Source organism: Apilactobacillus zhangqiuensis (assembly GCF_019656215.1).
Lineage (GTDB): Bacteria > Bacillota > Bacilli > Lactobacillales > Lactobacillaceae > Apilactobacillus > Apilactobacillus zhangqiuensis.
This window is the reverse complement of record NZ_BPLK01000002.1, coordinates 173014-230028: the sequence shown is the minus strand read 5'-3', so window position 1 is coordinate 230028 and position 57015 is coordinate 173014. Positions and strand designations below refer to the sequence as shown.

Sequence of the window (57015 nt, the reverse complement as noted above, 5' to 3'; positions counted from 1 at the left end):
GTGGCACCTAATTCACGGTACTTGTCAGCAGCGGTTAAAATAGCATCTTGAACATCCTTATCAACACCTTCACCTAAGTATTCCTTAGGTAAAGCAATCTTCATACCTTTAACACCCTTATCGATGTTTGCTGTAAAGTCAGGAACTTCCTTATTTGAACTTGTCATATCATGTTCATCTTTACCGGCAATGGCATTTAGAACAACGGCGTTATCCTTAACAGTTCTAGTCAATGGACCAATTTGGTCTAAACTTGATGAGAATGCGATTAATCCCCATCTAGATACACGACCGTATGTTGGTTTCATACCAACAACACCGTTAAATGATGCTGGTTGTCTGATTGAACCACCGGTATCTGAACCAAGTGATACTAAGACATCCCCTGCAGCAACTGCGGCAGCGGCACCACCTGATGATCCACCAGGAACCTTATCTAAGTCCCATGGGTTCTTAGTCTTACCGTGGAATGAAGTTTCTGTTGAACTACCCATGGCAAATTCATCCATGTTGGTCTTACCAATGTTGATAGTGCCTGCTTCTTTCATCTTAGTAACGGCGGTACCATCAATAATTGGTTTAAAGTTTGATAACATCTTTGAACCTGCAGATGTTAATACACCCTTAGTTAACATGTTATCCTTCATAGCAACTGGAATACCTGATAATACGTTATCTGGGTCAATTCCAGCCTTATCAATTTCTTGGGCTTGCTTAATTGCATTTTCTTCATCAAAAACGACGAAAGCGTTAATATCTTCATCGTTCTTCTTAGCATTTTCAATAGTTTGTCTTGTTAATTCTTCGGCGGTAATATCACCATTAACTAGGCTTTCGTGAATGCTAAAAATATCTTTTCCTAAATAGTCCATCTTTCACTAGTCCCCGCTTTCATCAATGATTGTAGGTGTTCTAATTAATCCGTCGGAAACATCCGGTGCATTATCTAATAAAGCATCCCTTTGTCCCCAATTATCAGCAACATCTTCTCTCATAACGTTAATTTGATCTGTAACACTAAATGTTGGTTCGACATTGCTAGTATCTACATCATTTAAGGAATCAAAAATTCCCATGATACTACCTAATTGGTCAGTAAAGTATGGTAGTTGTTCATCGGTTAGTTCTAGCTTTGCCAATGAAGCAACGTGACTTACTGTCTCTTTACTAATTTTTTCAGACATCGTTGTTCCCTCTTTCTTATATATATTTGATAATAATGCTATCAATATTTTAACACATTCACATTAGTAACTGGTAAAAACGTGAGTATAGAAATTCTTTGATCCAGTTTTTCTTGATAAGAAACTTTGAATCCCCTCTGAAGAACTAACTTGGATATCAATTGGAATACTGTTTGGTAAGTATTTCTTAGCTGTTGCAGCTACATATTGAGTGAAACTAATAATTTCACTTTGTCCATAGAATTGAGTGGTGATGTTAACGTGTAAACCACGTAGGCTACCATCAACATAATGTGCTTGAGCTGTAACACCACTTAGGTTAGGGAAGAACTTTTGTACTTGGTTCTTGAAGTTTTCAAAAGCATCTTCATCGTTACTATTGACTTCACTGGTTGAACTATCTGGTAGAACATAGTTCTTAATGTCTAGTGATTTCCAGTTATCAACACTGGTTGAACCAGAGTCATTTACTGAGTAAGCGAAGAAGTTACCACCAACTAAACTATCGTTAGATGCTTGTTTATACAAAGCAATCACGATTGGAATATTCTTTAGGTCCTTCTTTTGTCTTAAACGTTGTAATACCTTGTTAGCAATTTCTTTACCTTGTTTTTCAATGTCACTATCGTTTAATTTCTTTTGGTAAACGGCACCATAAGCTTCCTTACGGTAGTAGTAAACGGAGTTGATTCCTAGACCAACAGTCATTCCCTTAATTTTTAGAGAACCATGACTTTGTTCCATAAAATCTTGTTCATCCATTTGTTGTAAGTATAGTGGCTCCTTGGTGTCACTACCTTCTGGGTTTAATCCTTCCGGATTCTTTTTGCTCTTACGATCTAACCAATTTTCAGCAGTACTAGTGTCAATATATTGGCCTTCTTGTAGGATATATGTATCTGTTGGGAATTGATCCTTTGAGATACTTAGTAATCCATTTTCAAAACCCTTTAGGTTTAATTGGTTGTCATTTTGTTGAACAGAAACCCCTCTGGATTTACTTGTTAGGTAGTGACCGTTCTTAATTACACCTTGATAATAATTGCTATTAGTTTGAGAAATAACTTGAGTACCAGATGAACTGCTATTATCGCTACTTCCACAAGCTGCTAACACTAATGCACTTAGTAGTGCTACAAATAAAACATTTAATTTTTTCAATTTGCTTTCCTCCACAAATTACTTAGTTTCATTAACTACAGCAATAAAATCTTGTTCGGTCCATACATCTACGCCGAGGCTTTGGGCCTTTGTTAACTTACTTCCGGCATCTTCACCGGCGATTAAAACGTCGGTCTTCTTAGAAACACTTCCAGTAACTTTAGCACCGTGGTTTTCCAACCATTCACTAGCCTTGGGACGAGTCCATTCTGAAAGTTTTCCTGTTAATACCATTGTCTTGCCAGCAACTGGTGAGTCAGAAGTATCAATATCAGCTTGGGTAGCGCCTAGATATTGCATGTTAACACCGACTGACTTGAATTCATCAATTAGCTTTTGTGCTTCGGGATTTTCGAAGTAAGTCACAATGCTGTCAGCGATTGTTTGGCCCATTCCGTTAATCTCAGCAATGTCTTCAGCACTCGCTTGCATTAAACTATCCATGTCGCCAAAGTGTTCAGAGATGATTCTGGCAGCTTTAGCACCGACATGTCTAATTCCTAAACCAAATAGTAAACGTTCTACAGAATTGCTACGGCTATTATCAATTGCCGATAACAAGTTGGTTGCAGATTTACTACCAAACTTGTCTAAAGTTTCAAGCTCTTCTTGAGTTAATTTATACAAGCTGGCGGAATCGTCTAACATGTGACGATCGAATAGTTGTTGAACAATTCTTGGTCCCAATCCATCAATGTTCATCGCATTTCTAGAAGCAAAGTGATTAATTTGTTCACTTAACTGAGCAGGACATTTGGGATTAATACATCTCAAAGCAACTTCTTCATCTAAATGAACGAGTTTGTCACCACATGATGGACAAGTGGTTGGAATGACGTATTCCACACTGTCAGTTGGACGCTTACTTGGGATATATTCAGAAATTTCTGGAATGATATCTCCGGCCTTGTGCAACTTCACAGTGTCGCCAATGCGGACACCCTTTTCTTCTAGATAATCGGGGTTGTGCAATGATGCCTTAGATACCTTAGTACCTGCCAATTTAACCTCATTCATAATGGCTGTTGGTGTAACAACACCGGTTCTACCAACAGTCCATTCAATATCTAGTAGTTTAGTTTCAACTTCTTCTGGTGGGAACTTGTAGGCAATTGCCCACTTTGGAACCTTCACAGTCGTTCCGATTTGTTCTTGTAAGGATAAATCATTTTCCTTAATAACAATTCCATCAATACCATAGCTTAGTTCGTCACGACGTTGTGTGTAATATTGTATATATTCATGCACATCATCCATGTTCTTAATCACACGGTATGTGGGATTAATGGTAAAACCTAATTCCTTAAGTTCTTCCAGCAATCCCGCTTGGGTATTAGTTTGTAAATCATCATAGTTAGCAACGTTGTACATAAAGGTGCTTAGCTTACGATTAGCGGTAACCTTAGAGTCTAGTTGTCTTAGACTTCCAGCAGCGGCATTACGTGGATTGGCAAACACAGATTCACCATCTTTTTCACGTTGTTCGTTTAACTTCACAAAAGATGATTTAGGCATGTAGCATTCACCACGAACCTCAATATCAATTGGACGAGTTAACTTTTGTGGGATTGATTCAATCGTCTTTAGGTTATTGGTGATGTCTTCACCAATTGTTCCGTTTCCACGAGTTGATCCTTGAACTAAAATTCCGTTTTCGTAGCGAAGTGAAATTGCTAAACCATCGATTTTTAACTCACAGTTATACTCAGTGACTTCTGGATAGTTCTTATCCAATCGGTCGATGAAGTCCTTTAATTCTTCTTCAGAGAAGACATCCCCCAAAGAAAGCATTGGTATTTCATGATTGACCTTATTGAAACCAGGCAAAGTTTGCCCCCCAACGTTTTGGGTTGGTGAATCACTAGCAATTAAATCAGGATAGCTAGCTTCGATTTCTTGAAGTCGACGGTAGTTCATGTCGTAAACATAATCTTCTACGCTTGGACTATCTTCTTGATAGTATTGACGACTCCATTGTTTTAATTGGTCTTTTAATTGGTTGTATTCAGTTTGAATATCGTTATTTTGATCAGTCAATTAGCTCACCTCTATTGAACTTTTTGAATTGGTGCGAATGCAGCTAATAGTCTCTTTAATCCCTTGTCTGGGAATGCGATATCTAATTCCATATCTTCACCAGTACCATTAACTTTCACAACTGTACCTGTACCCCAGGCTTTGTGTTCAACCTTGTCACCAACAGTCCATGCCTTCTTGTCAGCACCAGTACCTTCAGGCTTTTGTACCCTCTTAGCTGGTTGCTTGTAAGCACGTTGTTGAGCAAAGCGAGCATTACGTTGGCTTCTATTGGAATCAAATGGAGTCTTTACAGTACTGCTTTGTGCAAAGTTATTTTCAGATTCAATTAATTCTGGTGAAATTTCGTTTACAAAACGAGATTCAGGATTGGTTTGACGACGACCATATAACATTCTTGAAAATGCGTTGGTTAAGAATAGTTTTTCTTGCGCACGAGTGATTCCTACGTAAGCTAATCGACGTTCTTCTTCTAGTTCCTTTTCATTTTCCATTGAACGCCCTAGTGGGAAGATTCCTTCTTCCATTCCCATTAAGAATACGACTGGGAATTCTAGACCCTTGGCAGCATGAAGTGTCATTAGGGTAACTTGTGGAGAGTTTTCTTCAACGTCGTCTTGTGCGGAAACTAGGGCTAAATCAGCTAAGAAGTCAGTTAATGGTTCGTTACCATCTTCGTTGTCTTCTTCGCTTCTGTTAGTGTCGAATTGTTGAGTTACTGAAATAAATTCTTCAATATTTTCAATTCGTGCCTTGTTTTCAAGAGAATTGGTCTTTTTCAATTCAGCTAAGTAACCAGTGTCATCCAATACGTGTTGTGCAACATCAGTTACGCTTCCTTCTTTGGCAACCTTTTGAATCTTAGTCATCACATTGGCAAAGTCGGCAATTGAGTTTCTAGCACGACTTGAAAGTGTGTTGTTTAATTCAACATTCTTGGCAGCTTCTAGCATTGACCAACCATTTTCGCCAGCGAAAACTCTTAGTTTATCAACACTTGAAGCACCGATTCCACGCTTTGGTTCATTGATGATACGTTCTAAACTCATTGAATCACTTGGGTTAGCGACTAATGTTAGATAAGCCAAGATGTCTTGGATTTCTTTTCTGTCGTAGAACTTGTGTCCACCAACAATGTTGTATGGAATGTTTGACTTTAGAAGTGTTTCTTCAATGATACGTGATTGAGCGTTGGTACGGTATAGGATGGCAAAATCATTGTATGAGTAATGCTTTTCATCCATAATCTTTTGAATTTGGGTAACTGCGAAACGCGCTTCATCAATTTCGCTTTGGCCACGGTAGTATGAAACCTTGTCCCCTTCTTTGTTTTCAGTCCAAAGATTCTTAGCTTTTCTAGCTACGTTGTTTTGAATAACGTCGTTAGCAGCACTTAGGATATTCTTAGTTGAACGGTAGTTTTGTTCAAGTAATGTTGTGTGAGCCTCGTTGTAGTCATCTTGGAAGTTCAAGATGTTGTTCATGTTAGCACCACGCCAACCGTAAATACTTTGATCTGAATCACCAACCACACAAATGTTTCTATACTTCTTGGCAAGCATAGTAACTAGCTTGTATTGGGCTTCGTTGGTATCTTGGTATTCGTCAACGTGGATGTATTGGAATTTGTTTTGGTAGTATTCCAATGTTTCTTTATCGGATTCAAACAATTGGATAGTTAACATGATTAAGTCATCAAAATCCAATGCTTGGTTTCCGTGAAGACGCTTTTGGTATTCGTCATAAACTTTTGATACAGTTTCTTCAAATGGACTGTTGTGGTCGATTGATTCGCTGTATTGAATTGGGTCTAATAAATCGTTTTTAGCGTTTGAAATAGCTGAAAGAATTGCTCTTGGGTCGTTCTTCTTAGGATCAATATCAAAGTCCTTTAAAATTCTCTTTACCAAAGTTCTTTGTTCACTACTACCGGCAATGGTAAATGCACGGTTAAATCCAATCTTATCAATATGTCTTCTTAAAATTCTGACACATAGAGCATGGAAAGTAGAAATCCATACGTCGTTTCCACCGTAATCTAGTAGGTTAGAAACACGTTCCTTCATTTCACGAGCTGCTTTGTTAGTAAAAGTGATTGCTAGGATGTTCCATGGCAATACGTTCTTTTCTTCAATTAAGTAAGCAATGCGATGGGTTAAGACACGGGTCTTACCACTACCTGCACCGGCCATTATCAATAGAGGACCTTCGGTACATAATACTGCTTCTTTTTGTTTATCATTCATTCCTGAAATTAAATCGTTTACTGGCACAAAAAACACAATCCTCTCAAATTTATATATAGTTTAATTATATCATAGCTGTGCATATTTTCATTTAGCACCAAATAAAAAAGTCGGCAAATTATGCCGACTCTTTTTAATCTTCTACAAAAGTGACTTTGTCGTTATCTAATGATTTAATTCTCGCAAGTGATTCTAGATGAATCCCTGTCTTTTCAATCAAATCATGCCCCTTTTGGTATGATTTTTCAATTACGATACCAATTCCATCAACTGATACGTTAGCTTGCTTAGCAACGTCCAATAATCCTTGAACGGCTTGGCCATTAGCTAAGAAATCATCAATGATTAATAAATGGTCATTTGGTTGAATAAATCTTTTATCGATACTAATTTGGTTACTTGTTTGTTTAGTGTATGAATATACCTCACTAGTATATACGTCATCTGTTAGTGTTAGACTTTTATGTTTTCTAGCAAATACAACTGGTACATCCATGTATAATCCAGCCATTACTGCAGGAGCAATTCCGGAAGATTCAACAGTTACGATTCTGGTAATATTATCATCCTTAAATAGTCTGGCGAACTCCTTACCCATTTCAGCCATCAATTTAGGATCAACCTGATGGTTTAGAAATGCATCTACTTTTAATACATCCCCTGGTAGTACACGTCCGACTTCTTTAATTTTATCTTCCAGTAGTTTCATTTGATGTTCCTCCTGTAGTGGTTGTTTGTTTATCATATTGATATAACTTGTATTTACGGATGATTTCAATAATCTTATTGCGATAAGTTGGATCAGTCGCATATCCGTCAACTTGTAGTCCCTTGGCAGCAGCAACGTAATTATCTGAGTCAATTACATCCTTATACTGATTTGGGTTCCAATCAGTCCCATTTACGAGCAATAACGCGTGGCTTTCAACAGATTCAGCCCAATTACTATATACTCTAAAACGACCAGTAATGGTGATAAATTGGCCATTTACAAACTCTTGGGTAGAAAGATTCACAGATGGTTGGTTTCCAGACGCTTTAACACCGTACAAGTTATTATATTGAGTAGATAATTGACTAGTTCCCCAGTTAGATTCAAGAATCGCTTGGGCCAAACTGATACTAACCAGGATGTTGTAACGTCTTTGTACGTCATTTGCCGCAGGTAATAATGAGTTGATGAACTTACGATGCTTCTTTAACACGTTCTGTTGTGTATAGGAGTCATACGTGTAAATTCGATCAAATATCTTCATTCCCCCTGCGAATAACAGCACTCCAACGATCAAAATAAAAATAAGACATCCAAAGTTAGATGTTTTCTTCTTTCTTCTTTTTCGATATCTTCTTTTACTCACAGAATCTCTCCTTATATTATTTAATATTCTAAACTATTTGCTAAAAAAAAGAAAATCAAATTTTAACGTAAATATTGTTTAATTGACAAATGACTCATTTTTCTGTAATTTTAAGGTATAAGTTAGGAGATGTATGCTTTTGGTAAAAGATAAATTAACAAGCAATGACAAGTCACCATTTGATGTAGGTGACCAAGTTTCATTCATGCTAGAAAAGAAGAAATTCCAAGGAATCATTGAAAAAGGATACAACAACTCATACATGATTGGTTTTCAAACTACCGATCCTGCATTAGAGGATAAATACCACGGAAAGATTGTTATTAACAACAAGAACATTACCATGGTAAAAGAAGGACCTCACAACTCAAAGGGTAAAAACCAAGACAGTGAAGCCACTGAAGATGAAGAAAAATAATAAAAAAGCACTGATGATATTATTCATCAGTGCTTTTTCTTATCTTTAATAATGGTGAACCTATTACTGGTACTAATGTGGCTGATAGAAATGCTTCAACTAAACCGTTAGTTGCGGCTACAAATAATAAGTATGGTAGTAGTTGATCAACGTTAATGTGGTAAATGTTAAATGCATCCCCACGATAAAATGCATAAACCAAACCTAATAACACAACGGTATTCACCAGCGAACTAACAAAGCCAGTTATTGACATATACATACGATATGGCTTATTGGGTTTGTATAGACGTTTAAAAATAAGTCCAGCAACTAAACCAACTAGAATTCTAGGTAGGATTGATACTAGTGGGTTTGTAAATACATAAATTGCCAATGGACTGGTTGGCCACCAAAAAGCGCGAACAAATGTGATTAATCCCCAAATACCACCGATGATTGACCCATCCTTAGTTCCTAAGATAATCGCTGCTAATGCAACAGTGATTGGAATAATTGTAACGCTAAGTGGTCCGATTGGAATATTTCCTAATCCAGGAATACTGGTTTGTACGATAATTATTGCGATAAACACGGATAAGATGTTCATCCTATAAGCCTTATTTCTAATGATCATCATCTCCTCTTTGAAATTTTACTTTCATATAAAACAACATTGAATATTAAACACTATTTTAATTAATAAGTCCACTTATGTATAAAAAAAGAACTTCCACACGGGAAGTTCTTTTGAAAACAGAAAGATAAGTGTATCTTAACGTTTTGAGAATTGACCAGCTTTACGAGCTTTCTTAAGACCTGGTTTCTTACGTTCTTTCATACGAGCGTCACGAGTTAATAAACCGGCACTCTTTAATGAAGCACGGAAGTCAGGATCTACTTCTAGCAATGCACGAGCGATTCCGTGACGAGCTGCACCAGCTTGTCCTGAGAAACCACCACCGTTAACATTGATTAAAGCATCGTAGTTACCTGATGTTTCAGTAACATTGAATGGTTGCATTACCACTGCTCTTAAGTTAGGGAATGGAATGTAATCTTCAATATCCTTTTTGTTCATAACAACTTTACCAGTACCGGGTACTAAAATTACTCGGGCTACTGAGTCTTTACGACGGCCTGTGCCGCGATATTGTACTTGAGCCAATTAAGTTTCCTCCTTAAATTAGGTTATTAATGTCTAATACTTCAGGGTTTTGTGCTTGGTGAGCATGGTTAGCATCAGCGTATACGTGTAAGTGTAGTAATTGCTTGTGAGCTAATGTACCACTTGGTAGCATACCTTTAACTGATGTTTCTACTAACTTGTCTGGAGTATCATTTAACATTTGACCAGCAGTTTTTTGTTTTAGACCACCTAAATAACCTGTGTGGTGGGAGTATAGCTTATCGCTAGCTTTACGACCTGTTAATGCAACTTTTGAAGCATTAATAACAATAACGTTATCGCCAGTATCTACATGAGGTGTAAATGTTGGCTTGTTTTTTCCTCGTAAAATAGAAGCAACGACAGTTGATAGACGACCTAAACTGATATCAGTTGCGTCAATGATGTACCACTTGCGTTCTACTTCACCTGGTTTTGCCATATATGTTGTACGCACTTTAATCTTCCTCCATGTTTCTGTGTTTGTTCGACACCAATATAAGTTTCCGGGGCTTATTGTGGGGCAAACAATACCATGCTTTATACTACAATTTTTTAATTATAAAGTCAACCTAAAATCATCTTTGATGATGAGGTAGTTTTGTAGGATGAGCAGGATCATCTCCTTCATAGTATACATGTTTTAAGTATAGTCCGCTAGCGGGAACCGTTCTTCTTGCTTGAGTTCGATCCTTAACTTTGTATAGTCTTAAAATATCATGTACATCCCTTGAGCCTGAACCAATTTCAACTAAAACCCCTACCATGATTCTTACCATGTTATATAGGAATCCATTACCGTAAAATTCGAAAATCAATTCATTTTCTTTTTCATCGATTCGACATTTTGCTTCGTAGATAGTTCTAACGTTGGTTCTAGCTGAAGAACCTGATGCTACAAAACTTGTGAAGTCATGTTCACCAATTAGGTCCTTTAGTGCAATGTTAATCTTTTCAATATCAACAGGAAAACGCCATTGAGCTGTATATCTACGTTTGAACGGATTACGGAATTCACCCATATCCATTCGGTACATATATCTCTTCCCTGATACATCGTATCTAGCGTGAAAGTCATTTGGAACTTTTTCTACCTTTTTGATTTGAACATCCAAAGGTAGCATGCTATTTAACGCCTTTAGCATGTTTTCTTCAGGTAGGTCGTATGGAAAGTCAAAATGAGCGACCTGCCCTAATGCGTGAACCCCTGCATCTGTTCTCCCTGAACCATAAACAGTAATTGCTGGATCCGGATTTTTGGCCATCTTATTAACAATCTTGGTCAAGATTCCTTCGATGGTTCTTTTCTTTGGCTGACGTTGAAAACCATAAAAGTCGGTCCCGTCATAAGCCATCGTGATTTTATAACGATATGACATTTCTATTATCTAACTCCTATATATAAATATAACTATCGCCATGACTAAAATTAATAGCATGCATACAAAATCATTTGTTTTCCATTTAAATGTATGGAAGTGAGATCGTTGTTTGTTAGTCTGATATCCCCTTGCTTCCATCGCGATACTTAAATCATCAGCATGTTTAAATGCACTCACAAACAAAGGTATCAATAATGGGACAAACGCTTTAACCCGTTTGATTACCCCCCCATCACCGAAGTCGACACCACGAGAACGTTGGGCATCCATGATTAGTTTGGTTTCATCCGTTAATGTTGGAACAAATCTCAATGAAATTGAAATCATCAAAGAGAAAGTTTCAACTGGAAACTTAAACTTCTTTAGTGGCTTCAATAACGCACTAATACCATGTGATATTTCCAATGGTGATGTTGTTAGTGTCAACACTGTCGACATTGCGATAATTAACATGAAACGAATTGTTAATACGATTGCGTTTAAAATTCCGTAACTAGTTAATCTTACAATCCCCCATGAAAAGTACACATGACCACCTGATCCAAAGAATACCTGAATCATGACAGTAAAGATAATTACCCATAGCATAGGCATTAATCCCTTGATAAAGTATCCAAAAGAACATCTTGAAAGCAAGACGAATAACAATACTGTCGCTGCCATCACGGCGTATGTAATTAAGTTGTTGGCAAAGAAAACCACGATGATATAGGCAAATGCAATTAACATCTTGGCAGCTGGATTTAATTTATGAATCAGTGAGTTACCAGGAAGGTATCTTCCAAATATAAAGTTATTCATCCTTATCTTCATTCCTTAATTTATTAATGATGCCGTTAATTAATTCGTCCGCGTCTAAAGATAATTTATCTAGTTTTACACCTTTATCAGCCAAATCCTTGGTAATCTTAACAGTCTCAGGCACTTGTAAATCATACTTATTCAAGAACTCAACATCCGTGAATAGTTCGTCGGGGTAACACTTTTTGACAACTTTGCCCCCACTCATCACAACCACTCGATCAGAATATTTAGCAACGTCATCCATTTGATGACTGACTAAAACGATTGTCATGTTTTCTTCTCGGTTAAGTCTTCTGATTAAATCCAAAATGTATTGTTGACCTTCTAAGTCTAAGCCAGCAGTTGGTTCATCCAATACTAAAATTTCCGGCTTCATTGCTAGCACGCCAGCAATCGCTACCCTTCTCTTTTGACCACCTGATAAATCAAATGGTGACTTTTTCAATAAGTCGTAATCTAACTGAACCAAGTCGGCTGCGTGCATCACAGTATCGTTTAGTTTATCTCCGGTAACACCAAAGTTACTTGGACCGAATGCAATGTCTTCTTCAACCGTTTCAGCAAACAATTGTTGTTCTGGAAACTGGAAAACCATTCCAATCTTTTGACGTAATGGCTTTAAGTGTTTGTTATTTGTTCGATTTGTAATTTCCTTATCACCAACTGTGACACTACCACTAGTTGGTTTAAGTAAAGCGTTAATATGTTTAATCAGAGTGGATTTTCCACTACCGGTCTTACCGATAATTGAAACAAAAGAGCCACTCTTAATTTTTAATGAGACATCCTCTAGAGCATGAAATTCTAATGGCGTGTTTTCTTGATATACGTGGCTTACATTTTTGAATAGTATTGCGTTATCCATTCTACAATCTCCTCGTCATTCAAATAGTCATCAGAAATATCAAAGCCCTCTTCTTTTAATCTCAAACGGAGTTGTTCTGAGAAAGGTAGCTTCAAACCATATTCCTCGACATTGTCTAACTTCGTAAATAGTTTTTGTGGTGTTGTGTCTAATACCATCTTTCCATCACGAATTAGAACAGTACGATCTGATTTTTCAATTTCATTAATATCGTGTGAAATCGATAATACAGTTAAATTATACTTTGTTCTAACCTTATTAATCAAATTTGTAATTAAGTATTTTGCTTTTGGATCTAACATACTGGTAGCTTCATCCAAAATAATAATCTTTGGATTAATTGCTAAGATACCTGCAATAGCAACACGTTGCTTTTGCCCACCAGATAATCTGGTTGGGTCCTTCTTAGCATAATCCAACATATCAACATCGGTTAGTGCTTTTTCAACAGCAGTTTTCATTTCCACTTGTGGCATGTTTCTATTTTCCAAACCAAACGCGATATCGTCTTCAACAGTCGATGCCACAAACTGGTTGTTAGGATCTTGGAAAACGATTCCAATTCTATCTCTTATGTCATTAACAGTATCTTCGTTCAATTCCATTCCATCAACTTTGATACTGCCACTTTGGGCTTTTAATAAACCATCTAGTAAGCTAATTAGTGTTGATTTACCACTACCATTTTTTCCAATAATGGATACCCATTCACCTTCATTAATATCAAAGGATAAATCATTTACAGCAAAGTTGGTTGAATCAGTATATTTAAATTTTAGGTTTGATACATTGATAATCTTACTAGACACTTCATTCACCCCGTTTAAAAATATGTATAAAAAAATCACTAATAGGCTATTGATGCGAAGCAAAGCTCCATTCAAGCTAGACTTGGGGCTTGCCCATCATCATAACGCTTTATATCAATAGCCCTAGTGATTTGTTGTTACTATTTAATTAAGTTTACGATTAATTAATCAACTAATTGTAAAATAACCATTGATGCACCGTCACCACGACGAGGCATAGTCTTTAGAATACGAGTGTAACCACCGTTACGTTCTGCATACTTAGGAGCAATTTCATCAAATAGCTTTTGTAATGCAGTAGTAACAGTTACGTCATCACCATCTTCTTTAGCATCAGCAACTACGTTTTGTAGGAATGCTGCAGCTTGACGACGAGCATGAAGATCTCCACGCTTACCAAGAGTAATCATCTTTTCAGCAGTTGAGCGTACTTCTTTAGCACGAGCTTCAGTGGTCTTAATTTCACCGTTTACTAACAAGTCAGTAGTTAGGTTACGTAGTAATGAACGACGGTGTGCACTAGTACGTTGTAATTTACGGTAACTCATAAATGGATATCCTCCTTTATACTAATCTTCTTTACGCAATGACAATCCAAGGGCTTCTAACTTATTCTTTACTTCAACAAGTGACTTACGTCCTAAGTTACGAACCTTCATCATGTCTGCTTCGCTTTTGTTGGTTAATTCTTGAACAGTGTTGATTCCTGCACGCTTCAAACAGTTGTATGAACGAACTGATAAGTCCAATTCTTCAATTGTCATTTCAAGCATCTTTTCTTTGTGTGTTTCTTCCTTTTCAACCATAACTTCAGTGTTTTTGGCTTCATCGGTAAGATCAACAAACATAGCAAGATGGTCATTTAGAATCTTAGCTGCTAAACTAATTGCTTCACTAGGAGTGATGGAACCATCAGTCCAAACGTCAAGAGTTAGCTTATCAAAGTCAGATCTTTGACCAACACGTGCGTTTTCAACTTGATAATTAACACGTTCGATTGGGGTATAAATGGAATCAACTGGTAAGACACCGATTGGCATTCCATCATTACGAGCCTTATTCTCATCAGCAGAAACATATCCGCGACCCTTGTTTGCAGTCATTCTCATATGGAATGTAGAACCTTCAGCAACTGTAGCGATGTGTAGGTCTGGATTTAAGACAGTTACATCACCATCAGCCTGAATGTCTCCAGCAGTTACTTGAGCTGGACCTGTAACATTGATTTCCATTTCTTTGTCTTCGCCATCTTCGGCATCCAACTTCAATGAAATCTTCTTAACATTTAAAATAATTTGAGTTACGTCTTCTACAACACCAGGTACTGTAGAAAATTCATGTAAAACATCATCAATTTGAATGCTAGTTACGGCTGCACCAGGTAAAGATGAAAGTAAAATTCTACGCAACGAGTTTCCAAGAGTTGTTCCGTATCCACGTTCTAGTGGTTCAACAACAACTTCTCCATAATTATCAGTTTCATCAATCTTATGAATATTAGGTTTTTCAAATTCAATCATTCTTATCTTCTACCCCTTTCAAAACGCTCTGAGTTAAATATTAATTAGTCCATCATACAGAGATGAGAATAAATTAAACTCTACGACGCTTTGGAGGACGAGATCCATTATGTGGAACTGGAGTAACATCACGAATAGCAGCAACTTCTAAACCAGTTGATTGAAGTGCACGGATAGCTGATTCACGACCTGAACCAGGACCTTTAACAGCAACTTCAACAGTCTTCATACCATGTTCCATAGCTGTCTTAGCAGCGGCTTCTGAAGCCATTTGTGCAGCAAATGGAGTTGATTTACGACTTCCACGGAATCCTAAAGCACCAGCAGATGACCAAGCAATTGCATTACCTTGCATGTCGGTAATCATAACTAATGTGTTATTAAAAGTAGAGTGAATGTGAGCAACACCAGATTCGATGTTCTTCTTTACTCTACGCTTACGAGAACCTTTCTTTTGAACCATGATTTACTAACCTCCTTTATTTATTATTTTTTCTTACCAGCAATAGTTACTTTTTTACCCTTACGAGTACGGGCGTTGTTCTTTGTGTGTTGACCTCTAACAGGTAAACCACGACGGTGACGCATTCCACGGTAAGAACCAATTTCTTGAAGCTTCTTGATATTCATTCTTACTTCACGACGTAAGTCACCTTCAATTTTGTAATTGTCAACAACTTCACGGATTTTATCTTCTTGGTCTGGAGTTAGATCACGAACACGAACATCTTCTGAAACGCCAGCCTTTGAAAGGATTTCAGCAGCTCTGCTTTGACCAATTCCAAAGATGCTAGTTAGACCAATAACGATACGCTTATCACGTGGTAAATCAATTCCGGCGATACGAGCCATTCAAACACACCTCCTGTTTATATAAAATTACTTACCTTGTCTTTGTTTATGTTTTGGATTTGAGCAAATGACCATAACACGGCCTTTTCTCTTAATTACTTTACAATTTTCACACATTGGTTTTACTGATGGACGAACCTTCATTATATAACCCTCCTATACTTCAAGACAGTATCCTTACTTATAACGGTAAGTAATACGTCCCTTGCTTAAATCATATGGTGACATTTCAACTGTGACACGATCACCAGGTAAGATACGAATGTAGTGCATTCTAATCTTACCGGAAACGTGAGCTAAAATTTCGTGACCATTTTCTAGTTCAACACGAAACATAGCATTTGGTAAGGTTTCACTAACCTTACCTTCAATTTCAATAACATTATCTTTAGACAAAGAATTTTCCTCCTCGAAAAATACGATTACTACATAAAGTTAGCCAAATGCCAAGATATTATCGACAAAGACCGCCATGTAGCTAATCGCAAATACACATGGGTTAGTTTATCACACAAACATACTTCCAGCAACAATGCTAGCCGCAGAAGCAATTACTAGAATTGCTTAAGTATTTTGTCAATGTCTTTAGTAACATCATCAATATCTTGACCACCATCAACAGTGAATAATAAGTTACGTTCTTTGTAAAAATCAATTAATGGTGTATTCATCTTGATGTTTACGTCTAAACGGTTCTTAACTGTTTCAGGCTTGTCATCACTACGTTGATAAAATTCATGGCCACCACAAATATCACAAGTATTTTCAACTTTTGGCATTTTGTATAGCTTGTGGTAAGTGGCACCACAGTTCTTACAAATAAATCTACCAGAAAGTCGATCAACAAGAACTTTAGGGTCAACGTCAATATTTATAACAGCATCCAATGGACGATCAAGTTCTTTACAAATTTCTTGCAAAGCATTTGCTTGATCGATAGTTCTAGGAAAGCCGTCTAACATATATCCTTTTTTAGTATCATCTTGTGCAAGACGATCTTTAACAATTCCACATGTTACATCATCAGGAACCAAGTTCCCTTTGTCAATATATTGTTTTGCCTTTAATCCCATTTCAGTTTGGTCTTTTATAGCGGCACGAAAGATATCTCCAGTAGAGATATGTGGAATACCATAATTTTCAATAATGGATTCAGCTTGTGTACCTTTACCAGCTCCAGGAAGCCCCATTAAGATTAAGTTCATTGACATATTTAATTACCTCCATTCACACTTTTATAAATCATTTGGACGAGGTGATTGAATGAATCCTACATATTCTTGTTTCATCATTAAACCACGAATTTGTCTAATTGTTTCGATGGCAACACCAACAACAATTAGTAAACTAGTACCACCTAAACCGATGGATTCGTCTAGGCTCCAAACGTTTTGTGCAATTAAAGGAATTAAAGCAACAATTCCTAGGAATAGGGCTCCAACTACGCTAAGTCTCATTAAGACTTTTGATACGTAAGTTTGAGTTCCATTTCCTGGCCAAACACCTGGAATATAGCTTCCTTGTTTTTGTAAGTTTTCTGAAAGTTTTTCAGGGTTAACTTGAACAAAAGCATAAAAGAATGTAAAGACAACAATTAATACAGTGTATAAGGTAGCACCTGAAAGAGTTTGCATATTAAATACGTTACTCAATACTTGGTACCAACCATCTCCAGAATGTTTACCTGCAAAGAAAAGCAAGATTGCTTGTGGTGTTGAGATAAACGAACTGGCGAAGATAACAGGGATAACACCGGCAACGTTAACCTTTAAAGGTAGGTAACTATTGTCACCCGCGCCTGTTTCTCTTCTAGTATATTGAATTGGAATCCTACGTTCAGCTTGTTGGAACCAGGTAACAAAAGTAACAATTATTAGAACTACAACGAATAGCGCAACTAAGAATAAGATAGAAGGCCATAATTGTGAAGAAGTATCTCCAACGATGTATTCCTTATATAATTGTTGAACTCCTGTTGGAATTCTTGCGATGATACCGGCGAAGATGATCATTGAAACACCTTGACCAATACCACGATCAGTAATCATGTCACCCATCCAAGTTGTTAACATTGAACCACCGGTTAAAATCAAACCGATACTCAAATAAGTAGCAGGACCAGGATTTTGAACAAGGTTCAAACTGCTTAAAGTGTTAAATCCGGCTGTAATTCCAATAGACTGCACGAAAGCAAGAAATACTGTAAGTATTCTAGTAACTTGGTTCAACTTACGTCTACCCACGTCACCTTGTTTGCTCCATTCAACAAAACGAGGAACGATGTCCATTTGTAATAGTTGAACTATGATTTGCGCAGTAATATATGGTGAAACACCCATAGCAAATAGTGAATAGTTAGTTAATCCACCACCACTAAAGGTGTTTAAAATGCTAACCAAGCCAGATGAAGCAACGCTTTGGAGTGCTTTAGCATTTATACCAGGAACTGTAATATAAGCACCTAATCTAAAAACAATCAATACTCCCAAAGTAAACATGATTTTATTTCTAATATCTTTTACCTTAAAAGCGTTTTTCAAGGCTGATAGCATTTAGATCACCTCGATCTTACCGCCAGCATTTTCGATAGCTGATTTAGCAGCATCAGAAAATTTGTTAGCCTTAACAGTTAGCTTCTTGTTAAGTTCACCGTTACCTAGAATCTTAATTCCGTCCTTGGCACTCTTAACGATACCAGCTTCCATTAAAGTTTCTGGTGTAACTTCAACACCGTCGTCAAATTGATCTAAAGTAGATAAGTTAACGATAGCGTATTCCTTACGGTTAATGTTAGTGAAACCACGCTTAGGAATTCTACGGTAGAAAGGCATTTGGCCCCCTTCGAATCCAACACGTGTCTTACTACGAGCCTTTTGACCCTTTTGTCCACGACCAGAAGTCTTACCTTTACTTCCTAATCCACGACCTAGACGTTGTCTTGATGAACGTGAACCTTCGGAAGCTTTTAATTCATGTAATTTCATTTGAAGTGCACCTCCTTGTTATTTATTACTTAACTTGTTCAACTTTAACTAAGTGTGCGATATGGAACAATGCTCCACGAGTTGCTTCGTTGTCAGGTTTAACAACAGTACTGTTAATACGACCTAAACCTAGCGCCTTAACAATTTTACGTTGTTTGGGGAGACGGTGTTCTGCACTGTGAGTTAAAGTAATCTTTAATTGAGCCATCTTCTAACCCCTCCTTATTCTGCTAAATGTTGAGCAGAAACGCCACGTAAAGTAGCAACTTTTTCTGCACTCTTCAATGCTTTTAGTCCTTCAAAAGTAGCACGAATAGCATTGATTGGAGTATCTGAACCTAAACGCTTACTTGTAACATCGTCAATACCAGCTAATTCCATAACTGAACGAACGGCACCACCAGCGGCAACACCAGAACCTTCTTCAGCAGGTTTTAACATGATCTTACCACCACCATAAGTACCGATAATTTCATGAGGAATAGTAGTACCAACCTTAGGAACACTAATTAAGTTCTTACGACCATCTTCAACAGCCTTACGGATAGCATCTGGAACTTCTTGAGCTTTACCAGTACCGAATCCGACGTGACCATTTCTATCACCAACAACAACTAAAGCAGCAAAACGTAGACGACGTCCACCTTTAACAACCTTAGTAATACGGTTGATTGATACGACAGTATCTTCAAGTTCTAATTTATTTGGATCAATAAATTCAGCCATTGCGGTTATTCCTCCTTTTATTAAAATTCTAGTCCGTTTTCACGCGCAGCTTCAGCAAGAGCTTGTACACGTCCATGGTATAAGTAACCACCACGGTCGAAAACAACATTTTTAACATTTTTTTCAACGGCACGTTTGGCAACTAAAGCACCAACAGATGATGCTTGTTCAGTCTTGTTTGAACCGTTAACTTCTTTGTCTAGAGTTGAGGCACTAGCAAGCGTAACACCCGCTACGTCATCAATAACTTGAGCGTAGATGTTTTTGTTAGAACGGTAAACGTTCAAACGTGGGCACACAGCAGTACCAGAGATTTTGTTACGGACACGCAAGTGACGACGTTGACGTGTCTTGTTTTTATCTGGTTTATTAATCAAAATAGTCACCTCTTAAATATTAATTAAAATAGTTAAGCAATGAGATCTACCTCATTACTTACCTGTCTTACCTTCCTTACGACGTACAACTTCGTTTTCGTAACGAATACCTTTACCCTTGTAAGGTTCAGGTGAACGAACAGCACGAACACGAGCTGCAAAGTCACCAACGTGTTCTTTGTTGATACCGCTGACAGTAATAGTTAAACTATCTGGAGTTTCAACCTTAAGATCATCATTGATTTCAATTTCAACAGGGTTGGAGTAACCAACGTTTAATTCTAAGACAGAACCCTTAGCTTGAGCACGGTAACCAACACCGACTAGCTTAAGTGTCTTAGTAAAACCATTTGATACACCTTCAACCATGTTATTTAAGTTAGCACGCATAGTACCGTGCATTGCACGGGTCTTGTTATCGTATCTAACTGCTGGTTCAAAAGTTACAACGTTATCATTAACGTTCATCTTGATAATTGGTGAGAATTCACGAGTTAGTGAACCCATAGCACCTTTAACAGTTACGTTGTTACCTTCAGTTGATAATTCAACATCTTCAGGTAAAACAATCTTTCTGTAACCAATACGACTCATTTCATTACACCTCCAATTCAAGCAAAAAGTATTACCAAATGTATGCTAATACTTCTCCACCAATTTTTTTAGCACGAGCTTCTTTATCAGTGATAACACCTTCAGAAGTTGAGATAATTGCAATACCTAAACCATTTAATACCTTAGGAATTGAATCAGATTTTACGTATGAACGTAGACCTGGTTTTGAAATACGTTTCAAACCAGTGATAACACGTTCATTGTTCTTACCATATTTTAGGAATACGCGGATAACGCCTTGTTTGTCGTCTTCAACGTATTCAACATCACGTACGAAACCTTCACGTTTTAAGATTTCAGCAATGTTGTTTTTGATTTTTGAAGCTGGAACTTCAACTGAATCGTGACGAGCCATGTTGGCGTTACGAATTCTAGTTAATAAGTCAGCGATTGGATCTGTCATGGACATTAACGTAGACCTCCTATCTAATTATAGTTAATTTTACCAACTTGCCTTCTTCATACCAGGGATTTGGCCTTTGTGCGCAAGATCTCTGATGCATAGACGGCATAAATGAAACTTCTTGTAAACTGAATGAGGTCTACCACAGCGTTCGCAACGAGTGTAATTTCTTGTTGAGAATTTAGCAGGACGTTCACTTTTTACAACTAATGCTTTTCTAGCCATATTATTTATACCCTCCTATTATTTTGCAAATGGCATACCGAATTGAGTTAACAATTCTTTGGATTCTTCGTCAGTGTTAGCAGTTGTAACAATAACGATGTCTAATCCACGTACACGGTTAACGTTATCGTAGTTAATTTCTGGGAAAATTAATTGTTCACGAATACCTAGAGTGTAGTTACCACGACCGTCGAATGAACGGTTGTTAACACCATGGAAATCACGAACACGTGGTAATGAAACGTTAACTAACTTGTCTAAGAAGTCATACATACGTTCACCACGTAGAGTAACTTTGGCACCAATTGACATACCTTCACGTAAACGGAAGCCGGCGATTGATTTCTTAGCCTTAGTTACTAGAGGTTTTTGACCAGAAATTAGAGTTAATTCTGAAACAGCTTCGTCTAAGTTCTTAGCGTTAGTAACAGCGTCACCAACACCCATGTTTAGAACGATCTTTTCAATTTTTGGAGCTTGCATAACTGAAGAGTAGTTAAACTTTTCAACTAATGCTTTTGTAATTTCATTTTTGTACTTATCTTGTAAACGGTTTGACATGGAAAGGTATCCTCCTTTCAATTAAATTTTAATCGATTGATTTGTTTGATTTTTTAGAAATACGAACTTTCTTACCATTTTCAATTTTGAATCCAACCTTAGTTGGTTCGTTAGTTGATGGGTCAATTAACATAACGTTTGAAACATGAATTGGAGCTTCAACTTCATTAATGCCACCTTGTGGGTTAGCTTGTGAAGCTTTTTGATGTTTCTTAACAATGTTAATGCCTTCAACGATTACGCGATCTTTTGAAGCGATAGTCTTGGTAACAGTACCTTCTTTACCTTTATCCTTACCACTAATAACGCGAACTTTGTCACCGGTTTTAATAAACATTTCTTGGCACCTCCTTGGTTGACATTGATTAATTAAAGTACTTCAGGGGCTAGAGAAACGATTTTCATGAATTCGTTGTCACGTAGTTCACGTGCAACTGGTCCGAAAATACGAGTTCCCTTTGGACTTTTATCATCTTGAACAAGTACGGCAGCATTTTCATCGAAACGGATGTATGAACCATCTGCACGACGTGATACTGACTTAGTTCTTACGATTACAGCCTTAACAACGTCACCCTTTTTGACAACGCCACCTGGTGTTGCTTGTTTAACAGTAGCAACAACGATATCACCGATACCTGCATATCTTCTGCTTGATCCACCTAAAACTTTAATAGTTAAAAGTTCACGAGCACCTGAGTTATCAGCAACTTTCAAACGACTTTCTTGTTGAATCATTAGCTAATACCCTCCTTCCGGTATTTACTCAGAATACGATAAAATTCTTATGTTAGATAATAACAGCTTTTTTAACGATATTAACTAGACGGAAATTCTTAGTAGCTGATAGCTTACGTGTTTCCATAATTTCTACAACATCGCCTAACTTAGCTTCATTGTTTTCATCATGAGCTTTGTACTTCTTTGAGTACTTAACACGTTTTCCGTAAGTAGGATGTGTTTTGTAAGTTTCAACAACAACAGTAATGGTTTTGTCCATCTTGTCTGAAACAACACGGCCTCTGTAGACCTTACGCATATTACGTTCCATATTACATTGACCTCCTATCGTATTCTATTTGTTTAGTTCTTGTTGACGCAAAGCAGTTTTGATACGTGCAATGTTCTTACGAACTTGCTTCAATCTTGCAGTGTTTTCCAATTGACCAGTAGCTAATTGAAAACGAAGGTTGAATAGTTCTTCTTTATAGCTTTGTTCTTTTTCATGCATTTGAGCAGTGGTTAGTTCATTAATTTCTTTAGCCTTCATTTGATTCGCCACCTACTTCCTCACGTTTAATAATCTTTGTTCGAACAGGAAGTTTAGCTGAAGCTAAACGTAAAGCTTCTAGAGCAACTTCTTCAGAAACTCCACCAACTTCGAATAGGACTTTTCCACGTTTAACTGGAGCAACCCATCCTGCTGGAGAACCTTTACCATTACCCATACGAACCCCTACACCTTTTTCAGTGTAAGACTTGTGAGGGAAAATCTTAATCCAAACTTTCCCACCACGCTTCATATATCTTGTCATAGCAATACGACAAGCTTCGATTTGACGGTTAGTGATCCAATGTGAATCGATTGATTGTAAACCAAATTCACCGAATGAAACAGTGTTTCCACCCTTTGAATGACCACGTAACTTACCACGGTGTTCACGACGGAACTTAACACGTTTTGGTACTAGCATGTTTATTTCCCTCCTTTATCGTTTTCTTGAACATCTTTAGCTGCTTGTGGTAAAACTTCACCACGGTAGATCCAAGTTTTTACACCAATTGATCCGTAAGTAGTGTGAGCTTCTTCCCAAGCATAATCGATGTCTGCTCTTAGTGTATGCAATGGAACAGTTCCTTCAGCGTATGCTTCCACACGTGACATATCTGCACCATTTAGACGACCAGAAACTTGAGTTTTGATACCCTTAGCACCGGCACGACGACAACGTTGCATTGATTGACGCATTGCACGACGGAATGCTACACGGCCTTCCAATTGACGAGCAATGTTTTCACTAACAAGTTTTGCATCTAAATCAGGTTTCTTGATTTCGATGATGTTAATGTGAACTCTCTTACCTGTTAAATTGTTTAATTCTTTACGAAGATTTTCGACTTCTGATCCGCCTTTACCGATAACCATACCTGGTTTAGCAGTGTGAATTGATACGTTAACACGCTTTGCAGCACGTTCGATAACAACTCTTGATACGGAAGCGTCAGCGAGTCTCTTACTAATGTATTCACGGATTTTTAGGTCTTCGTTAAGATCGTTAGCAAAGTCAGCTTTTTCAGCGTACCATTTTGCGTCCCAATCGCGAATAACTCCGACACGTAATCCAGTAGGATTTACTTTTTGACCCACGGCTAATCCCTCCTATTTTTCTGATACTACAACTGTGATATGACTAGTACGTTTGTTGATTGGAGAAGCAGAACCTTTTGCTCTTGGACGGAAACGTTTTAAAGTTGGTCCTTCGTTAACAAAAACTTCGCTTACTACCAAGTCTTCACGATCTAAATCAAAATTATTTTCTGCATTTGCTACAGCTGACATTAAAACTTTTGAAACAACTGGTGAAGCTCCTCTTGGAGTGAACTTCAAGATTGCAGCTGCTTCTGAAACGCTTTTACCTCTAATAAGATCAACTACAAGGCGGACCTTACGTGCGGCAATGCGAACAGTTCTAGCAGTAGCTTTTGCTGATGTAACTTGTTCAGCCATTTGTTATCCTCCTTGCTTAAACAGTTTTCTTATCGTCGTTTCCATGTCCATGGAAAGTACGAGTTGGTACGAATTCACCTAGTTTGTGACCTACCATATCTTCTTGAATATAAACTGGAACGTTCTTTCTTCCATCATAAACAGCGATAGTGTAGCCAATAAAACTAGGGAAGATTGTTGAACGACGTGACCATGTCTTGATTACGTCTTTCTTGTCTTGGTCTTTTTGAGCATCGATTTTCTTTAAAAGATGCTTATCGGCAAAAGGTCCCTTTTTTAAACTACGAGACATTATGAAACCTCCTCTTCAAAATCAGTATAGGGAAGTGTATACCCAAAGGTATAACTTAGTTTATTACATCTTTGATCCCTTACGACGGCGAACAATGAACTTGTTGGAACGAGCCTTCTTACTACGAGTCTTCTTACCAACAGTCTTCTTGTGCCATGGTGATAATGGTGATGGGTAACCAACTGGAGCTTTACCTTCACCACCACCATGAGGGTGATCGTTAGGGTTCATTACAGAACCACGAACGTGTGGACGTTGGCCCTTGTAACGGTTACGACCAGCTTTACCAATGTTAACTAATGAGTGTTCTTCATTACCAATGCTACCAATAGTTGCACGGTTAACTGAAAGAATCATACGAACTTCACCTGATGCTAGACGAACTAGTGCGTATTTTCCTTCCTTACCCAATAGTTGAGCTGAAGTACCAGCAGAACGAACTAATTGTCCACCCTTACCTGGTTTTAATTCGATATTGTGAATAACTGTACCTACAGGGATATCCTTCAATGCTAATGCATTACCTGGTTTGATATCAGCGTTTGGTCCTGATTGAACCTTGTCGCCAACTTTTAGACCCTTAGGTGCTAGAATGTATGACTTGATACCGTCAGTGTAAACAACTAACGCAATGTTAGCAGTACGGTTTGGATCGTATTCGATAGTCTTAACGATACCATCAACGTCGTCATGGTTACGCTTGAAATCAATAATACGGTATTGATTCTTGTTACCACCACCACGGTGACGAACAGTCATATGACCATAGTTGTTACGACCAGCAGTGTGTGACTTAGGAGCCAATAATGACTTTTCAGGTTTTGAAGTAGTCAAAACACTGTAGTCAATGCTAGTCATGTTACGACGACCATTACTGGTTGCCTTGTATTTTTTAATAGCCACGGTGTTTTCCTCCTAAATTGATATTTTATTTATTGCTAAATAAGTTAATTTCTTTTGAATCGTTTGATAAAGTAACGATCGCTTTACGACGCTTCTTAGTGTAACCTGAGAAACGACCTTGGCGCTTTAGCTTACCTTTAAGATTCATAATATTTACATTTGCAACTTTAACATCAAAGATGTCTTGAATTGCGTTCTTCACTTGTGTTTTAGTTGCTCGTAAGTCAACATCAAAAGTGTATTTCTTTTCGTCCATCATAGCAGTTGATTGTTCTGTAATAACGGGACGTAGGATAATATCACGTGATTCCATTATGCGAGCACCTCCTCTACTTGAGAAAGAGCAGCCTTTGTGATGACAATCTTGTCACTGTTTACAACGCTCAATGTGTTTAAACCTTTAGCTGAAACGATTTCAACGTTCTTTAGGTTACGAGCTGATAATACAGCGTTCTTGTTGTCTTCTTCCAAGACTACTAATGTCTTAGTTGAAGCATTTAGCTTGTTTAGTGCTTCTGAGAAGTCTTTAGTCTTAGGAGCATCGAAGCTTAATGAGTCAACAACTACGAAGTTATCGTTAGCAACCTTTTCTGATAGAACAGACTTGATAGCTAGACGGCTAACCTTCTTTGGTAAGTGGTAGCTGTATGAACGAGGAGTTGGTCCGAAGACAATTCCACCCCCACGCCATTGTGGTGAACGGATTGAACCTTGACGAGCACGTCCAGTACCCTTTTGACGCCATGGCTTCTTACCACCACCTCTAACAGCGCTTCTGTTCTTTACAGCGTGTGTACCTTGGCGCATTGATGCTCTTTGCATCAAAACAACGTCAAATACAACACTGTCGTTTTGTTCGATAGCAAAGATTTCATCGTTTAATTCAACGTTTCCGTTCTTGCTACCATCTTGTTTGTATAATGCTACGCTTGTCATTTATGGTTCCTCCTTTCTTATTTTTGTGATCCGCGAGCTGCAGATTTAACAGTTAGGAATGACTTGTTGGCACCAGGAACGTTACCCTTAATTAGGATTACGTTGTTGTCAACGTCAGCCTTAACTACTTCAAGATTTTGAATAGTAACTTGCTTGTTACCCATTCTACCTGGTAATTTCATACCCTTAGTAACACGGTTGATAATTACACCAAGTGAACCAGGACGACGGTGGTATCTAGAACCGTGAGTTTCAGGACCTCTACCTTGACCATCCTTATGAATGTTACCTTGGTAACCATGACCCTTTGTGATACCTGTTACATCTACGATGTCACCGGCTTCAAAAATGTCTGCCTTGATTTCGTCTGCTACATTGTAATCGCTAAGCTCAACATCTCTGATTTCTTTAATGAAGCGCTTAGGATTTGTATTTGCTTTTGCTACATGACCTTTTTCTGGTTTGTTACTTAAAACATCACGTTTGTCTTCGTAACCAAGTTGGATAGCGTTGTATCCATCAGTTTCAGTTGATTTAGTTTGTAGAACAACGTTTGGAGTTACATCTACAACAGTAACTGGTACTAATTCACCGTTTTCAGTGAAAACTTGAGTCATTCCGACTTTTCTACCTAAGATTCCTTTTCTGGTCATGAGTACACCTCCGATATATTGTAATTTTGATTAATTATAGTTTAATTTCGATATCAACACCGCTTGGTAAATCAAGCTTCATTAGTGAATCAACTGTTTTTGGTGTTGGGTTTAAGATGTCGATAAGACGTTTGTGAGTCAACATTTCAAATTGTTCACGTGACTTCTTAAACTTATGTGGTGAAGCTAGAACAGTGTAAACAGTTCTATCTGTTGGCAATGGAATTGGACCAGAAACACTGGCACCAGTTCTTTGCGCAGTAGCCACAATCTTTTCAGCTGATTGATCTAAAGTACGGTGTTCATATGCCTTTAAACGGATACGAATCTTTTGCTTTGCCATTATTTTCCCTCCTCGTCTGTATTTTAAATACGACTAACTCCGTGGAAATTACCGGCGCACCCTTCATGACAAAGTGGCCGGGTGTGTCGCAACCTCCCACATCAACGCTTTTCTCATATCTGCTTGAGAGCATACTAACCCCTCGAACAGGTACTTGTATATAATACTAGATTTTTCGCGGTGTTTCAAGGGCTTTCACTCATTTTATTGAAATTATTTTTAATTATTTTCATTTCAACTTTTTACAAAAAAATTGAAATTTTTTATTTTTTTCTTCCATATTATATTTAATTGATAACTGATTGAATTTATTTCCCTACGTACAAAAATAAATAATTTTGCATAAATCCATTAAAAATAATTCTATTCAAGAAAAATTATTAGTTATTTTTATGTATAAAAAAAGAAGCGTTGAAATTAATCAACACTTCTTAATTTTAGAAACACTAATTACTTGTTTCCACCGTTCTTTTCAATAATTTCTTCTTGAACTGCGGCTGGAACTGGTGAGTAGTGATCGAATGTCATTGAGAAAGTACCTCTACCTTGAGATGCTGAACGCAATGTAGTTGCGTAACCGAACATTTCTGATAGTGGAACCATAGCATGGATTAGTTGAGCTTTGTTTCTAACTTCCATACCGTCAACGTTACCACGACGTGCAGTAACTTGTCCCATAACATCACCCATGTATTCTTCTGGAACCACGATATCAACTTTCATGATTGGTTCTAGGATAACTGGGCCAGCTGACTTAGCAGCATTTTTTAATGCTAATGATGCAGCAACCTTAAATGCAGCTTCTGATGAATCGACATCATGGTAACTACCATCATATAACTTAGCCTTAACGTCAATCAATGGGTAACCAGCAAGAACACCGTTTGCCATTGATTCTTTTAGACCTTGTTCAACTGAAGGAATGTATTCACGAGGAACAACCCCACCAACGATAGCATTTTCGAATTCGAAACCTTTACCAGTTTCATTTGGAGTAAATTCAATCCAAACGTCACCATATTGACCTTTACCACCAGATTGACGAACGAATTTACCTTGAGCCTTAGTTGGCTTAGTAAATGCTTCTCTGTAGGCAACTTGTGGTTGACCAATAGTAGCTTCAACCTTGAATTCACGTTTCATACGGTCAACGATGATGTTCAAGTGAAGTTCACCCATTCCGGCGATAATAGTTTCACCAGTTTCGTTATCAGTTTCAGCCTTAAATGTAGGATCTTCTTCTGATAGCTTTTGTAGGGCAAGGTTCATCTTGTCTTGGTCAGCCTTAGTCTTAGGTTCAACAGACACAGAGATAACTGGATCTGGGAATACCATTGATTCTAGGTGTAGTGGGTGCTTTTGATCAGTTAGTGAGTCACCAGTAGTGGTGTTCTTCAAACCGATAGCAGCAGCGATATCACCAGAGAAAACTTCTGGGATTTCAGTTCTATCATTTGAGTGCATTTGTAGTAAACGACCAACACGTTCACGTTTGTCCTTAGTTGCGTTAAGAACGTATGAACCTGATTCTAGAGTACCTTGGTATACACGAATGAAAGTTAAACGACCAACGAATGGGTCAGTTGCAACCTTAAATGCTAGGGCAGCAAATGGCTTGTTGTCATCAGCTTTAAGTTCAACATCTTCACCTGTTTCAGGATCAGTAGCCTTGTATGGACGAACATCAAGTGGTGATGGTAAGAAGTCCAATACGGCGTCCATTAACATTTGAATACCCTTGTTCTTAAATGCTGAACCAGCTAATACTGGGTAGTATTCTAAGTTAAGAGTACCTTGACGAATGGCAGCTTTAATTTCATCAACTGAAATTTCTTCACCTTCAAGGTATTTTTCCATGATTCCGTCGTTGATGTCAGCAAGTGATTCGATTAAGTTAGCACGTGCTTCATCAGCCTTTTCTTTGTATTCGTCAGGAATATCAACGATATCGTAGTTTGAACCATTTGCATCAAGATCGTAGATGTATGCTTTCATTTCTACTAAGTCGATAACACCTTGGAAAGTGTCTTCCTTACCGATAGGAATTTGGATAGCGTGTGCGTTAGCATCTAGACGTTCGTGTAGAGATTCTACAGAAGCTTCGAAGTCAGCACCTAGCTTATCCATCTTGTTAGCGAACACGATACGAGGAACTTCGTATTCTGAAGCTTGACGCCAAACAGTTTCTGTTTGAGGTTCAACCCCAGCAGCAGCATCCAAGATAGTAATTGAACCATCTAGAACACGTAGTGAACGTTCAACTTCGGCAGTGAAGTCCACGTGTCCTGGTGTATCGATGATGTTGATACGAGTATCTTTCCAACGTGCAGTAGTAGCAGCTGAAGTGATAGTGATACCACGTTCTTGTTCTTGTACCATCCAGTCCATTTGTGAAGCACCATCATGAGTTTCACCAATTTTGTGGATTCTACCAGTGTAGTACAAGATACGTTCAGTAGCAGTAGTCTTACCGGCATCAATATGAGCAGTGATACCGATATTACGAGTTTTTTCTAATGGGAATTCACGTTTGTTAGCCATTATAAAAAGTTTCTCCTCTCAAAAATAAATCTCTTTTGTAAAAAAGTGGCTAATATAATAACACATTAGCCACTCAATTAAATGTACAAATAAGTTTGTACGTTTATTTTACCAACGGTAGTGAGCAAATGCACGGTTAGCTTCTGCCATCTTATGAGTGTCTTCACGTTTCTTAACTGAAGCACCTGTGTTGTTAGCAGCATCCATAAGTTCACGACCTAGGCGTTCAACCATTGTGTGTTCACCACGTAGACGTGCGTAGTTTACGATCCAACGTAAACCTAGAGTAACACGACGGTCAGGACGTACTTCGATAGGAACTTGGTAGTTTGAACCACCAACACGACGAGCCTTAACTTCTAGTACTGGCATAACGTTGTTCATAGCTTCTTCGAATACGTCAACTGGGTCATTTCCAGTTTCTTTCTTAATAAGATCAAATGCACCATATAAAATTTCTGATGCAGTTCCTCTCTTACCATCTAACATCAAACGGTTAATTAAGCTTGAAACCAATTTTGAGTTGTAGATTGGATCAGGAAGAACTTCACGTTTTTGAACATTTCCTTTTCTTGGCATTTAAAAATCCTCCTTGTTTTCTTATAGCGGAATAAATGTTTTAGTCTTTAGGCTTCTTAGTACCGTATTTTGAACGACCTTGACGACGGTCAGCAACACCGGCAGTATCTAGAGCACCACGAACGATGTGGTAACGTACCCCAGGTAAATCCTTAACACGACCACCACGAATTAAAACAACACTATGTTCTTGAAGGTTGTGACCAATACCAGGAATGTATGCAGTAACTTCAATCAAGTTTGATAGTCTAACACGGGCGTACTTACGTAGAGCTGAGTTAGGCTTCTTTGGAGTCATAGTACCAACACGGGTAGCTACTCCACGTTTTTGAGGAGCAGGGTTGTTAGTTTGCTTCTTCTTGTAACTGTTGTACCCATGGTTTAAAGCTGGGGCTTTTGATTTAGAACTTCTAGAATGACGACCTTTACGTACTAATTGGTTAATAGTAGGCATCTAAAAATTCCTCCTTCCAATAAAATTTATTTTTAAGTCCACACATCCAGGTGGTTCTTTTTTATGTAAAAGTTCACCGGATGAATAAGCACTTAATAATATTATCACGACGTCCTATTTGTGTCAATGAAACTTAGTAATTCTTTCGTAAATATTATCGGAGGTTTTAAATATGTTTTTATTCATTTTATTTATCTTGGGTTCTTCATTTGGATCCTTTCTCACTGCCTTATTCTATCGATTCGATCATCAAGAAAGTCTACTTGGATTTTCCCATTGTGATGTCTGCAAACATCAACTAAAAGTAATCGATTTAATCCCTATCTTCTCTTATCTATTCAATCACGGTAGATGCAGGTTCTGTCATAAGACATACTCGTGTTTTTCGTTTATAAATGAAGTGTTCTTAGGCACAATCTTTCCATTAATATTTATTGAAACCAGAAGCATGGTGCCATTGCTTATCATTGTCTATCTTTTCTACCTAAGTCTAGAAGATATGCACAATCAAATGGTCTCAACTATTATTCTACACTCACTACTGTTGATTGTTTTTATTTTTGCTCTCCCCTTTTCTAGAATATTAGTATTAACGCCAATTTATTTTTTCTTCTATCTTTTAAACTACAACTATCGTTTTATCGGTGAAGCAGATATTGATCTATTTGCAATTTTGTTTCTATTAATCGGTAACCATATTCTATTAATCCTTTTCACAGCTAGTCTTTTTGCTTTAATAGCATATCCGTTTATCAAAAGGCTTGGTGAAAAAATTCCGTTTATCCCATTTATTTATCTATCATATTTGATGTTTCTATGTATAAAAAAATAGCAACCGCTATTCAGCGGTTGCTATTTTTATGTTGTAAATTATTGGTTATTTACGTCTTCTTCATTCATACGTTTTTCAATTTGGCTAATTGAGTAAACGTCGTTTGAATCAACTTTTGGTGATTCTTGTTCTTCAACTTTAGCGTTGATTTCACCGTAAGTCTTCATTCCAGTACCAGCTGGAATTAGCTTACCAATAATAACATTTTCCTTAAGACCAACTAATGGATCGTTCTTTCCACGGATAGCAGCGTCTGTTAGAACACGAGTAGTTTCTTGGAATGATGCAGCTGATAAGAAACTGTTAGTTTCTAGGGCAGCCTTAGTAATACCTAAGATAACTGGACGTGCAGTTGCTGGAATCTTACCGGAAATAACTGCGTCAGCGTTAGCTTCCTTAAAGTCGTTAATATCCATTAAAGTACCTGGAAGAACGTCAGTGTCACCTGAGTCCATGATTCTTACCTTACGTAGCATTTGACGAACCATGATTTCAGCATGCTTATCACTAACTTCTACCCCTTGCATACGGTAAGTCTTTTGAACTTCACTTAGCAAGTATACTTCAGTTGATAGTGAGTCACGAACCTTGATTAATTCCTTAGGATCAATTGAACCTTCGTTAATAGCTTGTCCACGACGGATGAAGTCACCTTCAGCCACGTTCATACGAGCATTAATTGGAACCTTGTAAGTTCTAGTGTCGGCGTCACCTTTAACAGTAACTTCCTTCACTCTTTCAGCAGGGTTTTCTTCAATTAGAGATACAGTACCTGTAACTTCAGTAATTTCTGCTTTACCTTTAGGGTTTCTAGCTTCGAAGATTTCTTGAACACGAGGAAGACCTTGTGTGATATCGGCGTTACCAGCAACCCCACCGGTATGGAAGTTACGCATAGTTAATTGAGTACCAGGTTCACCAATTGATTGAGCAGCAACAGTACCCACTGCTTCACCAACTTCTACAGGTGAACCAGTAGCTAAGTTACGACCGTAACATTTTTCACAAACTCCGTGAACTGTGTTACAAGTGAATGCTGAACGAATTTCAACTTCCTTAATTCCAGCAGCTTCAATTGCTTCAGCTTCAGGTTCATTAATCATTTGGTTATGCTTAACAATTACTTCACCAGTTTCTGGGTTCTTAACTGTCTTCATAGCATATCTACCAATGATTCTGTCGTATAGAGGTTCGATCATTTCGTTACCTTGCTTCAATGCAGCAACGATAACTCCACGGTCAGTGTTACAATCTTCTTCTCTGATAATAACGTCTTGAGCCACATCAACTAGACGACGAGTTAAGTAACCTGAGTTGGCAGTCTTCAAGGCAGTATCAGTCATACCCTTACGGGCACCGTGGGTAGAAATGAACATTTCAAGAACTGATAGACCTTCACGGAAGTTAGCAGTGATAGGTAGTTCCATGATTTCACCATTAGGTGCGGCCATCAAACCACGCATACCAGCTAATTGAGTAAAGTTAGAGATGTTACCACGGGCACCAGAGTCACTCATCATAAAGATAGGGTTTTGAGGATCGAAGCTCTTCAACAAGTCATTTTGAATTTCATCCTTAGCATCACTCCAGATACCGATAACTCTTTCGTAACGTTCTTGGTCAGTAATTAAACCACGACGGAATTGTTTTGTAACGTTTTCAACTTTTTTGTGTGAATCAGCAATAATTTGAGGTTTTGACTTAAGGTCAGTAACATCAGTGATACCAACAGTTAAACCTGACTTAGTTGATTCGTTGTAACCTAAGTCCTTCATTCTATCTAGTAGTTGTGAAGTTTCAGTTACCTTGTATTGCTTGTAAACTTCAGCAATGATGTCTGATAAGAAACCTTTCTTGAAGGAACCATTTAGAGGAGCATTCTTCAAGTGTTCATGGATATCTTCACCAGGTTCTAGGAAGAAACTATCAGATAAGTGACCATGTAGGTTAGTATCAGTTGGTTCGTTCAAGTATTGGAACGTCTTTGGAAGAATACCATTGAAGATAATCTTACCAATAGTTGTTACCAAAATCTTGTCCTTTTGTTCGTCAGTGAATGGCTTTTCGCTCATTGATGAAGCGGCGATACCAACACGAGTGTGCCAGTGAGTTAAACCACTTTGGTATGAAAGTTTTGCTTCTTCAGGTGTGTTGAAGATCATACCTTCACCTTCACGACCTTCTTCTTCCATAGTTAGGTAGTAGTTACCGATAACCATATCTTGAGAAGGAGCAACGATTGGGTTTCCATCACGAGGGGCAAGAATATGAGTAGCAGCTAGCATCAATAGTCTTGATTCAGCTTGTGCTTCGTCTGATAAAGGAACGTGGATGGCCATTTGGTCACCATCAAAATCGGCGTTGTAAGCTTCACAAGCTAATGGGTGAAGACGCATTGATTTACCTGAAACCAATACTGGTTCGAATGCTTGAATACCTAATCTATGCAATGTAGGTGCACGGTTAAGTAATACTGGATGTTCCTTAATTACGTCATCCAATACATCGAATACTTCTTCATCCTTACGTTCGATTTGACGTTTAGCAGACTTAATGTTTGAAGCACTACCACGTTTTACAAGTTCTTTCATAATGAAAGGCTTGAATAGTTCCATGGCCATTGGTACTGGAAGTCCCATTTGGTTGAACTTCAAGAATGGTCCAACATCAATAACAGAACGACCAGAGTAGTCAACACGCTTACCAAGTAAGTTTTGTCTGAAACGACCTTGCTTACCTTTAAGCATGTGTGATAGTGACTTAAGTGGACGGTTACCAGGACCGGCAACAGGACGACCACGACGACCGTTATCGATTAAAGCATCAACAGCTTCTTGTAGCATACGTTTTTCGTTTTGAACGATGATACCAGGAGCATGTAGATCTAATAATCTCTTTAGACGGTTATTTCTGTTAATAACACGACGGTACAAGTCATTTAAGTCAGAAGTGGCGAAACGGCCACCTTCTAGTTGTACCATTGGTCTTAAGTCAGGTGGAATAACTGGAATTGCTTCCATTACCATCCATGACAAGTCATTACCTGATTGTAGGAAGGCTTCTAGAATATCTAGACGTCTAACCGCTCTAACACGCTTTTGACCAGTAGCCTTCTTTAGTTCATCTTTTAATTCAGCAACTTCTTTATTGATATCAACATTGTTCAATAAAGTTCTAATTGCTTCAGCACCAATCTTAGCTTCGAAACGGTTACCGTATTCAAGTTTCTTTTCACGGTAATCTTGTTCTGAGATTAGTTGCTTGTTTTCTAGTGGAGTATCACCAGGATCTGTAACAACGTATGAAGCAAAGTAGATAATTTCTTCCAAAGCACGTGGGCTCATGTCTAACACAAGACCCATACGACTTGGAATTCCTTTGAAGTACCAAATGTGAGTTACTGGAGCAGCTAATTCAATGTGACCCATACGTTCACGACGTACTTTAGCACGTGTAACTTCTACCCCACAACGATCACAGACGATACCCTTGTATCTAATACGTTTATATTTACCACAAGCACATTCCCAATCCTTTGTAGGACCGAAAATTCTTTCGTCGAATAGACCATCTTTTTCTGGTTTTAAAGTTCTGTAGTTGATAGTTTCTGGCTTTTTAACTTCACCAAATGACCAACTACGAATTTTATCAGAAGAAGCTAATCCAATTTGCATGCTTGAAAATTTGTTTACATCGACCAATGGATAGTCCCCTTTCTTTATTCCTTAAAGTTGGTGTTTGCTTTATCGTCTTGTTCAGACTTTTCTTCATCTTCTTGTTCTTTTTCTTTCTTTTGCTTTTCGGCTAGTTTGCTTAAAGCATCAACGTTAACAACACCGTCGTCTTCTTCGCTATCTAAGTCACGAAGTTCGATTTCTTGGTTGTCTTCGTTAAGAACCTTCATGTCTAATCCTAGAGCTTGAAGTTCTTTTACAAGAACACGGAATGATTCAGGAACACCTGGCTTAGGAATTGGTTCACCCTTAACAATAGCTTCGTATGTCTTAACACGACCAACAACATCATCTGACTTGTAAGTCAAGATTTCTTGTAATGTGTATGCGGCACCATAAGCTTCTAGGGCCCAAACTTCCATTTCACCAAAACGTTGTCCACCAAATTGTGCTTTACCACCAAGTGGTTGTTGAGTAACTAGTGAGTAAGGTCCAATTGAACGAGCATGGATCTTATCGTCAACCATGTGAGCAAGTTTCAAGTAGTGCATTACACCAACTGCAACACGTTTATCGAATGGTTCACCGGTTCTACCATCGTAAACAATTGACTTACCGTCTGAAGCCATACCAGCTTCCTTAACAGCGTCCCAGATATCTGAATCACGAGCACCATCGAATACCGGAGTACTTACGTGGATACCTAGTTTTCTAGCAGCCATACCTAAGTGTAATTCAAGAACTTGTCCAATGTTCATACGTGAAGGCACACCCATGGGACTCAATAGGATATCAATTGGAGTACCATCTGGTAAGTAAGGCATATCTTCTTCAGGAATAACAATGGAAACAGTACCCTTGTTACCGTGACGACCAGACATCTTGTCCCCTACTTGAATCTTACGTTTTTGAGCAATGTAAACTCGAACCATCTTGTTTACACCCGGTGCTAATTCATCACCATTTGCTCTAGTGAAGACCTTAACGTCTTGAACGATACCGCCACCACCATGAGGTACACGTAGTGAAGTATCACGGACTTCTCTAGACTTTTCACCGAAGATAGCATGTAGTAAACGTTCTTCAGCTGATAATTCTGTTACACCCTTAGGAGTAACCTTACCAACTAAGATGTCACCATCATGTACTTCAGCACCAATTCTGATAGTTCCTTCTTCGTCAAGGTTTCTTAAAGCGTCTTCCCCAACGTTAGGAATTTCTCTAGTCATTTCTTCAGGTCCAAGTTTGGTATCTCTAGTTTCTGATTCGTATTCTTCAATATGGATTGAAGTGTATACATCTTCTCGAACTAATCTTTCTGAAATACCAATGGCATCTTCGAAGTTGTAACCTTGCCAAGTCATGAACGCAACAACAGGGTTTTGACCTAAAGCAAGTTCTCCGTTTTCCATTGAAGGACCGTCAGCTAGGATTTCATCAGCGTCAACCTTGTCGTTTACACGAACGATTGGACGTTGGTTGTAGTTCTTACCACCGTTTGAACGTTGGAATTTCATTAGTTTGTAAGTATCTAATGAACCGTCTTCTCTTCTAACACGTACTTCGTCAGCGTCAACGTATTCAACAGTACCTGGGTGTTTACAGATTAAAGCAACACCAGAGTCATGAGCTGCCTTGTATTCGATACCAGTACCAACTAGTGGTGCATGTGGGTTAACCAAAGGAACAGCTTGACGTTGCATGTTAGCACCCATCAAGGCACGGTTGGAGTCATCGTTTTCCAAGAAAGGAATACATGCAGTGGCAACTGAAACTACTTGTTTAGGAGAAACGTCCATGTAGTCAACGTTTTCAATCTTAGTTTCAATATTGTTTGACTTGTATCTAGCCATAACAACATCGTTCTTGAATGATCCGTCTTCATTTAATGGAGAGTTAGCTTGAGCAACAACGAAGTTATCTTCTTCGTCAGCTGATAAGTAATCAATCTTATCAGTTACTTTGTGAGTATCCCATGATACACGACGGTAAGGTGTTTCCACGAAACCGTACTTGTTAACTTTAGAATAACTTGAAAGTGAGTTAATCAAACCAATGTTAGGACCTTCAGGAGTTTCAATAGGACAAATACGACCATAGTGAGTGTAGTGAACGTCACGAACTTCGTATCCGGCACGGTCTCTGGTCAAACCACCAGGTCCCAATGCAGATAGACGACGTTTATGAGTTAATTCACCCAATGGGTTAGTTTGGTCCATGAATTGTGACAATTGTGATGAACCAAAGAATTCCTTAATTGAAGCTACTACAGGACGAATGTTGATTAATTGTTGTGGAGTAACAGTAGTAGTGTCTTGAATTGACATACGTTCTCTTACTACACGTTCCATTCTTGCTAGACCAATTCTGAATTGGTTTTGTAGTAATTCACCAACAGAACGGATACGACGGTTACCTAAATGGTCAATATCATCAGGTTCACCAATTCCTTCTTGCAAGTTGAAGAAGTAGTTGATAGCAGAAATAATATCTGCTGGAGTGATGTGATGGTAATCCAATGAGATATTGTCGTTTCCAATCATGTTAACAACATGATCTGGGTCTTTTTCTGATTGTACTTTGATGATTTGTACAGTCATTGGTTCTGGAACAACTGATTGTTCTGAAGGGTTGAAAGTGTATGCCTTGAAGTCTTCGCGGTCCAAGTATGGAGCTAATTCCTTCATAACATTCTTGTCAATTACAGTACCCTTCTTAGCAATGATTTCACCAGTATCTGGATCAGCTAAAGTTTCAGCAAGGGTTAATCCTAGTAAACGAGTCTTTAGGCTTAACTTGTTGTTAGTCTTGTATCTACCAACAGGAGCCATGTCGTAACGTTTTGGATCGAAGAAACGAGTAGTCAATAGGCTACGAGATGAATCAGCAGTCTTAGGTTCACCCGGACGTAGACGTTCGTAAATGTCCTTTAATGCTTCTTCAACACGTGAATCTTCTGTGTCTTTGTGGACATCTTTTTCAAGAGTCAATGAAAGACTATCATTGCTACCCAAAATTTGAGTAATTTCGTCATCTGAACCGAAACCTAATGCACGAACTAGTTCAGTAATTGGAAGCTTTCTAGTTCTATCAATACGAACGTATGATAAGTTCTTTGCGTCAGTTTCGAATTCCATCCAGGCACCACGGTTAGGAATTACAGTAGTACCATAGCTGATACGTCCATTTTTGTCTTCTTCTTTGTGGAAGAATACACCAGGAGAACGAACTAATTGAGAAACAATTACACGTTCTGCCCCGTTAATAATGAAAGTACCTTGATCAGTCATCAATGGGAAATCGCCAAAGAATACATCTTGGGTCTTAATTTCACCAGTTTCATGATTGGTCAATTTCAATGTGATATGAAGTGGAGCTGAGTAGTTAGCCTCATGATCTCTTGCTTCATTAACAGTGTACTTAGGTTCTAATAATTGGTAATCAACGAATTCTAAGGATAATTTTCCTTGGAAATCATCAATTGGCATAATGCTGTTAAACATTTCACGCAAACCTTCATCTAAGAACCACTTGTATGAATCGGTTTGAATTTCAATTAAATTAGGTAAATCAAGAACTTCCTTGATTTGAGAGTAACTTCTACGAATACGGTGTTTACCATATTTAACTAAATGTCCTGCCAAGTTCTTCACCCCTCCAAAAATTTCTACGCAAGTGAAATATTACAATTATGTTACAATTGCATTTTTTTACCCTTTTTATCTAAAAATGGGCAAAAAAAAACCAAAATAAGCAATTCAAAATGAAGCTTATTTTTGGTTAATATAGGCGTGTCTGACGGACAATAGATCGCCGACACACATTTCACTTCGTAGTTATATATTTAGTATGATACTCTCGAAGGTATATAAAGTCAAGATTTAGACAATAAAAAAGAGGGATAATTCCCTCTTTTTTATTATGCCTTAACGGCTTCTTTTTTAGTGATCGTAATCTTGCCTTTAGATGCTCCGATTGAAACGTCATCCCCTGGTTTAATTTCACCAGAAAGAATTTCTTCAGAAACTTTATCTTCGACATCATTTTGCAATGCACGACGAATTGGACGAGCACCGTATTCAGGATTGAAACCATTCTTAGCAATTAATTCAATTGCTGCTGGAGTCATTTTCACGTTGATACCTAAGTCATGAACTCGTTTCAATAAATCGTTAGACATTAGCTTAACAATTTCTTGAACTTGTTTTTCGTTTAGTTCGTGGAAGATGATTGTTTCATCGATACGATTTAAAAATTCAGGTCTGAAGAATCTCTTCATTTGTTCTTCGACTGTCTTTCTCATTTGCTTGTAGTTCTCATCCTCATGATCTAGTTCAGCACCAAAACCAACGGTCTTCTTATCACGTAGTGTTCTAGCACCTAGGTTAGAAGTCATGATTAGGACGGTGTTTCTAAAGTCGACATGTCTACCCTTAGAATCAGTTAGGTATCCATCGTCTAATACTTGTAGTAACAAGTTGAAGACATCTGGATGAGCCTTTTCTACTTCATCGAATAGGACAACTGAATAAGGATGTTGTCTTACCTTTTCAGTCAATTGACCACCTTCATCGTATCCAACGTATCCTGGAGCTGAACCAACCATTCGAGAAGCTGATTCCTTTTGCATGTATTCAGACATATCAATTCTGATAATGTCGTCCTTTGAACCAAACATTTCTTCAGCTAAGTCCTTAGCCAATTCAGTCTTACCAACACCGGTAGGGCCTAAGAAGATGAATGATCCAATTGGTCTGTTTGGATCCTTGATTCCACTTCTAGCACGTCTGATTGCACGTGATACAGCAGAAACGGCTTCGTTTTGACCAATAATCTTCTTGTGTAGGATTGATTCTAGGTTAACTAAACGCTTGCTGTCAGCCTTAGTCATCTTAGTTACTGGAACACCAGTCCATTCTGAGACAACCTTAGCGACGTCTTCACCAGTTTCTTCGATATCAAAGTTGTGGTCTTCTTGACGTTGCTTTCTGATATCAGCGGTTTCTTGACGCTTAATCTTTAGTTCTTCTTGTAGTTCTTGTTCCTTTTGACGAAGTGAAACGGCATCTTCGAAACGTTGTTCTTCGATGGCACTTTCCATTTGAGTACTGTATTCGTTAATCTTGTTTTCTAGTTCTTCTAACGGATTGTTTTCGTCTAGGTTGTTAATTCTAACCATTGCGGCAGCTTCATCCATCAAGTCAATTGCCTTATCAGGTAGGAAACGATTGCTGATGTATCTACTTGATAAATCAACGGCCTTTTCAATCGCATCGTCAGTAATCTTAACTTGGTGATGACTTTCGTACTTAGGACGAATTCCTTTTAGGATTTCGACAGCTTCATCTCTAGTTGGTTCATCAACTGAAACAGTTGCGAATCTTCTAGCTAATGCACCATCTTTTTCGATGTACTTTTGGTATTCATCCAAAGTAGTAGCACCGATTGTTTGAAGATCTCCTCTAGCAAGTGCTGGTTTTAAGATGTTAGAAGCATCGATTGCTCCTTCAGCACCACCAGCACCCATTAGAGTGTGTAGTTCATCAATGAATAGGATTACGTTCCCTACTGACTTGATTTCACTGATAATCTTCATTAGACGTTTTTCAAACTCACCACGGTACTTAGTACCAGCGACTAGAGTTCCCATTTCAAGCATCATGATACGCTTGTTTTGCATGTCTTCTGGAACTTGTCTATGAGCAACCTTTAGTGCCAGGCCTTCTACAACGGCAGTCTTACCTACCCCCGCTTCCCCGATTAGCACTGGGTTGTTCTTAGTACGACGACTAAGAATTTGAATTACACGCTTGATAACATCATCTCTACCAATAGTAGGATCAATTAGACCATCCTTGGCTGACTTAGTTAGGTCAGTTGCAAGAGAATCTAATGTAGGAGTAGTTCCATTGTTACGAGCTGCTCTCGTTCCTGGTAGTGGAATGTTCTTTGAGTTTGAATTTGAATTTGAGTCACCTGGGAATCCCATCTTACGTAGTAGTACCTTCTTTACGTCGTTTACTTCGACAACGTTTAGAGCCACTAAAATTCTAGCAGCTAAGGTATCTGGGGTATCCAGGATAGCAAGTAATAAGTGTTCCGTTCCTATCTTAATAGCACCATATTTCTTAGCAATTTGGCCAGATAAGGTCAATATTGCTTCAGCCTTTGGTGAGTATGGTAGGTAGGTGTCCTTGTCTGAATCGGTTAAATTACCATATCCAACCAAGATTTCCATTTCACCTTTAATATCATCTTCGTGAACATCGCATTGCTTTAAAGCTGACTTTGCGATGCCGTTATCTTCCATTGATAAAGCTAGTAATAAGTGTTCTGTCCCAATTCCTTGGTGGCCAAACACTTTGGCTTGTTCTTGTGCCAAAATCAATACGTTCTTTGCGCTTGGAGTAAAAATGTTATCCATATCGTGCCTCACTTTCTAGCTTTTGTATCTTAAATGATCAAGTATTGCAATCATTATATTCGCTCTAATCTCATTTTCAAGTAGTTTGTTGCCAACGGCTAGCGTCTGCTTGTTAATAGATGCTAACACTAAATCGGCTTCATTGTCAGTAATTAGATCATTTAACACCAATGTGTTGATAATTGCCTTACCTTCACGTTGGGTTAAACCGTCGCCAATGGCATTAATCAGTGTATCTAAAATATCTATATTATCAAGCAGCTTCACCTTTTCAATGCGGATGTAACCACCGCCACCACGTTTACTTTCGACTACGTATCCATTCTGAATGGTAAACCTAGTCTTAATAACGTAGTTAATTTGCGATGGAACAACATCGAAATGGCTAGCAATATCAGATCTACTTATTTCGACTCTCTCGTCTTCAGCAATCATTTCTTTTAAATACTTCTCAATAATATCTGAAATATTCTTACCCTGCATAATACCACCTCGTTCTTTGACTAATTCTGACTATAATTATACGGACTTATATTTAAAATGCAAAGATTTTTAACGAAAAACAAAAAAAAGAGAAAACAAATTAATGTTTTCTCTTTTGGTTATATTATCGGGAAGACAGGATTCGAACCTGCGACCCCCTGGTCCCAAACCAGGTGCTCTACCAAGCTGAGCTACTTCCCGAAAATAAAAAAATGCACCCAGTAGGAGTCGAACCTACAACCTTCTGATTCGTAGTCAGACACTCTATCCAGTTGCGCTATGGGTGCATAATAGTATTAAATTATTGAAATGCCGAGGACCGGGATCGAACCGGTACGGTTATCACTAACCGCAGGATTTTAAGTCCTGTGCGTCTGCCAATTCCGCCACCCCGGCAGAACTATGCAAAAGCGGAAGACGGGATTCGAACCCGCGACCCCCACCATGGCAAGGTGATGTTCTACCACTGAACTACTTCCGCATAATGCCGACTAGATGATTCGAACACCCGACCTCTTCATTACTAGTGAAGCGCTCTAGCCAACTGAGCTAAGTCGGCAGCAATTATGCAAATTGCAAATGCGGGCGAAGGGATTCGAACCCCCACTTCCATAAGGAAACTAGAACCTAAATCTAGCGCGTCTGCCAGTTCCGCCACGCCCGCATGATTGTATTAAAATGTATATGGCATAGAGCCAATGAGCCGTGGCAGGTTCGAACTGCCGACCCTCTGATTAAAAGTCAGATGCTCTACCGGCTGAGCTAACGGCTCATATGGAGGATACAGGGCTCGAACCTGTGACCTCCTGCTTGTAAGGCAGATGCTCTCCCAACTGAGCTAATCCTCCATGAGGTCTTTCAAGTTATCTCTTAACAAGACAACTATTTAATAGTATCATTTCTTTCAAGTGATGTCAACAAGAAATTTTACTTAATTGTTGATATGACTTGCTTCTGAGCCGTTCTCTTTAACTCAACAAAAAATATTATATCTAAATTTTTGCTATCTGTCTACCCCTTTTTTTAAAAAAATAAAAAAGCGACAATCTTTCGATTATCGCTTTACTTATAACTATTCAATTAGTCTTCTTTCTCGATCTTAGTCTTACCACCCATGTATGGTTGTAGTACTTCTGGAATGTTGATTGACCCATCTTCATTTTGGAAGTTTTCTAAGATAGCAGCAACAGTTCTACCAACAGCTAAACCAGAACCGTTTAGAGTATGAACGTATTGTAGCTTACCGTTTTCATCTCTATATTGGATGTGCGCACGACGTGCTTGGAAATCAGTTGTGTTTGAACAACTTGAGATTTCACGGTAACGACCTTGGGCTGGCATCCATACTTCGATGTCATGAGTCATTGCAGCAGTGAAACTCATGTCACTAGTAGTTAATGTAATCACGTGGTAAGGGATACCTAACATCTTCAATAGGTCTTCGGCATGAGCAGTGATGCTTTCTAGTGCATCCCATGATTGTTCAGGCTTAGTGAATTGAACCATTTCTACCTTATTGAATTGGTGTAGACGAATTAGACCTCTAGTATCTCTTCCGGCACTACCTGCTTCTGATCTAAATGCTGGTGATAATGCAGTAAACTTAACTGGTAGTTTGTCTGCATCCATTACTTCATCTCTGTAGTAGTTTACCAATGGTACTTCGGCAGTAGGAATCATTGTTAAATCACTGTCAGCGATTTCGAAACCGGCCTTTGTTTCCTTAAACTTAGGGAATTGACCAGTACCAAACATTGATGCTGAGTTTACCATGTATGGTGGTAATACTTCTTTATAACCGGCCTTAGCATTTTGGTCTAAGTAGAAGTTGTAGATGGCACGTTCTAGTTGTGCACCTGCACCCATGTAGTAGACAAAACGACTACCGGCAACCTTAGCACTTGCTTCAAAGTCTAAGATACCTAGTTTTTCACCTAGGTCCCAGTGATGTTTTGGTTCGAAGTCAAACTTACGAGGTTCACCGTATTTTCTTAGTTCAACGGCACCTTCTTCAGTCAAACTAACTGGAACGTCATCTGCTGGAATATTTGGTAAGTGAGCAGCTAGGTCTTGTTGATCTTGTTCAACCTTTTCAAGTTGTTCATCTAATTCCTTAACTTCCTTACCTACTTGTTGCATTTCAGCGATTGCGTCAGAAGCGTCTTCTTTATTACGCTTTGCTTCAGCAATTTTCTTTGATACATCGTTCTTCTTAGCTTTTAATCCTTCACTTTTTACGATTAGTTCACGACGCTTTTCATCGTAACCTAGTAGTTCATCGATTGTTTCAGCTTTGATATTTCTAGTAGCTAGCTTTTCCTTCACCCAGTCAGCATTTTGACGAATCATTTTCATATCTAACATAGTAAATACCTCCAATTTTGCAAATAAAAAAGAAGACCTCCATCCATTGGGACGAAGGTCTTCTTTTCGCGGTACCACCCAAGTTCTTAGCATATGCTAAACACTCGTTTGGAGATAACGGTCACCTGCCGTGTAGCATTACCTACCCGCTTTTGCGTATGCCGGAATTTCGACTTGCAATTCACACCAACCATTGCATCTCTTTGTTGTCTACTTAAAAACATACCTTGCGTTTATTTGTTGACTCAATAATATTATAAAAAAATGTGATTGGCAACTATTTTAAGTTCAATTCAGCAATTTTTTCGTCAATTTGTTTTAGAACTGCTGCTAAGTCTTCATCGTTTTCGATAAAGTCAAACTTATCACCATCAATTTGCATTTTGGGAGATAAATCATAGTTGTCATACCAGTCGTTGTATCGACTGTTTAAGTCTTGGTAATAGTTGTATAGTTCTGGATCTTTATCCACTTGTTCATAACTTCTACCACGTTTTTTGATTCGTTTTAACATGGTATCGAATGAAATATTGATATGGATTAATAAATCTGGATTCTTTTGGTTCAAGGAACCAGGAATTTCTTCCATCATATTTTCCAGTAATGAGTCGTATATATCAGCTTCAGTTGAAGTCGCACGTTTCATATCAGCATTTAATCTAAATAGTAATGAATCTTCATAGATAGAGCGGTCCATCACACTTAACTTTTCATTGTGGGCCTTTTCAATGTTGTTTAGGCGGGTATTTAAAAAGTAAATTTGCAATAAGAATGCATACTTCTTAGGATCCTTGTAAAACAATGGAAGGATTTCGTTGTCGTCCACTGATTCGTAATACCCAGTTGAATCAAGATGAGCAGATAGGATCTTAGTTAAAGAGGTTTTCCCGGCTCCAATGGTTCCAGCAAGTACTATCATAATAATCTCCTTAATTTGTTTTTCTAATATACTATTCTAATACATTCGACTCGTTTTGAATATGAAGAAATTAATGGCAAATAAAAAGATACCGTTAAAAAGGCATCTTCATTATATTATTTTTCTTAGTCTTTTAAATCAGATGGAGATACATCAACCTCGTCTAGAGGAACTATATGCGTCTTGTGTCTAATCTTGTAACCGATATATAGGATTAATACAAGTGGTACTGAGATGTAAGTAATTCCGATTTGTTCCCAATCCCAGTTAGCAAATGAGTTTACGTTTTGACCACAGATAACTAGGATACATAGAATTAAAGTAATGATTGGTCCCATTGGGAACCAAGTAGCATGGTACTTCAATTCGTCTAGTGAGTGGCCTTGCTTGATGAAGGCTCTTCTGAAACGGTAATGTGATAGTGCAATTCCGACCCATGCGATGAAACCAGTAAGACCGGAAGCAGCAACTAACCATAGGTAAATTTGTGGGCCTTCGATACTTGTGATGAAGGTAAGTAAGGCAATCACAGTAGTTACCGCTAAAGCACCAACTGGAATACCACGACGGTTAGTCTTACCCATTGACTTAGGAGCGAATCCTTGGTGAGCCATTGAGTAAAGCATTCTAGTTGAAGCATACATTCCTGAGTTAGCTGATGAGATAACTGAAGTTAAGATAACAGCGTTCATAACGGAAGCAGCGGCTGCTAAACCAGCACGTTTGAATACGATTGTAAATGGACTGATTGCAACATCGGTAGCACTTGAACCTAATAAATCAGGACTAGTGTAAGGAATAATTGCACCAATTATAAAGATTGCTAGGATGTAGAATAAGATAATTCTCCAGAAAACATCCTTGATAGCACGTGGAACGGCTTCTCTTGGGTTATCTGATTCACCAGCAGTAATACCAACCAATTCAGTTCCTTGGAATGAGAAACCAGCGACAACGAATACCGCTAAGATCATTGGAAGACCACCAACGAATGGTGCTTGCTTGTAAGTGAAGTTAGATAGACCAATGTAGTGGCCACCCATGATACCAAAAATAGTTAAAACACCAACAGCTAAGAAGATAAAGATAGTAATAACCTTAATCAATGACATCCAGAATTCTGTTTCACCGAATGACTTAACTGATAATGCGTTCACACAAAGGATTAATAGCAATGTGATTGCACTGAAAATCCAACCTGGCATGTGTGGTAACCAGAACTTCATTACTAGAGCTGCTGTTGAGATATCAACGGCAACAGTAATGGCCCAGTTGAACCAGTAGTTCCAACCCATGGCAAAACCGAGAGCTGGGTCGACATACTTACCTGCGTAAGCTGCGAATGAGCCAGAGATAGGTGTGTTGGTTGCCATTTCACCTAAACTGGTCATTAAAAAGTAAACCATTAGTCCCATTAATAAGTAAGCAACTAATGCTCCACCAGGTCCAGCTTGACTAATAACTGAACCAGAGGCTACGAATAGACCGGTACCGATTGAACCACCTAAGGCAATCATAGAAACGTGTCTAGTCTTTAGACCTCTCTTTACGTGATTATTTGAGTTTTCACTCATGATGTATTTCACCCTCTATAAAAATTTCTAAGAGGTGCCGATAATAACTAAAAAAGTCTCTTCCTGTAAACAAGAAGAGACCATAATAATTTCTTTTAATTATTGATCACAAAGCACTCCGTGGAATTAACCACGACAGTCTCTAGCCTGTTAAGCTAGAACCCAACGGACTCGACTCATAAAGGAACCGGTCGTTTCGGCAGGCATCCCCTTTCACCCTCAATCATAGTCGCTTTATCGACTCATGATGGCTACTAATGTCAGCTGCGCCTCTTCTTAGATTTCTAGAATATTATATATTAATGTGGACTTGATTACAATACTATTTTATTTTCATTCCGAAAACCAGGTTGTCATCGTATTCATCCACCTGTGCAAAACCTAAACTGTGTAAAACTTTTTGTGAAGGCAAATTACGGGCTTCGACCGTTGCTTCAACTACCTTTACAGGATTCTTTAGGTCATCTAAGACATGCCCTAATGCATATGTCATGTACCCACGCTTTTGATAACTAGTGTTAATAAAGTATCCTAATTCGATATTTTCGTAATCTGGTTCGAAGTTATCCCCAATTTCAGGAAAAATATTAATAATCCCGATTAGTTTTCCACCGTTGATAAGTCGAATTGCATAGGTTTTATTGGTATCATTTTCGGATTCAAACAACATGTGTGCCTTCTTTTCGTCGTTAACTGGCTCAAAACCGGTCTTTTTAGCTAGTTGTTCATCGCGCATCATTTCATAATAGTCAGCAAAGTCATCTGTGCGTAACTCAGTGACCGCCACTTCTTTTTCGGGTGAATTTTTCTTTTTATCCACAATCATTATCTCCTTGCGTTAAAATATATGTAAAACAAATTGAGAGGTGCTTACATGAGAATCATCAGAGAATCGATTCGTCAAAACTCAAACGCTTTTCTTCAAGGATATCTTAAATCAGCAGATGTGCAAACTAATCAATACAAATATCCTGCTGTAATTGTTGTTCCTGGTGGATCATACACCCACATTTCACTCCACCAGGCCGAAAGCTTCGCGTTAAACTTCAGTGCCAACGGTTACCAAAGTTTTTATCTAAGATACACATTTGAACAAGAAGCAATACCACTAATGCCTAATCCACTCCAGGAGTTATCCAACAGCATCAAATACATTAGAGAACATGCCAACGAATTTAATATTGATGAAAACCGCATCGTGATTGCCGGTTTCTCCATCGGTGGTCATATCTGTAGTCTCTACAACGACTTTTACCATACCGATTGGATGCAAAAATTAGCAGGTGTGGATAACGAGGATATTTTAAAACCAAACGCGGTTATCCTAAGCTACCCTGTGACTAACTTAACGTGTGGTTTCCCAAAAGATAAGGAAAGCATCCTAAACTGGGTATCAGATGAACAACAAATCAAGGCCGACGAACACGTCTCCGCTAAGAACATGCCAACCTTTATCTGGCATACCGCAGACGATCCATTTGTACCTGTGGAAAATGCCCTTAAGTATTCCATCAATCTAAACGAATACAATGTGGATAATGAACTACACATCTTCCACCATGGTCCTCATGGAATGGGCCTTGCTAATAACATTACATCTTGGAATGATGATTCCAATAATGCTCGCGTTGCCAAGTGGTTTGACCTAGCTATCACCTGGTTAGACGAACTTTGGGCAAAATAAAAGAACTGATGAATTTCATCAGTTCTTTTTTATTATAGGTATGAATGTAAAACTGGACGCCAGTTTTGTTTTAATCTTGGTGCATATTTTACATATAACATTTCAGAAATTTGTAACCATGTGTAACCGATAACTACGGCACCAACAGTGTCGGTTGGGTAGTGTGCGTTTAGGTAGATTCTAGATACCATTACTAATAGTACAAAGAGAAATGTTAATACATATAGTAATCTTCTGATTAAGTTACTTTGGATTTGTGGAAGAATGACAATCCATACTACCGCAATCACGATGAAAATACCTAAAACGTGTCCACTTGGGAAACTGAATCCGGTATCTGAGGCGCTGTGAAAGATTGGACGATCACGTCTAACAATGTTCTTAACAATGAAGCCAATCACATCAGCACCGGCTAAAGTAAAGATTCCCCATAGTGCTTGTATCTTATACTTAAATCCCCACATAAAGAATGCCAGAACGAAAATCCAGATAATATCCATCTTTGGACTAGCTAAAGTAGTAGCCATGTGCATGACTGTATCTTTAAATCCGCCAGTAGTTTTTTGGATTTGACCGATAAAAATTGAGTCAAGAAATCTAAGATAACCTGAATCAATCATTACCGAAGCAGTAACAAATAATGATAAAACTAACCCACCAAAGAGCTTAACACCGCGGGTATAATCCTTATCGATGATCATAGTGCATCGATCCTCCTAATCACTTTTTAATGCCATTATACCACAGCTAACGGCATTCTTAAGTGGATTTTCTAATTTTAAAACCAGGATTGGTGCAATGAAACTAATAATTGTTATAATATTAAGTAATTTATAATTTTAGGAGGAGCAACAAATGATTGAAACAGTCATTCTAATGATTGTCATCGGTGTCCTTGCGGGTATCGGTGGCGCTGTTCTTGGACTAGGTGGTGGGATCATCGTCACCCCTGTTCTAACCCTCTTCTTCCATTTAGATATTAAATACGCTATCGGGGCCAGTATCGTCGTGGTTATCGCCACTAGTTCTGGATCAACTATCGCTTATCTAAAAGATGAAGTCTTAAACTTACGTGTCGCAATGTTTTTAGAAATTGCCACTACCATTGGTGCATTATCTGGGGCCTTACTTACAGGAATTCTAGAGCCTAAATACCTTTACATACTATTTGGACTATTACTACTATTCTCCGCATTTAACATGGTCAAGAAACTATTGAACAAAAACAAGTCCAATCTAAGCACCAAAGATGATCCATTAGCTGAAAAACTTCGTCTTAACTCAAGTTACTACGATAAATCTGAAAAGAAGCAAATCGACTACAAGGTGGAAAACATCCCCGGTGGTCTATCAGTAATGTTTGGTGCCGGTCTTGCTTCCGGTTTACTTGGAATTGGTTCAGGTGCCTTCAAAGTTATCGCAATGGATACCTTCATGAAGATGCCATTAAAGCCATCAAGTGCTACTAGTAACCTAATGATGGGAGTTACCGCAGCTGCTTCAGCAACTGTCTACTTCTTCAATGGTTCAATCTTGCCACAAGTGGCCGTGCCATTAGCTCTAGGAATCCTAGTCGGTGCTACAATCGGTTCGCGCGTCATGCAAGTTCTTCCTGCTAGATGGATTCGTATTATCTTCGTCCCTATCATGTTCTACATCGCATGTAGCATGTTATACAAAGGATTCTAGGAGGTTAGATCATGAATACACAACAACCAGCAACTAAAGAAGAAATGAATCGTATCGAATTAGTTATCGGAAAGATTCTAAGAGTCGGTGTCATTATCTCAGCTACCATCATGATTATTGGTCTATTATTACTTCTAATTACTGGTAAGTCAGGATATGCTCATGACGCCTTCCCCACTACTTTTAAAGCTATCTTTAGTGGAATTGCATCATTAAAACCATACGCAATTATGATGCTTGGAATCTTCTGTCTAATCCTTACTCCAGTCTTACGAGTAATCGTATCAATCTATTCCTTCTACAAGGAAAAAGATATGCTATACGTTTGGATTACCACATTCGTTTTGATTGTCTTAATTATCAGTTTCTTCTTCGGATAAAACACAAAATAAAAAAGCAACGAGATTATCTCGTTGCTTTTTTTGTTCTCAAATATGTTTTAAATCTTAAGTATAGTTGGTTTAAAAATTCCGCAAACAAAAAACCAGATGCGATTCCACCAGCGATGAAGATAACTTGAATCAGGTTCGACTTAGCTAACGCATAGTTACCAGTCGCTAGACACTTCATAACTTGATAAGCCTGTCCTCCAGGAACCAGTGGAACCAACGCTGGAATGTTAAAGATAATTACCGGCATCTTCTTGTAACGAGACGCAAAAATACTAAGAATCCCAACGGTAAAGGTTCCTAAAATATCTGCGGCTAAGTATCCGCCCATGTGGACATTGACAGCATGAAAGACTAACCAGCCAATCAAGCTAACGATTCCGGCCATGTTCAATGCCTTTCTGGGTAGATTAATTAATAAGCCAAAGCCAATGGTGGCGAAATAAACGCACACACTATATACAATTACGTTTACCAATATCAATCACCCCAAAATCTTAATTGCCATTGCCACACCAAAACCTAATGCGCAAGCGCTCATAATCGCTTCAATTCCTCGAGATGGACCCGATACCAGGTTACCGGATAAGGTATCTCTTACCGCATTGGTAATTGGTACCCCTGGAACCAGTGGCATCAATCCCCCGATGATTAAGTCATCGGCACTCTTTGCAATCCCGGCACGAATTATCAATATCGACATAAAGCCAATACAAATCGCCGCAATGAATTCATTTAAGAAACGAATGTCCGTGTAGTGATCGGTCAAACAATAGATGCACCAACCCATCATCCCAACAAAGCCGGCTGCCCAAAAATCGGTGTAATTACTTCTAAAGACCACTTCCAAAGTGGCACTAACCATAAATGCACCAATCATTTGTAGCCAGAATGGGAATGGTCTAACATTCTTATCCATTCGTTTTAAACGACGATAAAATTCACCAAGTGAGATTTTCTTATCAGCGAACTGACGAGAGTAATCATTAACCGTTGATACCTTCTCCAAATCAAACGTTCTTTTATCGATTGCTGTCACTTGCGAACCCATGTCGGGAGTTGCCGACATGATAATCCCGGTCAAAGTAACGTATGCCCTGGCCTCATTTGCCCCGGCATTTTTGGAAATGCGATCAATGGTATCATTAACTCTGACCATTTCAGATCCGTTTTCAATCATAATCTTTCCAGCAAGTAAACAGGTCTCAACGACTAACTTACTTCTTTGTCTTTCGTTCAACCATCTCACCTCCGTGTTGTCTAATATTTTTCTAATTATAACATTGATTAAGATGATAATAAAAAAGACTGAATTTTTCAATTCAGTCTCTTAATTAATCAGCATTTCTTATAAATACATAGTGAGAAGCCTTGTAGCTTATGTCACTTTCTTGATTATCAGTTAGATTTTGAACCGTTACCGGTCCTTCAAATGGTGAATGCTTAATTACCTTTAGCTTGTCACCAATATCTAATTGAATGTCGCCTAAGTAGGTTAGTAGGTCATGATTATCGATGAAACGATCAACTACAACTGTTTCTCCATCATCGGCATCATTTAATAGGCGATGGCTATCTTCTTTATAATGTCCTGACATGTTTGGAATAACTCCTCCATGTGGACAGTGAGATGGGTGCCCCAATTTTTTGTACATTGCTTCTAGCAATCTACCACTGGTAGAATGTTCCAACACTTCAGCTTCTTTATCAACATCTGGAAGTGGATATCCTAGTTCGTTTACTAAAAAACTTTCCCAAATACGGTGTTTTCTAACTAGGACTTCAGCTAATTTGATTCCGTCGTCAGTTAGTGACACTCCCGCGTATGGTTCGTGTTCAACTAATCCTTCATCTAATAGCTTGTTAACCATTTCAGTAACTGATCCTGGTGCAATGTCCAAACTAATGGCAATCCTCTTGTTGGATACCTTTTCTTTGGTTCCACCTAGCTCAAAAATAATTTTTAAATAGTCCTCTTTTTTTGGGGTCATTTTTATATCCATGTCTCCTAAATTTAAATCTACTAAAGAGTATCTTACAACTTTATATACTATTTTACCATTTTTATTTCTATTTTTCGGGGAAAATTATATAATTAGGGCGAGATATTAAATATTAATATCTACGATACGAAAGTGAGGCGTTTTTATGGGAGAAAAGTTATTCAGTTTCGATGAGCTTAGCGAACAAGCCAAAGTTACTAGTATCAAGTCATTTAGTAAGTTCTATGTTACATGTTATAGAACTCAAAACATGGAGATTTTAAGTCAGGTTCCTGATCAATCCATGTTATGGCAAATCAATCAGGAGGTCTATCGCAACAAGTACGAATCATTACAACATGCTGCCAAAGACACCATTATTTATTGTAGTCATAGCTATGCCAAGTTATTATGTGAATTAGATATGAAATACTTCGCCAATGGTAATAGTGAAATCACTTGGGAAGAGTGGTATGACAGACAATTTGTAGCTGCTCCACATGGAGTATAATTTAAAAGGCCGTTTTTCAAAACAAAAAAGACACTTTGCGTTTTGAAAAGCGTCTTTTTTTATTTGGTTATTAATCAATATCGTTTCTGGAATCGAGATATAAATCTTCCTTCTTGCCACGTTCAACCTCAGCTTGAAGTGTCACGTGTTCGATTCCGTACTTATCGTGTAGTAATTTTGCGACCGGATCATAAATCTTTTCGGCCTCAGAAATTAGCATGTCTTGCATGTTAATGTGTGCTGAGAACACGATGCTGTTTTCATCAACTGACCAGATGTGAACGTGGTGAACACCGGTAATTCCTTCAATATTCATCATGTCCTCTTGAATTGCATAGCAATCCACCATTGGGGAACCTTGCATCAAAATCTTAACGGTCTTTTTGATGATGGGATATGCTTCAGCTGAAATGTATAGTGCCACAATGATGGTGATGATTGGATCGACTAGTACCCAGTCGAATAACTTAATCAAAATACCACCCAAAATCACACCAAGTGAAGCTAACGTATCACTCAATAAATGTAGGTATGTAGCTCGAATGTTTAAGTTATGCTTGGACCCACGACTTAGTAGTAGTGTGGATACCAAATTAGCAACTGTCGAAACCACAGCAACAATTAGCATCAAGTTTCCGTTAATCTGTTCTGGTTTAAATAGTTTTTGCACCCCTTCAACGATTAGTACAACCGAGATAATCACTAGAAATAGTGAATTCAAAAAAGCTGAAATAATTTGAGCTCGCTTGTAACCAAATGTGTTCAATTGATTTTGGGGCCTTTGACTAATTCGGTGTGCATAGTAACTTCCGACTACCGATGCCGAATCTGCGAAATTATGAAAGGCATCTGATAATAGTGACAAACTTCCTGAAAAAACTCCCCCTAAAAACTCAATCAGAGTAATTAATGAGTTTAAGATTGTCACCGTAAAGAACCGACGTTGCGACATGGCGTTAACATCGTTATGTTCATGTTCGTGCATATTGCCACCTCCTCTTCTAATTTTCATTATACCTTTTGTCAGAAAACAAAAAAAGCTGATTTAAAAAAATCAGCTTAGGCAATCAACATTGGTTGTTTAATTACTCTTTCGTATGCGTAGTTCATTACGACGTTTGAAGAATCTGTTGCAGAGATTGGAACTACTCTGCCGGTTTCTACAAATCCAGCTTTCTTGATGACATGTTGCATGCCCAAGTTAAGTGGGTTTGTGTCAATACGAACACTTTGCACGTTGTCCATCTTTTCCACTGCATTGAAGATGCCTTCAAATAACTTTTGAGCTAATCCTCTGCCGTGGTGTTTGTTGGAAACTGCTACGCGGTGAATTGATAGGTAAGGGCCGTCAGTCAACCATTGGCCATCTATATTTTCGTAACTAGTGTCTAGTCCGTCAATCACGGCAGCTGTGCCTAAGATTTCACCATCTTCTTCAAGTACAACAGTCCATCCGTTTACGATGTCGTTCATTAATGATTCTGCATTTGGGTAGCCTGTTTGCCATTGGTTCACACCCTGTTTGGCAAGCAATTCCTTCCCTTCGAAAATAATTTGTTCAATTGCGTTAAAATCTTCGATTTGTGCTCTTCTCATTAACATGATCTAAGCCCCCCTTTTTGTGTTTGATTTAAATATTTTGCATTTTAGCGACTAGAAAATATTACCACCATTCTTCTAAAAAGCAAAGATTTTTTTACAAAAAAATAGGCTTTTATGAAAACTTTCATAAAGCCCATCATGACGCACTTTTAGAACACATTAAAAATTGGCAATTTTAGTCCTCAATCATTCGCCAATTTCCTTCAGCAGCCTTAGAAATTTGGTTCAAGAAATGAAGAACTGAAGCAGCTCTTTTTTCATCATGTTCATTTAAAATGTTAAGTCCCTTTCCAGAAACCATTGGTTCTCCTAGTGAAAAGTTACCATCTTGTAAACTGCCTTCTGAGAAAGCAATCACTGTTTCACCGCTTTCAATTTCAGTGATGATGAAGAACATTGAAAAGTCATCGTCTTCCTTCATGTATGCAGGCATTGCCCAAATGTTGTCGGCAATTTCTTGCATTTCTTGATCCATGAATTTGTAGTACTTGTGGTTGTCTTGTGTTACTGGTGTTTCTAGCACAAACATCATCTTGTTGAAAACGTCTGCACCTAATTGAATGTTATCTTCCATTATTGATTCTCCTGTTGTTTTAGTTTTTCTTTTAATTTAGTGTTTTCGTCACGCAACTTAGCTAGCTCACTTCTAACTTCACCTAGGATTTGCAGTTGTAATTTTTCAACTTCCAAATCATGAGGTAATTGATTTTGGGTTAAGTGGTCTAGCTTAGCGTGGATAATTCTTAGTTCATGTTCTGATTTTAAGTTAACATGAAAATCATTTTCTGAGTGCAAACGGTCACGTTCAGCGGCACGGTTTTGACTCATCATAATGATGGGTGCTTGAATTGCTGAGAAGCAACTCAAGAATAGGTTCAATAGAATGTATGGATATGGATCAAAGTGGACCCCAAACAATGCCAAACCATTGATGACCATCCAAATAATCAAGATGACGATAAAGATGAAGATGAATGTCCAACTACCTCCGAATCTGGCAACAGCATCTGATATCTTTTGCCCAAAAGTTAGGCTTTGTTGCAAGGCCTCATTGACGTCTCTGATTTCATAGTTATCGCTTTGTAGTGCTTTGGTCAACTTACGATTGATCTTTTGACTTTGTTTTAAGTCGGCATTGATTAATGAATCAACGCGAGACATTCGATACTTCAATAGATGGTGAGCACAGATAAAACTGGTGACTTTAGCCCCTGGATAATCGGCCTTAATGGCATTTGAAATCGGTTGGGCCAAGTCGCCTAAGTAGAAACCTTCATCAGAATATAGTTGTGCATCATCGACAATACAATGTACTAATTTGGCTTTTTCAGTCATTGTAATCCTCCTTCACCACAGATTTCATATCCTCTGGTAATTCAATTTCAAAAGTGCGAACTTGATTTGCTAGCTCATCTTCGAACTGCAAGTAATAAGCATGAAGTGCTTGGCGGTCAATCCCTCTATCTAGTGGTCCTTGATATAATTCATCCCCCAATAAAGGATGACCTAGAGATGTCATATGGACTCTAATCTGATGGGTTCTGCCGGTGTGTAATTTCAAACGCACAAGTGTCGAATCACCAAGTTCACTGACCTTCCAGTATTCGGTCTTGGCCTTTTGACCTTCCTCGATGACTTCTCTTCTAAAGTTGTCACCGACACGTCCAATTGGTTTATCAATCATTCCATGGTCATCTAAACCGATGCCGTCAACGACTGCGTAATACATCTTATCAATTTTGTGTTGAGCTACCTGTTGATTAGCTAAACTATTGGCTAAACGAT

69 protein-coding genes, 8 tRNA genes and 1 riboswitch (2 of these 78 cut by a window edge) are annotated in these 57015 nt (G+C 38.3%); of the genes, 6 read left to right on the top strand and 71 right to left on the bottom strand.

Translation table 11 applies throughout. The annotated features are described in order from the left end of the window. From gatA to K5Q07_RS02420, 7 genes are all read right to left on the bottom strand, one after another. Positions 1 to 872, bottom strand: the 5' portion of a protein-coding gene (gene gatA / locus K5Q07_RS02450; protein WP_220729388.1) for an Asp-tRNA(Asn)/Glu-tRNA(Gln) amidotransferase subunit GatA. The gene continues 589 nt to the left of window position 1, outside the view; the window shows 872 of its 1461 coding nt (coding positions 1-872); its start codon is at positions 870 to 872; its stop codon lies beyond the left edge, outside the window. 6 nt (positions 873 to 878) lie between these two features. After that, positions 879 to 1184, bottom strand: a complete 306-nt coding sequence (gene gatC / locus K5Q07_RS02445) for an Asp-tRNA(Asn)/Glu-tRNA(Gln) amidotransferase subunit GatC (RefSeq protein ID WP_034531556.1) — start codon at positions 1182 to 1184, stop codon at positions 879 to 881. Positions 1185 to 1247: 63 nt separating this feature from the next. Further along, positions 1248 to 2345, bottom strand: a complete 1098-nt coding sequence (locus K5Q07_RS02440) for a CamS family sex pheromone protein (protein ID WP_220729387.1) — start codon at positions 2343 to 2345, stop codon at positions 1248 to 1250. Positions 2346 to 2363: 18 nt separating this feature from the next. Next, on the bottom strand, positions 2364 to 4382 hold the full coding sequence (ligA, locus tag K5Q07_RS02435) for an NAD-dependent DNA ligase LigA (protein WP_220729386.1): 2019 nt from the start codon (positions 4380 to 4382) through the stop codon (positions 2364 to 2366). Positions 4383 to 4393: 11 nt separating this feature from the next. Then, positions 4394 to 6655: a DNA helicase PcrA gene (gene pcrA / locus K5Q07_RS02430; RefSeq protein ID WP_251067623.1), complete on the bottom strand. Its 2262-nt coding sequence runs from the start codon at positions 6653 to 6655 to the stop codon at positions 4394 to 4396. A gap of 106 nt (positions 6656 to 6761) precedes the next feature. Continuing rightward, complete coding sequence (locus K5Q07_RS02425; protein WP_220729385.1) at positions 6762 to 7337, bottom strand: xanthine phosphoribosyltransferase; 576 nt, start codon at positions 7335 to 7337, stop codon at positions 6762 to 6764. After that, a complete protein-coding gene (locus K5Q07_RS02420) occupies positions 7318 to 7986 on the bottom strand; it encodes a glycoside hydrolase family 73 protein (RefSeq protein WP_251067622.1) in 669 nt (222 codons plus the stop codon). Before K5Q07_RS02420 ends, K5Q07_RS02425 begins: the two co-directional genes overlap by 20 nt. 139 nt (positions 7987 to 8125) lie before the next feature. Here K5Q07_RS02420 and K5Q07_RS02415 point away from each other — a divergent pair, with 139 nt between their 5' ends. Then, a complete protein-coding gene (locus K5Q07_RS02415; protein WP_081006809.1) occupies positions 8126 to 8404 on the top strand; it encodes a hypothetical protein in 279 nt (92 codons plus the stop codon). 19 nt (positions 8405 to 8423) lie between these two features. On the opposite strand, the gene K5Q07_RS02410 is transcribed toward K5Q07_RS02415, so the two are convergent. The 39 genes from K5Q07_RS02410 to rpsL form a co-directional block, all read right to left on the bottom strand. Further along, entirely contained in the window at positions 8424 to 9020 is a 597-nt protein-coding gene (locus tag K5Q07_RS02410) for an ECF transporter S component (RefSeq protein WP_220729384.1), read from the bottom strand. 138 nt (positions 9021 to 9158) lie between these two features. Further along, positions 9159 to 9551, bottom strand: coding sequence for a 30S ribosomal protein S9 (rpsI, locus tag K5Q07_RS02405; protein ID WP_034531546.1), 393 nt, complete (start codon positions 9549 to 9551; stop codon positions 9159 to 9161). Positions 9552 to 9564: 13 nt separating this feature from the next. Then, positions 9565 to 10008, bottom strand: a complete 444-nt coding sequence (gene rplM, locus K5Q07_RS02400) for a 50S ribosomal protein L13 (RefSeq protein WP_034534424.1) — start codon at positions 10006 to 10008, stop codon at positions 9565 to 9567. Between the two features lie 121 nt (positions 10009 to 10129). Then, entirely contained in the window at positions 10130 to 10930 is an 801-nt protein-coding gene (gene truA, locus K5Q07_RS02395) for a tRNA pseudouridine(38-40) synthase TruA (RefSeq protein ID WP_251067621.1), read from the bottom strand. A gap of 9 nt (positions 10931 to 10939) precedes the next feature. Beyond that, positions 10940 to 11734, bottom strand: a complete 795-nt coding sequence (locus K5Q07_RS02390; protein WP_220729383.1) for an energy-coupling factor transporter transmembrane component T family protein — start codon at positions 11732 to 11734, stop codon at positions 10940 to 10942. Continuing rightward, on the bottom strand, positions 11727 to 12602 hold the full coding sequence (locus K5Q07_RS02385; protein ID WP_220729382.1) for an energy-coupling factor transporter ATPase: 876 nt from the start codon (positions 12600 to 12602) through the stop codon (positions 11727 to 11729). Before K5Q07_RS02385 ends, K5Q07_RS02390 begins: the two co-directional genes overlap by 8 nt. Then, complete coding sequence (locus tag K5Q07_RS02380; protein ID WP_220729433.1) at positions 12572 to 13399, bottom strand: energy-coupling factor transporter ATPase; 828 nt, start codon at positions 13397 to 13399, stop codon at positions 12572 to 12574. Before K5Q07_RS02380 ends, K5Q07_RS02385 begins: the two co-directional genes overlap by 31 nt. A gap of 176 nt (positions 13400 to 13575) precedes the next feature. Beyond that, positions 13576 to 13959, bottom strand: coding sequence for a 50S ribosomal protein L17 (gene rplQ / locus K5Q07_RS02375; protein ID WP_034531537.1), 384 nt, complete (start codon positions 13957 to 13959; stop codon positions 13576 to 13578). A gap of 21 nt (positions 13960 to 13980) precedes the next feature. Continuing rightward, on the bottom strand, positions 13981 to 14931 hold the full coding sequence (locus tag K5Q07_RS02370) for a DNA-directed RNA polymerase subunit alpha (protein WP_034531535.1): 951 nt from the start codon (positions 14929 to 14931) through the stop codon (positions 13981 to 13983). Positions 14932 to 15004: 73 nt separating this feature from the next. Then, positions 15005 to 15394 carry a 30S ribosomal protein S11 gene (rpsK, locus tag K5Q07_RS02365; protein ID WP_034531534.1) on the bottom strand — a complete coding sequence of 130 codons (390 nt, stop codon included), beginning with the start codon at positions 15392 to 15394 and terminating at the stop codon, positions 15005 to 15007. A gap of 23 nt (positions 15395 to 15417) precedes the next feature. Then, positions 15418 to 15783 carry a 30S ribosomal protein S13 gene (rpsM, locus tag K5Q07_RS02360; protein ID WP_034531532.1) on the bottom strand — a complete coding sequence of 122 codons (366 nt, stop codon included), beginning with the start codon at positions 15781 to 15783 and terminating at the stop codon, positions 15418 to 15420. A 27-nt stretch (positions 15784 to 15810) separates the two neighbouring features. After that, a complete protein-coding gene (gene rpmJ / locus K5Q07_RS02355) occupies positions 15811 to 15927 on the bottom strand; it encodes a 50S ribosomal protein L36 (RefSeq protein WP_034531530.1) in 117 nt (38 codons plus the stop codon). Positions 15928 to 15960: 33 nt separating this feature from the next. Then, positions 15961 to 16179: a translation initiation factor IF-1 gene (gene infA / locus K5Q07_RS02350; RefSeq protein WP_034531529.1), complete on the bottom strand. Its 219-nt coding sequence runs from the start codon at positions 16177 to 16179 to the stop codon at positions 15961 to 15963. 158 nt (positions 16180 to 16337) lie between these two features. Then, the gene (locus K5Q07_RS02345) at positions 16338 to 16988 is read right to left on the bottom strand and encodes an adenylate kinase (protein WP_155443811.1); all 651 of its coding nucleotides are present in this window, start codon (positions 16986 to 16988) and stop codon (positions 16338 to 16340) included. A gap of 30 nt (positions 16989 to 17018) precedes the next feature. Next, positions 17019 to 18335: a preprotein translocase subunit SecY gene (secY, locus tag K5Q07_RS02340; protein ID WP_220729381.1), complete on the bottom strand. Its 1317-nt coding sequence runs from the start codon at positions 18333 to 18335 to the stop codon at positions 17019 to 17021. Then, positions 18336 to 18767, bottom strand: coding sequence for a 50S ribosomal protein L15 (rplO, locus tag K5Q07_RS02335; protein WP_054606794.1), 432 nt, complete (start codon positions 18765 to 18767; stop codon positions 18336 to 18338). It lies immediately after the preceding gene. A 25-nt stretch (positions 18768 to 18792) separates the two neighbouring features. Continuing rightward, a complete protein-coding gene (rpmD, locus tag K5Q07_RS02330) occupies positions 18793 to 18975 on the bottom strand; it encodes a 50S ribosomal protein L30 (RefSeq protein WP_034531522.1) in 183 nt (60 codons plus the stop codon). Positions 18976 to 18989: 14 nt separating this feature from the next. Further along, positions 18990 to 19493: a 30S ribosomal protein S5 gene (rpsE, locus tag K5Q07_RS02325; protein WP_034531520.1), complete on the bottom strand. Its 504-nt coding sequence runs from the start codon at positions 19491 to 19493 to the stop codon at positions 18990 to 18992. A gap of 20 nt (positions 19494 to 19513) precedes the next feature. Next, positions 19514 to 19870 carry a 50S ribosomal protein L18 gene (rplR, locus tag K5Q07_RS02320; protein ID WP_080695536.1) on the bottom strand — a complete coding sequence of 119 codons (357 nt, stop codon included), beginning with the start codon at positions 19868 to 19870 and terminating at the stop codon, positions 19514 to 19516. 54 nt (positions 19871 to 19924) lie between these two features. Next, the gene (gene rplF / locus K5Q07_RS02315; RefSeq protein WP_220729380.1) at positions 19925 to 20464 is read right to left on the bottom strand and encodes a 50S ribosomal protein L6; all 540 of its coding nucleotides are present in this window, start codon (positions 20462 to 20464) and stop codon (positions 19925 to 19927) included. A 31-nt stretch (positions 20465 to 20495) separates the two neighbouring features. Then, the gene (gene rpsH / locus K5Q07_RS02310) at positions 20496 to 20894 is read right to left on the bottom strand and encodes a 30S ribosomal protein S8 (RefSeq protein WP_034531516.1); all 399 of its coding nucleotides are present in this window, start codon (positions 20892 to 20894) and stop codon (positions 20496 to 20498) included. A 33-nt stretch (positions 20895 to 20927) separates the two neighbouring features. Further along, positions 20928 to 21113, bottom strand: coding sequence for a type Z 30S ribosomal protein S14 (locus K5Q07_RS02305; RefSeq protein ID WP_034531514.1), 186 nt, complete (start codon positions 21111 to 21113; stop codon positions 20928 to 20930). An 18-nt stretch (positions 21114 to 21131) separates the two neighbouring features. Further along, on the bottom strand, positions 21132 to 21674 hold the full coding sequence (gene rplE, locus K5Q07_RS02300; RefSeq protein WP_054606796.1) for a 50S ribosomal protein L5: 543 nt from the start codon (positions 21672 to 21674) through the stop codon (positions 21132 to 21134). Between the two features lie 28 nt (positions 21675 to 21702). Next, positions 21703 to 22011: a 50S ribosomal protein L24 gene (gene rplX, locus K5Q07_RS02295; protein WP_034531511.1), complete on the bottom strand. Its 309-nt coding sequence runs from the start codon at positions 22009 to 22011 to the stop codon at positions 21703 to 21705. 32 nt (positions 22012 to 22043) lie between these two features. Beyond that, entirely contained in the window at positions 22044 to 22412 is a 369-nt protein-coding gene (gene rplN, locus K5Q07_RS02290; RefSeq protein WP_054450328.1) for a 50S ribosomal protein L14, read from the bottom strand. Between the two features lie 52 nt (positions 22413 to 22464). After that, complete coding sequence (rpsQ, locus tag K5Q07_RS02285; RefSeq protein ID WP_054606797.1) at positions 22465 to 22725, bottom strand: 30S ribosomal protein S17; 261 nt, start codon at positions 22723 to 22725, stop codon at positions 22465 to 22467. A gap of 24 nt (positions 22726 to 22749) precedes the next feature. Beyond that, the gene (rpmC, locus tag K5Q07_RS02280) at positions 22750 to 22944 is read right to left on the bottom strand and encodes a 50S ribosomal protein L29 (RefSeq protein WP_034531506.1); all 195 of its coding nucleotides are present in this window, start codon (positions 22942 to 22944) and stop codon (positions 22750 to 22752) included. Next, positions 22934 to 23368 (bottom strand): 50S ribosomal protein L16, encoded by a 435-nt coding sequence (gene rplP / locus K5Q07_RS02275; RefSeq protein ID WP_054606798.1) that lies wholly within the window; start codon positions 23366 to 23368, stop codon positions 22934 to 22936. The genes rpmC and rplP overlap by 11 nt, the downstream gene beginning before the upstream one ends. A 2-nt stretch (positions 23369 to 23370) precedes the next feature. Beyond that, the gene (gene rpsC, locus K5Q07_RS02270; RefSeq protein WP_220729379.1) at positions 23371 to 24042 is read right to left on the bottom strand and encodes a 30S ribosomal protein S3; all 672 of its coding nucleotides are present in this window, start codon (positions 24040 to 24042) and stop codon (positions 23371 to 23373) included. Positions 24043 to 24054: 12 nt separating this feature from the next. After that, a complete protein-coding gene (rplV, locus tag K5Q07_RS02265) occupies positions 24055 to 24402 on the bottom strand; it encodes a 50S ribosomal protein L22 (protein WP_034531503.1) in 348 nt (115 codons plus the stop codon). 16 nt (positions 24403 to 24418) lie between these two features. Next, the gene (gene rpsS / locus K5Q07_RS02260; protein WP_034531502.1) at positions 24419 to 24694 is read right to left on the bottom strand and encodes a 30S ribosomal protein S19; all 276 of its coding nucleotides are present in this window, start codon (positions 24692 to 24694) and stop codon (positions 24419 to 24421) included. Between the two features lie 63 nt (positions 24695 to 24757). Beyond that, complete coding sequence (rplB, locus tag K5Q07_RS02255; protein ID WP_041152917.1) at positions 24758 to 25597, bottom strand: 50S ribosomal protein L2; 840 nt, start codon at positions 25595 to 25597, stop codon at positions 24758 to 24760. 25 nt (positions 25598 to 25622) lie between these two features. Then, positions 25623 to 25910, bottom strand: coding sequence for a 50S ribosomal protein L23 (gene rplW, locus K5Q07_RS02250; RefSeq protein ID WP_034531498.1), 288 nt, complete (start codon positions 25908 to 25910; stop codon positions 25623 to 25625). Continuing rightward, positions 25910 to 26533, bottom strand: a complete 624-nt coding sequence (gene rplD / locus K5Q07_RS02245; RefSeq protein WP_034531497.1) for a 50S ribosomal protein L4 — start codon at positions 26531 to 26533, stop codon at positions 25910 to 25912. Before rplD ends, rplW begins: the two co-directional genes overlap by 1 nt. 17 nt (positions 26534 to 26550) lie before the next feature. Beyond that, positions 26551 to 27186, bottom strand: a complete 636-nt coding sequence (rplC, locus tag K5Q07_RS02240) for a 50S ribosomal protein L3 (RefSeq protein ID WP_220729378.1) — start codon at positions 27184 to 27186, stop codon at positions 26551 to 26553. A 34-nt stretch (positions 27187 to 27220) separates the two neighbouring features. Continuing rightward, positions 27221 to 27529: a 30S ribosomal protein S10 gene (gene rpsJ, locus K5Q07_RS02235; protein ID WP_034531495.1), complete on the bottom strand. Its 309-nt coding sequence runs from the start codon at positions 27527 to 27529 to the stop codon at positions 27221 to 27223. Positions 27530 to 27979: 450 nt separating this feature from the next. Further along, positions 27980 to 30070 (bottom strand): elongation factor G, encoded by a 2091-nt coding sequence (fusA, locus tag K5Q07_RS02230; protein WP_220729377.1) that lies wholly within the window; start codon positions 30068 to 30070, stop codon positions 27980 to 27982. Positions 30071 to 30178: 108 nt separating this feature from the next. Further along, on the bottom strand, positions 30179 to 30649 hold the full coding sequence (rpsG, locus tag K5Q07_RS02225; protein ID WP_034531493.1) for a 30S ribosomal protein S7: 471 nt from the start codon (positions 30647 to 30649) through the stop codon (positions 30179 to 30181). Between the two features lie 40 nt (positions 30650 to 30689). Further along, entirely contained in the window at positions 30690 to 31103 is a 414-nt protein-coding gene (gene rpsL / locus K5Q07_RS02220; RefSeq protein WP_034531492.1) for a 30S ribosomal protein S12, read from the bottom strand. Positions 31104 to 31275: 172 nt separating this feature from the next. Between rpsL and K5Q07_RS06865 the strand changes: the two genes are divergently transcribed. After that, positions 31276 to 31935 (top strand): prepilin peptidase, encoded by a 660-nt coding sequence (locus K5Q07_RS06865; protein ID WP_220729376.1) that lies wholly within the window; start codon positions 31276 to 31278, stop codon positions 31933 to 31935. Positions 31936 to 31973: 38 nt separating this feature from the next. Here the strand turns inward: K5Q07_RS06865 and rpoC are convergent, their stop codons facing one another. The 16 genes from rpoC to K5Q07_RS02135 form a co-directional block, all read right to left on the bottom strand. Further along, complete coding sequence (gene rpoC / locus K5Q07_RS02210) at positions 31974 to 35636, bottom strand: DNA-directed RNA polymerase subunit beta' (protein WP_220729375.1); 3663 nt, start codon at positions 35634 to 35636, stop codon at positions 31974 to 31976. 17 nt (positions 35637 to 35653) lie between these two features. Then, positions 35654 to 39262: a DNA-directed RNA polymerase subunit beta gene (gene rpoB, locus K5Q07_RS02205; protein ID WP_054606804.1), complete on the bottom strand. Its 3609-nt coding sequence runs from the start codon at positions 39260 to 39262 to the stop codon at positions 35654 to 35656. Positions 39263 to 39528: 266 nt separating this feature from the next. After that, positions 39529 to 42033, bottom strand: coding sequence for an ATP-dependent Clp protease ATP-binding subunit (locus tag K5Q07_RS02200; protein ID WP_220729374.1), 2505 nt, complete (start codon positions 42031 to 42033; stop codon positions 39529 to 39531). A gap of 15 nt (positions 42034 to 42048) precedes the next feature. Then, positions 42049 to 42516, bottom strand: coding sequence for a CtsR family transcriptional regulator (locus tag K5Q07_RS02195; RefSeq protein WP_220729373.1), 468 nt, complete (start codon positions 42514 to 42516; stop codon positions 42049 to 42051). A gap of 127 nt (positions 42517 to 42643) precedes the next feature. Next, positions 42644 to 42717, bottom strand: a tRNA-Pro gene (locus K5Q07_RS02190). 12 nt (positions 42718 to 42729) lie between these two features. Further along, a tRNA-Arg gene (locus K5Q07_RS02185) sits at positions 42730 to 42803 on the bottom strand. Between the two features lie 23 nt (positions 42804 to 42826). Then, positions 42827 to 42912 (bottom strand) — tRNA-Leu (locus K5Q07_RS02180). Between the two features lie 13 nt (positions 42913 to 42925). Beyond that, a tRNA-Gly gene (locus K5Q07_RS02175) sits at positions 42926 to 42997 on the bottom strand. 4 nt (positions 42998 to 43001) lie between these two features. Continuing rightward, a tRNA-Thr gene (locus tag K5Q07_RS02170) sits at positions 43002 to 43075 on the bottom strand. Positions 43076 to 43096: 21 nt separating this feature from the next. Further along, a tRNA-Leu gene (locus K5Q07_RS02165) sits at positions 43097 to 43180 on the bottom strand. 35 nt (positions 43181 to 43215) lie between these two features. Next, positions 43216 to 43288: transfer RNA gene (locus tag K5Q07_RS02160), tRNA-Lys, on the bottom strand. A 3-nt stretch (positions 43289 to 43291) separates the two neighbouring features. Then, positions 43292 to 43364: transfer RNA gene (locus K5Q07_RS02155), tRNA-Val, on the bottom strand. 232 nt (positions 43365 to 43596) lie between these two features. After that, positions 43597 to 44880 (bottom strand): serine--tRNA ligase, encoded by a 1284-nt coding sequence (gene serS, locus K5Q07_RS02150; RefSeq protein WP_054604912.1) that lies wholly within the window; start codon positions 44878 to 44880, stop codon positions 43597 to 43599. Positions 44881 to 45157: 277 nt separating this feature from the next. Continuing rightward, positions 45158 to 45799, bottom strand: coding sequence for a deoxynucleoside kinase (locus K5Q07_RS02145; protein ID WP_053791941.1), 642 nt, complete (start codon positions 45797 to 45799; stop codon positions 45158 to 45160). Between the two features lie 125 nt (positions 45800 to 45924). Next, a complete protein-coding gene (locus K5Q07_RS02140) occupies positions 45925 to 47373 on the bottom strand; it encodes an amino acid permease (RefSeq protein ID WP_220729372.1) in 1449 nt (482 codons plus the stop codon). Between the two features lie 103 nt (positions 47374 to 47476). Beyond that, positions 47477 to 47656, bottom strand: a riboswitch (Lysine riboswitch). A 39-nt stretch (positions 47657 to 47695) separates the two neighbouring features. Continuing rightward, positions 47696 to 48193, bottom strand: coding sequence for a GNAT family N-acetyltransferase (locus tag K5Q07_RS02135; protein ID WP_220729371.1), 498 nt, complete (start codon positions 48191 to 48193; stop codon positions 47696 to 47698). A 54-nt stretch (positions 48194 to 48247) separates the two neighbouring features. On the opposite strand from K5Q07_RS02135, the gene K5Q07_RS02130 reads away from it, so the two are divergent. Further along, on the top strand, positions 48248 to 49057 hold the full coding sequence (locus K5Q07_RS02130) for a lp_1002 family arylesterase (protein WP_220729370.1): 810 nt from the start codon (positions 48248 to 48250) through the stop codon (positions 49055 to 49057). A 32-nt stretch (positions 49058 to 49089) separates the two neighbouring features. On the opposite strand, the gene K5Q07_RS02125 is transcribed toward K5Q07_RS02130, so the two are convergent. Beyond that, positions 49090 to 49758 (bottom strand): phosphatase PAP2 family protein, encoded by a 669-nt coding sequence (locus K5Q07_RS02125; protein WP_054606810.1) that lies wholly within the window; start codon positions 49756 to 49758, stop codon positions 49090 to 49092. A 154-nt stretch (positions 49759 to 49912) separates the two neighbouring features. Here K5Q07_RS02125 and K5Q07_RS02120 point away from each other — a divergent pair, with 154 nt between their 5' ends. Then, entirely contained in the window at positions 49913 to 50746 is an 834-nt protein-coding gene (locus K5Q07_RS02120; protein WP_220729369.1) for a sulfite exporter TauE/SafE family protein, read from the top strand. 11 nt (positions 50747 to 50757) lie between these two features. Next, complete coding sequence (locus K5Q07_RS02115) at positions 50758 to 51126, top strand: DUF1634 domain-containing protein (protein WP_220729368.1); 369 nt, start codon at positions 50758 to 50760, stop codon at positions 51124 to 51126. A gap of 25 nt (positions 51127 to 51151) precedes the next feature. Here K5Q07_RS02115 and K5Q07_RS02110 read toward each other — a convergent pair whose 3' ends face one another. From K5Q07_RS02110 to K5Q07_RS02100, 3 genes are all read right to left on the bottom strand, one after another. Further along, positions 51152 to 51613, bottom strand: coding sequence for a threonine/serine exporter family protein (locus K5Q07_RS02110; RefSeq protein WP_251067620.1), 462 nt, complete (start codon positions 51611 to 51613; stop codon positions 51152 to 51154). 6 nt (positions 51614 to 51619) lie between these two features. After that, complete coding sequence (locus tag K5Q07_RS02105; RefSeq protein WP_220729367.1) at positions 51620 to 52384, bottom strand: threonine/serine exporter family protein; 765 nt, start codon at positions 52382 to 52384, stop codon at positions 51620 to 51622. 85 nt (positions 52385 to 52469) lie between these two features. Beyond that, positions 52470 to 53126 (bottom strand): metal-dependent transcriptional regulator, encoded by a 657-nt coding sequence (locus K5Q07_RS02100; protein WP_220729366.1) that lies wholly within the window; start codon positions 53124 to 53126, stop codon positions 52470 to 52472. A gap of 157 nt (positions 53127 to 53283) precedes the next feature. On the opposite strand from K5Q07_RS02100, the gene K5Q07_RS02095 reads away from it, so the two are divergent. After that, complete coding sequence (locus K5Q07_RS02095) at positions 53284 to 53628, top strand: hypothetical protein (protein WP_220729365.1); 345 nt, start codon at positions 53284 to 53286, stop codon at positions 53626 to 53628. Between the two features lie 70 nt (positions 53629 to 53698). Here the strand turns inward: K5Q07_RS02095 and K5Q07_RS02090 are convergent, their stop codons facing one another. The 5 genes from K5Q07_RS02090 to K5Q07_RS02070 all read right to left on the bottom strand — a co-directional run. Continuing rightward, positions 53699 to 54613: a cation diffusion facilitator family transporter gene (locus K5Q07_RS02090; RefSeq protein ID WP_220729364.1), complete on the bottom strand. Its 915-nt coding sequence runs from the start codon at positions 54611 to 54613 to the stop codon at positions 53699 to 53701. 74 nt (positions 54614 to 54687) lie between these two features. Beyond that, positions 54688 to 55230: a GNAT family N-acetyltransferase gene (locus K5Q07_RS02085; protein ID WP_054606818.1), complete on the bottom strand. Its 543-nt coding sequence runs from the start codon at positions 55228 to 55230 to the stop codon at positions 54688 to 54690. Between the two features lie 175 nt (positions 55231 to 55405). After that, positions 55406 to 55804 (bottom strand): hypothetical protein, encoded by a 399-nt coding sequence (locus K5Q07_RS02080; protein ID WP_220729363.1) that lies wholly within the window; start codon positions 55802 to 55804, stop codon positions 55406 to 55408. After that, positions 55804 to 56565, bottom strand: coding sequence for a DUF1003 domain-containing protein (locus tag K5Q07_RS02075; RefSeq protein ID WP_220729362.1), 762 nt, complete (start codon positions 56563 to 56565; stop codon positions 55804 to 55806). The genes K5Q07_RS02080 and K5Q07_RS02075 overlap by 1 nt, the downstream gene beginning before the upstream one ends. Then, on the bottom strand, positions 56558 to 57015 hold the 3' portion of the coding sequence (locus K5Q07_RS02070) for an RluA family pseudouridine synthase (RefSeq protein ID WP_251067618.1). Its footprint extends 433 nt past the window's final position; 458 of the gene's 891 nt are visible here — the last part of the coding sequence; the start codon falls outside the window, past its right edge; its stop codon occupies positions 56558 to 56560. The genes K5Q07_RS02075 and K5Q07_RS02070 overlap by 8 nt, the downstream gene beginning before the upstream one ends.

Coding starts and splice junctions, on each gene's coding strand:
- gatC (WP_034531556.1), bottom strand. CDS start 1,184: ATGTCTGAAAAAATTAGTAAAGAGACAGTAAGTCACGTTGCTTCATTG.
- K5Q07_RS02425 (WP_220729385.1), bottom strand. CDS start 7,337: ATGAAACTACTGGAAGATAAAATTAAAGAAGTCGGACGTGTACTACCA.
- K5Q07_RS02410 (WP_220729384.1), bottom strand. CDS start 9,020: ATGATCATTAGAAATAAGGCTTATAGGATGAACATCTTATCCGTGTTT.
- truA (WP_251067621.1), bottom strand. CDS start 10,930: ATGTCATATCGTTATAAAATCACGATGGCTTATGACGGGACCGACTTT.
- K5Q07_RS02390 (WP_220729383.1), bottom strand. CDS start 11,734: ATGAATAACTTTATATTTGGAAGATACCTTCCTGGTAACTCACTGATT.
- K5Q07_RS02385 (WP_220729382.1), bottom strand. CDS start 12,602: ATGGATAACGCAATACTATTCAAAAATGTAAGCCACGTATATCAAGAA.
- rplQ (WP_034531537.1), bottom strand. CDS start 13,959: ATGAGTTACCGTAAATTACAACGTACTAGTGCACACCGTCGTTCATTA.
- K5Q07_RS02370 (WP_034531535.1), bottom strand. CDS start 14,931: ATGATTGAATTTGAAAAACCTAATATTCATAAGATTGATGAAACTGAT.
- rpsK (WP_034531534.1), bottom strand. CDS start 15,394: ATGGTTCAAAAGAAAGGTTCTCGTAAGCGTAGAGTAAAGAAGAACATC.
- rpsM (WP_034531532.1), bottom strand. CDS start 15,783: ATGGCTCGTATCGCCGGAATTGATTTACCACGTGATAAGCGTATCGTT.
- rpmJ (WP_034531530.1), bottom strand. CDS start 15,927: ATGAAGGTTCGTCCATCAGTAAAACCAATGTGTGAAAATTGTAAAGTA.
- K5Q07_RS02345 (WP_155443811.1), bottom strand. CDS start 16,988: ATGAACTTAATCTTAATGGGGCTTCCTGGAGCTGGTAAAGGTACACAA.
- secY (WP_220729381.1), bottom strand. CDS start 18,335: ATGCTATCAGCCTTGAAAAACGCTTTTAAGGTAAAAGATATTAGAAAT.
- rplO (WP_054606794.1), bottom strand. CDS start 18,767: ATGAAATTACATGAATTAAAAGCTTCCGAAGGTTCACGTTCATCAAGA.
- rpmD (WP_034531522.1), bottom strand. CDS start 18,975: ATGGCTCAATTAAAGATTACTTTAACTCACAGTGCAGAACACCGTCTC.
- rpsE (WP_034531520.1), bottom strand. CDS start 19,493: ATGGCTGAATTTATTGATCCAAATAAATTAGAACTTGAAGATACTGTC.
- rplF (WP_220729380.1), bottom strand. CDS start 20,464: ATGAGTCGTATTGGTTACAGAAAGATTGTTTTACCTGAAGATGTTGAA.
- rpsH (WP_034531516.1), bottom strand. CDS start 20,894: ATGTCCATGACAGATCCAATCGCTGACTTATTAACTAGAATTCGTAAC.
- K5Q07_RS02305 (WP_034531514.1), bottom strand. CDS start 21,113: ATGGCTAGAAAAGCATTAGTTGTAAAAAGTGAACGTCCTGCTAAATTC.
- rplE (WP_054606796.1), bottom strand. CDS start 21,674: ATGTCAAACCGTTTACAAGATAAGTACAAAAATGAAATTACAAAAGCA.
- rplX (WP_034531511.1), bottom strand. CDS start 22,011: ATGTTTATTAAAACCGGTGACAAAGTTCGCGTTATTAGTGGTAAGGAT.
- rplN (WP_054450328.1), bottom strand. CDS start 22,412: ATGATTCAACAAGAAAGTCGTTTGAAAGTTGCTGATAACTCAGGTGCT.
- rpsQ (WP_054606797.1), bottom strand. CDS start 22,725: ATGGAACGTAATATGCGTAAGGTCTACAGAGGCCGTGTTGTTTCAGAC.
- rpmC (WP_034531506.1), bottom strand. CDS start 22,944: ATGAAGGCTAAAGAAATTAATGAACTAACCACTGCTCAAATGCATGAA.
- rplP (WP_054606798.1), bottom strand. CDS start 23,368: ATGCTAGTACCAAAACGTGTTAAGTTCCGTCGTGAACACCGTGGTAAG.
- rplV (WP_034531503.1), bottom strand. CDS start 24,402: ATGGCTGAACAAGTTACATCAGCAAAAGCTACTGCTAGAACTGTTCGC.
- rpsS (WP_034531502.1), bottom strand. CDS start 24,694: ATGTCTCGTAGTTTAAAAAAGGGACCTTTTGCCGATAAGCATCTTTTA.
- rplW (WP_034531498.1), bottom strand. CDS start 25,910: ATGGAATCACGTGATATTATCCTACGTCCCGTTATTACAGAACAATCA.
- rplD (WP_034531497.1), bottom strand. CDS start 26,533: ATGACAAGCGTAGCATTATACAAACAAGATGGTAGCAAGAACGGAAAC.
- rplC (WP_220729378.1), bottom strand. CDS start 27,186: ATGACCAGAAAAGGAATCTTAGGTAGAAAAGTCGGAATGACTCAAGTT.
- rpsJ (WP_034531495.1), bottom strand. CDS start 27,529: ATGGCAAAGCAAAAGATTCGTATCCGTTTAAAGGCATATGAACACCGT.
- fusA (WP_220729377.1), bottom strand. CDS start 30,070: ATGGCTAACAAACGTGAATTCCCATTAGAAAAAACTCGTAATATCGGT.
- rpsG (WP_034531493.1), bottom strand. CDS start 30,649: ATGCCAAGAAAAGGAAATGTTCAAAAACGTGAAGTTCTTCCTGATCCA.
- rpsL (WP_034531492.1), bottom strand. CDS start 31,103: ATGCCTACTATTAACCAATTAGTACGTAAAGGTCGTCATTCTAGAAGT.
- K5Q07_RS06865 (WP_220729376.1), top strand. CDS start 31,276: ATGTTTTTATTCATTTTATTTATCTTGGGTTCTTCATTTGGATCCTTT.
- K5Q07_RS02200 (WP_220729374.1), bottom strand. CDS start 42,033: ATGGATAACATTTTTACTCCAAGCGCAAAGAACGTATTGATTTTGGCA.
- K5Q07_RS02195 (WP_220729373.1), bottom strand. CDS start 42,516: ATGCAGGGTAAGAATATTTCAGATATTATTGAGAAGTATTTAAAAGAA.
- serS (WP_054604912.1), bottom strand. CDS start 44,880: ATGTTAGATATGAAAATGATTCGTCAAAATGCTGACTGGGTGAAGGAA.
- K5Q07_RS02145 (WP_053791941.1), bottom strand. CDS start 45,799: ATGATAGTACTTGCTGGAACCATTGGAGCCGGGAAAACCTCTTTAACT.
- K5Q07_RS02140 (WP_220729372.1), bottom strand. CDS start 47,373: ATGAGTGAAAACTCAAATAATCACGTAAAGAGAGGTCTAAAGACTAGA.
- K5Q07_RS02130 (WP_220729370.1), top strand. CDS start 48,248: ATGAGAATCATCAGAGAATCGATTCGTCAAAACTCAAACGCTTTTCTT.
- K5Q07_RS02125 (WP_054606810.1), bottom strand. CDS start 49,758: ATGATCATCGATAAGGATTATACCCGCGGTGTTAAGCTCTTTGGTGGG.
- K5Q07_RS02120 (WP_220729369.1), top strand. CDS start 49,913: ATGATTGAAACAGTCATTCTAATGATTGTCATCGGTGTCCTTGCGGGT.
- K5Q07_RS02115 (WP_220729368.1), top strand. CDS start 50,758: ATGAATACACAACAACCAGCAACTAAAGAAGAAATGAATCGTATCGAA.
- K5Q07_RS02100 (WP_220729366.1), bottom strand. CDS start 53,126: ATGACCCCAAAAAAAGAGGACTATTTAAAAATTATTTTTGAGCTAGGT.
- K5Q07_RS02095 (WP_220729365.1), top strand. CDS start 53,284: ATGGGAGAAAAGTTATTCAGTTTCGATGAGCTTAGCGAACAAGCCAAA.
- K5Q07_RS02090 (WP_220729364.1), bottom strand. CDS start 54,613: ATGCACGAACATGAACATAACGATGTTAACGCCATGTCGCAACGTCGG.
- K5Q07_RS02085 (WP_054606818.1), bottom strand. CDS start 55,230: ATGTTAATGAGAAGAGCACAAATCGAAGATTTTAACGCAATTGAACAA.
- K5Q07_RS02080 (WP_220729363.1), bottom strand. CDS start 55,804: ATGGAAGATAACATTCAATTAGGTGCAGACGTTTTCAACAAGATGATG.
- K5Q07_RS02075 (WP_220729362.1), bottom strand. CDS start 56,565: ATGACTGAAAAAGCCAAATTAGTACATTGTATTGTCGATGATGCACAA.